The organism is Streptomyces phaeoluteigriseus, from assembly GCF_001896135.2.
In the GTDB taxonomy this organism is placed as follows: Bacteria; Actinomycetota; Actinomycetes; order Streptomycetales; family Streptomycetaceae; genus Streptomyces; species Streptomyces phaeoluteigriseus.
This window is the reverse complement of the sequence record NZ_MPOH02000005.1, coordinates 101,742-159,412: the sequence shown is the minus strand read 5'-3', so window position 1 is coordinate 159,412 and position 57,671 is coordinate 101,742. Positions and strand designations below refer to the sequence as shown.

Here is a 57,671-nt window from a genome sequence, read left to right as displayed (position 1 = left end):
TACGGCCGTGACGGGCGTGGCCAGGTCCGGCGCGGCGGCAGCGGTCTTCGCCGTGCGGGACGGGCGGCCGGTCGGGCGAGGGGTGATCACGTATGCCTCCTGAGGACGGAACGGGGTCCCGGCGCACGTGTGCCCGGGCGGCTCCCACTTCCCTCCCACCGCACCACCGGCCCGCCCAGGCGACCAGCGCAGCGGGTCATACGGGTGAGGGCATGCTCCTCGCGCGGCGGGGCGCGGCGGGGCGCGGGGTGGACCGGTGGCGAGGCACCGAGCGGACCTCTGGCCGGGCCGGCGTAGACCGGTGGCGGGGCACCGAGCGGACCTCTGTCGGGGCGACCTCTGGCGTGGCGCCGTTCAGACCGGTGGCGGGGGCCCCGAGTGGCCACCTCCTGGCGGGGCCGGCCGAGCGAGCCGGTGGCGGGGCGCCGATCGGGCTTGCGTCGGCTCCCTGCGGAACCTCGCGGCCGGAAAATGCGAGGTGGCCGGGCCGGTCGCCGGGGCATCATGACGACTCCCGCCGCCTTCTCGCGGCGGCGGACGATGAGCACCGGGGGAGTCCATGAGCGTCCAGAACATCCTGCTGTCAGGCGTCGTCGGCTCGACCGCGTACGGGCTCGCGCACGCAGGCTCCGACGTGGACCGGCTCGGCCTGTTCGCCGCGCTCACCGAGGAGTTGCACGGCCTGCACCCGCCGAAGGAGTCCCACGTCAGCACGGCACCCGACCGGACCCTGCACGAGGCCGCGAAGTGGTGCAGGCTCGCGCTCGGCGGCAACCCCACGGTCACGGAACTCGTCTGGCTGCCCACCGACCTGTACGAGGTCCGTACACCGCTCGGTGACGAACTCGTGGGCATCCGAACGACGTTCCTGAGTGCCCGGCGCGTCCGGGACGCCTATCTCGGCTACGCCACGCAGCAGTTCCGCAGGCTGCTCGCCCGTGGCGACGGCTCCTTCTCCGCGGACACGCGCAAGCGGACAGCCAAGCACGCCCGGCACCTCAAGCGACTGTGCGGACAGGGCTACGAGCTGTACACCACAGGACGGTTGAGCATCCGCGTCGACGACCCGGAGAGCTTCCACCGGTTCGGCGAGCAGGTGGCGGACGATCCCGAGACCGCCCTTCCCCTGTTGCGCCGGTACGAGACGGCGTTCGACGAGGCGCGCAGCGTGCTGCCCGAACAGCCCGACGAGAGGGCCGCCGACGCGTGGCTGCGCAGGGTGCGGCGGCACTTCTACACGTCGGCGCGGTCGTCCTGAGAGCCGCTTCGACCGGCGTTTCTCCGGGGCGTGGGAAAAAGCACGTGCAGCGCACGTCCGTTCCTCCCTACACTCGCCCCATCGAGCGCCGCCCACGAGCAGGGCCGCGCCGCACCGCGACGAACGAGGGGGGCCCGGCCATGCGTGACCGCACCGCTGCCGCCGCTTCCCGTTCCCGCTACGAGGTGATCCTCGTGTCCTCGTCCGTCCGGTGTCCGCGGCGCGGCCGGCACCGGATGGTCTGACGAGACCCCAGTCCTCACGACAGAGCTGCCCCGGCGACTTCCCGCCGTGGCCGTAGCCCTGTCGTCGTGCCGGCTGTCCCCGAGCTGTCATCCGGCTGCCCGGGGTCAGCTGACGTCCCGTCAAACAATCGCGCCGTCCCTTTCACGAGACACACCTCGAAAGGCCACGGGCCGTGCGCAACAACCTCGACCGTCATCTCGCCGCCGTCCGCAACCTGGGCATCCTCGCCCACGTCGACGCGGGCAAGACCACCGTCACGGAGCGGATCCTCTTCGCCACCGGGACCACGCACAAGCGCGGTGAGGTCCACGACGGCACGACCGTCACCGACTTCGACCCCCAGGAGCGCGACCGTGGGATCACCATCTTCGCCGCGGCCGTCAGCTGCGACTGGGACGGCCACCGCGTCAACCTGATCGACACCCCCGGGCACGTCGACTTCGCCGACGAGGTGGAGCGCTCGCTGCGGGTGCTGGACGGGGCGGTCGCGGTGTTCGACGCCGTGGCGGGTGTGGAGCCGCAGAGCGAGTCCGTGTGGCGGCAGGCCGACCGGCACGGCGTGCCGAGGATCGCGTTCGTCAACAAACTGGACCGGACGGGCGCCGACCTCGACACGACCGTGGCGTCGATCCGGGAACGGCTGCACCCCGTCCCCCTCGTCGTCCAGCTTCCGATCGGCATCGAGGACGCCTTCACCGGCGTCGTCGACCTGCTCCGGATGCGGGCGCTGACCTGGGGCGACGGCGCCGAGACGGCCGTAGAGGGACCCGTGCCCGAGGAACTGCGCGAGGAGGCGCTGCGCCGCCGCCGACTGCTGGAGGAAGCGGTTGCGGAACGGCATCCCGCCGCCCTGGAGGAGTTCTGCGACCGGGAGACGCTCTCGGCCGAGACGCTCGCCGCGGCGCTGCGCGACCTGACCCGCACCGGCGACGGTGTGGTCGTGCTGTGCGGCTCGGCCTACCGCAACCGCGGTATCGAGCCGTTGCTCGACGCCGTGGTCGCCTATCTGCCGTCGCCCCTGGACGTGCCGGCTGTACGCGGTATGCACGAGGGTGTCGACGAGCGACGGTCGGCCGATCCCGCCGCACCCTTCGCCGCCCTCGCGTTCAAGGTCAACGCCACCCCCACCGGCAGGCTCACCTACCTGCGGGTGTACTCCGGAACGATCGAGAAGGGAGACACGGTATGGGACGCGAGCGCCGGCCGCGGCGAGCGCGTCGGCCGGATCCTGCGGGTCCAGGCGACCGGCACGCCCAGCTGGAGCGGGCGGTCGCCGGGGACATCGTGGCCGTGATCGGGCTGAAGGCGGCCCGCGCCGGCTCGACCCTGTGCGCGCCGGACGCCCCGCTGGTCCTCGAACCGCCCGGGGTGGCCGACCCCGTCGTCTCCGTGGCGGTCGAGCCGCGGCGCGCTACCGACGCCGACCGGCTGGCCTCGGCCCTCGCCCGGCTGGCCGAGGAGGACCCGTCGCTCACGGTGCGCACCGACGCCGAGACCGGCCAGACCGTGCTCTCGGGCATGGGTGAACTGCACCTGGAGGTCGCGGTGGAGAAGATCCGCCGCACCCTCGGACTGGAGGTCAACGTCGGTCGGCCACGCGTCACCTACCGCGAGACGGTGGGCCGCGGCGTGTCCGCACTGGTCTTCCGGCACGTCAAACAGGACGGCGGCGCGGGACAGTTCGCGCATGTGGTGCTCGATGTGGAGCCTTTGGAGGACGGGTTCGACTTCCGGTCGGCCGTGGTCGGCGGACGGGTCCCGCAGGAGTACGTCCGTGCCGTCGAGGCCGGCTGCCGGGACGCCCTCGCCGAGGGCCCCCTCGGCGGGCACGCGGTGACCGGCCTGCGGGTCACGCTGACCGACGGGGCGACGCATGTGAAGGACTCCTCCGAGATGGCCTTCCGCACGGCGGGCCGCCTCGGCCTCCGCGAGGCCCTGCGGGCTTGCACGATGGTGTTGCTGGAACCGGTCGTGGAAGTCACGGTGACCGTCCCCGAGGACGCCGTCGGCGGAGTCCTCGGGGACCTCGCCGCCCGGCGCGGCCGGGTGACCGGTTCCGAGGTGCGCGGCGGCGCGGCCGTGGTGACCGCCACCGTGCCGCTCGCGGAACTGTTCGGCTACGCCACCCGACTGCGCAGCCGCACCCAGGGCCGGGGCACCTTCACGGCCCGGCCGACGGGGTACGCCCCGGCGCCCGCCCTGACGGCGCGCCGTAGGACCCGTACGCCCCGGAGGGGATCACCCCTCCGGGGGCGTGGGCGCGAAAGCGGTGTCGAGGGGGACGTCGAAGGGGTGAGGAGGGCGGCACCGAGGGCCGCGCGTAGGCGGGTCCACGTCGACCACCGCACCCAGACCCGCACGACCAAGGGCACCGGACGCCACTACGCCGACATCATCCGCAGACACCGGGAGGGGGGCGGCGAGGGCCGCCTGACGCGGTGGGGGGGTGGAGGGCGGCAGACGTGGACGCGGGCGCGGACGCGGGCGCGCCGCGCCGGAAGGGACGTGGTCGGTCGATAGGCCTTTGGGTCTTTCGTCCTATCGGCGCGTCCTGGTGGCCGAGGCCCCCGCCCTTCCCGGCGGAGCGCCTGACCTCTGCGGCTGGCGCTCCGCGTGCGGGCGGACCGGTCAGAGGACCAGGACAAGGACGAGGACGACGAGGGCGACGGCCGCCGCCACGGCCAGAGAGGCCTTCCACCGGCCCTCCTCCGACAGTCGCCGCACGACGCTGAGTCGCCCGTCGGTGCCTCGGAAGACGTAGAACTCCAGGTTGCCGGAGCCGGGCGGCGTCGCCTTGACGACCGTGAGCCGCTGGATGGCGAGCTGACGCTCCTTCTCTCCCTTCCATCGGCGCAGGTGCGGTTCGAGGGCCGCGCGGTGGGTGGGGGAGAGGTCGTCGGGAAGCGGATCGTCGCCGAGCCGGTCCTCGTGCCAGCCGCCCGAGCACAGCTCCGATGCCACCCGCCGGGGCCGCGGGACAGGAGACGGCACCGCCTTGGTCTGCGAGGTCCACGCGATTCGCCCCGCGGTCCAGGACGTCAGGTTCCCGTGCCCCTCGCAGGTGGCGCACTCGACGGTGCCCGTGCGTCCGCACGGCGTGCAGGGGATGCGCCCGCTCGCCTCGCAGTCCGGGCATCTGACCTTCCCCCACCCCCGGCACCCGGGGCACGCGCTTTCGGGTGTGTGACAGGCCTCGCAGGTCACCCGCTCGCCGGGGCGGTCGGCCCGGCCCGGTCTGGGCGGCCGGGGCGGGGTGCCGGGCAGGCCGCCGTGGTTGAGGTAGTGCGTGCACGCGGTGATGCCCTGGCACACGGCGCACACGTGGGCGGGCTCGCACGGGCGGTACTTCATGCCGTCGCAGTCGGCGCATCGCCGCCTGCCGTTGCCGCAGTCGCAGGACCTGAGGTGCACCGAGCCGCGTCTGACCAGGTCGAGCGGTTGGGCGAGGGGCGTCTCGTGCGGGCTGAGCTTGTAGTCCCCCAGCACGTCGTAGACCGGTCGCTCCGAGAGGGCGACGGTCCCGGGCCGGTGCCGGATCTCCTCGGTGCGGTGTTCGACGCGCCGGGTGACGCTGCCCTCGAGCAGGTGCAGGCGGGTGAGGATGAAGTCCGTGGGGGACGGACCGGGGCGCCTGTTCCCAGCGCGTGCCAGGAACGCGTCGAGCGCCGCACGCACCTCGTCGTCGGACGGATCGTCTGCTGCCACCGCGATACCCACTCCCCCCGCGTCGCGCCCTCCCGCCCCGGGATACGGGCGGGACCGGTGCCGAGCGGCACCAGTGTGACGGGACGGGGCTCGTCACAAAAGGGCGCGAAAGGGGGGCGGCCGTGACGCCCTCTGGCGCCGTGGGGTCTCGAAGCGCAGGGAGAAACGGTGCCCGGAAGCCCACGAGCCGCATCCGACCCGAGTTCCGAGTACGCCGTCTCAGACGCCCGCCTCCACCAGGAACGGGCTCGGCTCGCCGGACCAGGAGACGTACAGGCCGTCGCGGGCCCGCGTGCAGGCGACGAACAGCAGGCAGCGCTCCGACATCAGGTCCGTCTCGTGCTGCTTGGCGTCCACGTCGGGCGGCGTGACCGCCTTCGGGAACGGCAGCGCGTCCTCGGTGACGCCGATGACCGCGACACAGCGGAACTCCAGCCCCTTGAACGAGTGCATGGTCCCGACCCGGACGGTCGTCACCTCCCCGGCGGTGTCCGCGGCGCGCAGGGTGGCGGCGGGGATGCCGGCGTCCTTCAGGCGTGCCACCGCCTTCGCGCAGGTCTTGTTGAACCGGGCACTGACCCCGATCTCCCCGGCGCCGATGCCCGCGTCGATCCACGCCCGTACCTGGGTGACGAGCGCGTCCAGTTCGGCCTCCTCGGTCGCTGCGGCGTGCAGGGCGGGCCCGTCGCCGTGGAGGGCGGAACGGTAGCCGAGCAGGGTGTCGTTGCGCCCCTCGTCCTCCAGCTGGGCGATGGGGCGGCCGATCAGCAGTGCCGTGGACCAGCGCAGGATCTCCTGTGTGCTGCGGTAGTTCTTGCGCAGCTTCACCGACCGGCCGGTCACCTTGATGCCGAGGGACTTGAGGGACACCTTCGAGTCGTAGATGCGCTGGTGCGGGTCGCCCGCGATGAACAGGTCGTCCGGGCGGGCGGAGACGGCCGCGCGGAGCAGCCGCCACTGCGCCGGGTGCAGGTCCTGGGCCTCGTCGACCACCACGTGCCGGTACTGCGGACCCTTCTCCTCCAATTGCCGGGCGGCCTGCGCGCACGTCTGGAGCCAGGTGCGGGCGCCGTCCGCCGCGAGGCCCGCCGTGAACCGCTCGATCGTCTCCCACACCAGGGGGCGTTCGGCGGCGGTCAGCCGGCTGCCGCGACCGCGTCGGTCCGCCGTCTCGTAGTCGGCCAGGGTGCGGATGTCCTGGGCGAGGACGACGTGCCGGTACTCCTGGGCGAGGAACTGCGCGCTGCCGGTGAATCCGGTCGCCTTGGCCGCCTTGCCCCAGCGGCTCTCCTCCTCGTTGTTCATCAGCGGCCGCAGTGTCACCGCGCCGGGGGCCTCGGCGACGACCCGGCTCGCGAAGCCGTCCACCGTCGAGATGTCCACCCGCTCGCGCAGCTCCGGGTCCTCCACCAGGGATTCCAGTCCGGAGCGGAGCGCGTTGACGAGCGCGTTGGTGTACGTCGTGAGGAGGATGCGGTCCCCGTCGCGCAGGTGCCCGAGCAGGTGCTTGACGCGGTGCAGTGCGACGACGGTCTTGCCGGTGCCCGGCCCGCCGGTGACCTGCGCCGGGCCGGAGTAGGAGGCCCGGTAGGCCACCTTCCGCTGGGAGGGGTGCAGGAAGACCCGCCAGGCCGCGAAGGGCTTCTCCAGGATGTCCCGCAGCTCCTCGGGGGCTGTGATCAGCGCGATGCGTGCTCGGGTGTGCCGGATCGCCGTCTCGAAGTCCTGCGTGTCGACGGGCTGTGCGGACGTCTGGAGGGCCGGCGCGACGATCTCCTGCCAGACCTCCTCGACCGTGCAGCCCGCCGCGAGGTACTGCAACACTTCCCGCTGGTCCTGCGGCAGCAGCGGCGCGAAGATCTCCAGTTGCTCCGTGTCGACGAGCGACCGGGCCTGCCGCAGGGTTTCGTCGTCGATGCCCAGCGCGCGGAGGTCTCCGTCGGAGAACGCCGCGAACAGCCGTGCCTTCGACGATGTCTCCGCCACCTGCTCGTACGCCGGCGTGATCTCGTCCAGGGTCGCCGCGTCCCGGATCTCGACGGCCCGCGTCACCTCGTTGATGCTCGACTTCTGCTTCTTCGCCCAGGCGATCGCCTTGTCGTGAGCCATGACCCGCAGCAGGACGAAGGTGTCCCCGGTCGTCGGGGCGAGGACGACACCGCGCCAGAACTGGTCGATGCGGATGGTCCGGATCTGCTTGTCCTTCGCGTTCGTCAGGCTCTCCAGTTTCAGCCCCGGATCCTTGAAGAGCTGATCGAGGGTGAGCCGGTCGAACTTCTCCCACGCTTCCAGGACGCCCTTCCTGACCGTGGGCTGGAGCTTGGGGAGTTCGGCGAAGAACGTGATGTCGAAGGCAAGCTGCGGCATGGGTGGATCCTATGGTCCGGGCGGGCTGGGACGGGAAGGAAGGGCCAGGTCAGGTGGGCGATCCGGCGGGGCCACCGCCGAGATCCATGGGGCCACCGTCGAGATCCAGACGGATCACGGCCAGTGTCTCGGCCACTTCGGCCGTGAGCTCGTCGTCCGGCCCGAACACCATGCACAGGTCGGCGTGGAGCGGATCCAGGACGCCGTATGCGTCCACCGCCCGTCCCTGCGCGAGCAGCAGCATGCCGATGTCGCGGCGCAGTTCGACCGCTTCCTCGCTCACGTCGCCGTCCACGGAGCGGACGACGTCGAGGACGCCGTGCAGCCCTGCCAGGGCCTCGGTGACCTGGCCGAGTTCGCCGCGGCAGCGGGCCGCCTGGGCGCGGCTGTCCCGGGCGTCCTCGCTGCTCGGGCCACTGACCCGCCCGTAGGCGTCGGCGAGCGCCTCGAACTCGGGCAGTGCGGCCCGGTGGTCGCCTGCCAGTTGACGGCTGAACGCCCGGCGTCGACGCAGTCCGAGCACGGCCTTGCTCTCCGAGCCGAGGGCCCGCGCGGCCGGCTCGATCATCTCGCCCACCACCTCGGCGGCCTGCGCGTATCGCTCCTCCTCCATCAACGCGGCGAAGTGCGCGTGCACTTCGAGGATCTGTTCCCGCAGTGCCTCCCGCTCGGCGGCGGGAACGGCCGCGGGCGCGTCGGCCCCGGCGGCGGGTGCGGCGCGCAGCGCGTTCGCCGCACCGGCGCGCGAGCGGGGCGCGTAGGGGCGGCGGAAGATGCCCGTCGGATCGGGCGCCCCGGCAGGCCCTGACTCGTCCGGCACGGCTTCCTCACCGGGCGCGGGCAGGAAGGGCCGCAGCCGCTCGTACACCTCCTGCACGTCCGCGGGACGCGCCTCGGGTGCCTTGCGCAGCAGGTGCAGCACGAGTGCTTCGAGTTCCTCCGGGACGCCGGCCCGCAGTTGCCGCAACGGCGTCGGTGTCGCGTTGACGTGCTGCATCATCAGGTGGAACTCGCCGTCTCCGCTGAACAGCGGTCTCCCGCAGAGCAGTTCGTGCAGCACGCACCCCAGCGCGTACAGGTCGTGCGCGGCGTGACCCGCCCGCCGCGCACCTGTTCCGGCGCCATGTACTGGTGCGTCCCGATGGGACTGCCGGTCGCGGTCAGCCGCGTGACGTCCGTCTGCAGGATCGCCGCGATACCGAAGTCCAGCACCTTCACGGTGCCGTCCCGCGCGACGAGGATGTTGCCCGGCTTCAGGTCCCGGTGCACCACGGGTACGTCGTGCGCGTACGACAGCACGGTCGCGACCTGCGCCGCCACCGCCACCGCCCAGCTCACGGGGAGGGCCTCGTCCGGGTGCACGTACGCGGTCAGCGGCACCCCGTCGACCAGCTCCATCACGAGGAACAGCTGCTCGTACGACTCGTCGAGCACGGCGTCGTACACCTGCGGTACGCCGGGGTGCTGGATCCGCGCGGTGATCCGTGCCTCGCGCTTGAACCGCTTCTCGAACTCCTCCGCCAGGTGCGGTGACGTCACGGCCTGGGGGCGGATCAGCTTCACGGCGACCGGCCGGTCCAGGACGGTGTCGTAACCCCGCCACACGTCCCCCATGCCACCCTGGCCGAACTGTTCGAGCAGCTCGTAGCGTCCCGCGATCCGCCGTCCGTCCGGCACCTGGCCCCCGCCCCGTGTTGTGGTCGGGGATCAGTTTCCCCGGTACGGGTCGGGCGCGTCCAGCCGGATCGCGGGCCATCTACGTCATGGCCTACGTCATCAGGTCAGGCCGGGCGTGACGCACTCCGCCCACACCGTCTTGCCCGGACCGCCCTCGGCGCGTGCGGTACAGCCCCACCGGTCGGCCAGCGCCTCGACGAGGAGCAGCCCGCGCCCGCCGTCTCCGCAGCCGTCCGTCGGCGCGCCGGAGGGGGTGCGGGGGAGACGTTCACCGCGGGTGTCGCTCACTTCGACGCGTACGGTCGCGGCGGCCGGGTCGCCGGTGAGGAGGACGTGGAAGTCCCGGCCGGCCACATGCCCGTGCCGTACGGCGTTCGCGCACAGCTCCGCCACGACGAGCGTGACGGCGTCGTGCCGCTCGCTGCCGTACGGGATGCCCCAGTCGTCGAGCCGGTGTCCGCACAGTCGTCGGGCGAGGCGGGCTCCGCGGGGCGTGGAGCTGAAGCGCATCGCGAACCGGTGCGCTGTGACGGGTGGTTGTGTTGCGGTCATGCACTTACGGTCGCGCTTCGTGGCGTAGCGTGACCAGTGGTGACGCGCTGACGCCAACCCTTCGTACCTGGCGTGCGCGGGCGTTGTACGCATGCGTACGGCGGACGGACGGACTCGGGGGAAAGGCGGCAGGAAAAGTGACGGTGACGGCGAGGGGCGAGGAGGCGGCGCAGCGGCCTGAGGACGAGGCGGGCACCGGCGTGGTGACCGCGTTCGGACGGCAGTTGAAGCTGCTCCGGGTGCAGGCGGGGCTGGAGCGGGCCGAGTTCGGCAGGCGGGTCGGCTACTCGGCGGACACGGTGGCGTCGATCGAACAGGGGAGGCGCATCCCGCAGGCGCGGTTCATCGAGCAGGCGGATGAGGTGCTGGGGGCTGGGGGGTTGTTGCTGGCGTTGAGGGAGGAGGTGGCCAAGGCTCAGTATCCGGCGTTCTTCCGGGACATGGCTCGCCTTGAAGCCAGGGCCGCCGCCCTCAACCTGTACGCGGTGTACGCGGTGCCTGGTCTGTTGCAGACCGAAGACTATGCGCGTGCCGTCTTCCACATGGAGCGGCCGCTGCTGGACGACGAAGTGATCGAGCAGCGACTTGAGGCGCGCATGGTGCGTCAGGCGATCTTCGGCCGACGCCCCGCTCCCCTGGTGAGCTTCGTCATCGAGGAGGCGGTGCTGCGCAGGCCGATCGGCGGTGCGAATGTCATGCGCGAGACGCTGGAACAAATCCTCCTCACCAGCCAGTCTAGAAGTGTGGAGGTACAGGTCATGCCGATCGAACGTGAGGACAACGCCGCTTTGGGCGGCCCCTTCTCGTTGATCGACACCGACAAGGGCCAGCGTGTTGCGTACGCGGAAGTTCAGGATCACAGCCGCCTCTACACCGACGCCGGGTACGTGCGCACGCTCGAAGCCCGCTATGGCATCCTCCGATCACAGGCGCTGACACCGAGCGAGTCAGTGGCGTTCATCGAGAAACTGATGGGAGACACATGAGCGTGCAGCACAGCAAGACGGCTGTGCCCGAGGCCGCTTGGACAAAGAGCAGCTACAGCACGGGCAACGGTGGCGAATGCGTCGAGGTCGCCGCAGTCTCCGGAGCCGTCCTCGTCAGGGATTCGAAGCGGCCCGCAGTGGCCAGGCTGGCGTTCGGAACCGAAGCATGGGGCGGTTTCATGCGGATGGCCGCCGGACGCTGACTCGGCGGACGTACGACGAGCGGGGCCCGGTGTGTACGTCGCACCGGGCCCCGCCCTCGTCGGATCAGATCTCGTCCAGGCCTTCCTCCCGGCGGATCATCCGCCAGGCCGCGCGGCGGGCGCTGCGGTCGAGGTTGGACTTGAAGTCCCGGTCCGCGCCGAAGTAGCGCTTGCCGAGGGTGTCGATGGTGGAGACGTGGTCCATCATCTTCTCCTCGAACTTCTTGTCGAAGACGATGCCGAAGTTCTCCTCGTCGTTGACGAGGGCGGCGGCCCTGACCTTCGGGTCCTCCTTGGTCGCGTTGAAGGCCGGGAGGACGTCCTCCTCGGTGAACTCGGTCCCGAACTTCGCGTTGAACCTGTCGATCAGCTCGGACAGCAGTGACTTGTCCGCGTCCTTGGCGCCGCCGACCCCGTCGCCGAACCCCTTGAGTTCGGCGGCACCTTCGGGGGTGAGGGACACGTCGTGCTCGCCGGTCTTCTGGACGCGCAGGTGGCTGAGGTCGACCTCGCCTATGTCGACTCCGCCGTCCGCGAGCCGGGGGAGACGGTTGAGCAGGTAGCGCCCGTAGAGATACAGGCGCTCCAACTCGGCGTCCTGGTACGGCACGATCTGCGCGAGGAAGCCGTATTTGCGGACGTAGTCGGTGAGGTTGGTGCGGAAGGCCTCGGCGGTCTCGACGTCGTCTTCCTCCACGCTCTCCAGGAGCTTGGTGAAGCGGATGACCGCGGGGGACAGGAGCCGGTACAGCTCGGCGTGCAGCTTCTCCCACTTGGACTGGGAGCCGGCCGCCTTCTCCTGCGCCTCGAAGTACGCGGCCACGAACTCGTCCATGTCCTGTTCGGAGATGACCGGCGCTGACATGACGCGGCTCTGGGCCGTGTAGAGGAGGTTGGGGTCGGAGGGCAGGGTGTGCGCCTCCTCGAAGTACGGGCGGAAGGCGTCCTGTATGTCCTCGGCGTCGTTGACGAAGTCCAGGACGGCGAGGTCGGCCTGAGACTTGCGTTCGGCGGTCCGGTTGAGGCGGGACAGGGTCTGCACGGCGGCGATGCCGGTCAGCGTCTTGTTGACGTACATCGTTGTCAGGAGCGGCTGGTCGAAGCCGGTCTGGTACTTCTCGGCGACGACCAGGATGCGGTACTCCTGCCGGCCCTTGCCGCCGGCCCTCGCGGCCTTGTCGTCGGCGCGGGTGTAGTCGAAGGCCTTGGGCAGTGCGCCCTCCGAGATGCCGCCGTTCTCCTTGCTCTCGGTGGTCTCCTCGCCGTCGATGGTGAGGGACCCGGAGAAGGCGACCAGCACGCCGAGATCGGGGTACTTGGTGTCGTACTCGCGGTCGGCGATGTAACTCCGGATGGCGCGGGCCATCTGCACGGCGGAGTGGCGGGACGCCGTGACCACCATGGCCTTGGCCCGTCCGCCGAGCCGGCCGCGGGTGTGGGCGACGAAGTGCTCGACGATCACCTGGGCGTGCTGCGACACCGTGTGCTCGTGCATGAGCGCGAACCGGGCGAGCAGGCTGTTCGCCTTGGAGGGGTCGACCTCCTTCTCGTCGCGGTTGAGGTTCGCGAGCTTCCAGTAGGTGTTGTAGGTGACGTAGTTGCGCAGCGGGTCGAGGATGAAGCCTTCCTCGATGGCCTGGCGCATGGAGTACGTGTGGAAGGGGCGGTAGACGGTCTTGCCGTTCTCCACGCCTTCCGTACCGAAGAGTTCGAGGGTCTTGGACTTGGGCGTGGCGGTGAAGGCGAAATAGGAGAGATTGGCGGCGGCGGAGCGTTCGACCGCCTTCGCCTTCAGCTTCTCGTCGACGGTGACGCTCGTCGCGCCGTCCTCGTCCGAGTCGGCGTCCAGACCGAGGTCCCGAAGGGCCGACTTCACGGCCGTGGCGGCGTCACCCGACTGGGAGGAGTGCGCCTCGTCCACGATGATCGCGAAGCGGGTGCCCTTGATCTCGGTCGGGTTGCGCTTGATGTAGTCCAACAGCGCAGGGAACGAGTGCAGGGTGACTGTGACGATCTTCCCCGTCTCCCGGGAGAGCGCGCGGGCGAGCTGCTCGCTCTTGGCGCCGTGCTTCTCGTCGACCTTCACGACCAGGCCGTCCGTCTGCGAGAAGCTGCCGACGGTCGCCGCGAGCTGGGCGTCCAGGGCGCGGCGGTCGGTGATGACGATGACCTTGTCGAAGACGGGCTCGCCCGGCTTGAGACGGCCGTCGGCGAGAGCATCCGGTCGGAGAACGTGCGGGTCCGGGCGGGCGTGCAGGTCGCTGAGACGGTGGGCCAGCCAACCGATGGTGTTCGACTTGCCGGACCCGGCGGAGGCCATGATCAGGTAGTTCTGGCCGGCACCGTGGACGGACGCGTGCGCGGTGAGCTTCCGGACCACGTCCCACTGGTGGTAGCGGGGGAAGATCGTCGACTTGGTCGTGCCGCCGCCGGGCGTCTTGGTCTTCTGCTGGTGCACGAAACGCTGGAGGAGATCGAGCCAGTTGTCCCGCTGCCAGACGTGTTCCCACAGGTACGAGGTGGCGTACGTGCCGTGGGCCGTGGGCGCCGGGTTTCCGGCCCCGCCGGGCTGGCCGGGACCGTTCGAGCCGGTGTTGAACGGCAGGAACTGAGTGCTCTTGCCGCACAGTTGCGTCGTGACGAAGACCAGGTCCGGGTCCACCGCGAAGTTGGCGATCACGCGCCGCGTGAAGATCAACTCGGTCGGGTCGCGATCGGTCCGGTACTGCTCCTTGGCCTGCTCGACCCCTTGCCCGGTCAGCGGGTTCTTCAACTCGGCCGTGGCGACCGGGATGCCGTTGAGGAAGAGGGTCAGGTCGAGCTCGTGGCCCCAGTCGGCCTGCTTGGTGGCGTAGCGGACTTCCCGGACGACGGTGAGGCGGTTGGCCCGGTAGCCGTCGAGGACGGAGGGGGCGGAGATCAGGTTGGGCTTGAAGTAGGCGACGCGGAGACGGACTCCACGGTCCTTGACGCCGTTGCGGAGTACGTGGAGCAGCCCGTCATCGGCGATGGCCCTGTCGAGACGCTGCGCGAAACCGAGCTGGGCTTCGTTGGAGTTGCGGCCGTAGACGGTGAGGAGTTCGTCCCACTCGTCGGGCTGCGTCGCGCGGATGAACTCGTACAGCTCGTCGGTGTCGAGCCCGAGGTCTGCCTTGTAATCCTTCGGCTGGGCCTGCCGCCAGCCTCGCTCACAGAGGGCGGCAACGATGGCGTCTCCGAAGGCAGACTCGTCGTGCACGGGGCTCATACGGAGACTCCTTCGGTTACGTTGCGACCGCTGGCGGTGGATACGTCGAATTGTCCGGTTACGGCGGCGGTGATGAGGGCTTGGCGGCGCTCCTCAAGAAGAGTCTTTTGGTGAATCACCCTTTCATGGAGCGTGCGCACACTGCTCCTTGCCTGGGCGAGTTCTGCAACGAGTGCTGATTGCTCTTCAGTTACGGGCACTGGCACCATGAAGTCAACAACATGGGAAACGTTGATCTGCTCTTGGGCTGCACCATAACGTGCTGAGTTCACATATGCTTTCCCGAGGGGACTGTTGAAGTATGCCTCCAAATACTCGGGCAGAAGTTGATCTCCCTTCTTAATAATGATCAGAGAAGCGCAATTTGCTCCGTTCAGTTCTTTCGGGATCACTGCTGCTCGCCCTGGGTAGCCAGCCCTGATGACAACTACATCGCCTGTCTCCAGGCGTGACCGCCACAGAGCTCTGCTGTTACTTTCAGACATGCGTCTGACGTCTGTGAGGTCAATCCCTGTATCCGTGATGTTGGAACCTCGTAGGAATGGAACGCCTTCTTTCGAGAAGTAAGAAGAAGGGTCTACTACCACGCCGACGCCAATACGCGGCACGAGCCGCTTCAGAGGAACGATCGGCCACGAGTCGGGCAAGTCTCCCAAGATGGGATGGAACGTGCGTCCGCCAGGCCTATTATTGCCGCGCAGAAGGAGTGACTGTTGTACATCTCTCCGTTCTTGGAGGATCTTTTGAAGTCGACTGCCCGTGTCGAGCAACTTGTCGATCCGAGCATTTTCGGCGTCGAGGAAGTCGGCGATGCGGCGCTGTTCCTCGGTGCCGGGAAATGGGATGCGTAGGTCTCGGACTTGCCCCTCGTTGACGTAAGGAAGCGCGCCGCCGGCAGCAATCTCGCCCAGGTCGATGACGCTAAGGGCATACAGCCAGAACCGTGGCTCGCCAAGGGCGGGGACGATGGCCAACAGATTATTGTCCATAGCTGCCGAGAGATCTAGGAGGCGACGGGGGTTCTTCAGCATTGCGGCCCCCACTTTTGGGAACACGATTGCCCCCTTAGGGGCCAACCGGGCGCCTAGTGAAGCAAGGTCATCTTGGCTCACCCAGTTCTTCGCGCTGACCTGTCGGTATCCCGACGCCGCTGAGTTTAGATCGGAGACTTTGAGGAACGGGTGTCTTCCCGAGGTCTTACCTTGGAACTGGTGAGGGAATCCGACCCCACTAATCAGCCGCGCGGCCCGTCCTACCTTCATTTCAGGCCAGAGGGTCACTTTGTAACCTCGCTCAAGAGACTCTGAATTTCTGCCTCCAGTGCCTTCAACTCCGCGTCGATCTCCGTCAACGGCCGCGGCGGCTTGTACGCGTAGAAATGCCGCGTGAATGGAATCTCGTACCCGATCTTTGTCTTGCTGTGGTCGATCCAGGCATCCGGTACATGTGGGTGGACCTCCCGCTTCAGGTACTCCTCGGCGTCCTCGCCCAACGGCACGTTCTCGTAGTCCCGAAGTTCGGAGTCCGGCTCGGGCTGGCCCTTGACGCGCTGGACCTCCCCCTCCGGATCCCGCACACCGATCGCGTCCCGCAGAGCCTTGTTGAACGGCGCGCCAGTGGGCCATGACGAGCCGGCTTCGACCAGCGCGTCCTTGAGCGCGATCCAAGCCTCCTGCTTCGTGGCCCAGCTCGTAACCCCCATCGACTCGAAGGCGTCGAACATGATCCTGGCCTGCGGGAGCTTCTGGATGACCTTGGAAGCTTCCAGCGCCGCCAGCGTCTCCTCCGTCACCTCGAACCGCAGCTTCAGCGGGCGCTCCACAGTGATCCGCTGGTACCCGAAGTCCTCGTTCGCAAAGACCTTCACCTTGGCGTGCAGTGGGTGTTCCGCATCGTCCGCCACGGCCAGCGCCTCGCCGTACAGCTTGACCACCGTGGCGATGTGGTCCTTGCTCAGCTCCTTGCGCTTGTCGCCCAGGGACTTGCGCATCTTCTGCCACTGGTCGCGGGCGTCCAGCAGTACGACCTTGCCCTTGTGGTCCGGGTTCTTGCGGTTGGTCAGGATCCAGAAGTACGTGGAGATGCCGGTGTTGTAGAAGAGCTGGTCCGGCAGGGCGACGATGGCCTCCAGCCAGTCGTTCTCCAGGATCCAGCGGCGGATCTCCGACTCGCCCGAACCTGCCGCGCCCGAGAAGAGCGGCGAGCCGTTGAAGACGATTGCCAGGCGCGAGCCGCCCCCGCCGTTGACGTCCACCGGCTTCATCTTCGAGATCATGTGCTGGAGGAACAGCAGTGAGCCGTCGTTGATGCGCGGCAGCCCAGCCCCGAAGCGGCCGCCTCGCCCAGCGACGTGTGCTCGGCCTCGACGTCCTCCTTGACCTTCTTCCACTCCACGCCGAACGGCGGGTTCGCCAGCATGTAGTCGAAGGTCTTGCGGGCGTGGCCGTCGTCGTTGAAGGAGTTGCCGAAGGCGATGTTCTCCGGGTTCTGGCCCTTGATCATGAGGTCGGACCGGCAGATCGCCCAGGACTCGGGGTTCAGCTCCTGCCCGTACACCTCTACCGTCGCGCCCGGGTTGAGCTCGGTGATGAGGTCGTCCATCGCGGAGAGCATGCCGCCCGTGCCGCAGGCCGGGTCCAGGACCGTGCGCACCGTGCCCGGCAGTTGGAGTCCGTCGCCGTCCGGAACGACCAGCAGCCGCACCATCAGCTGGATGACCTCACGCGGGGTGAAGTGCTCGCCGGCCGTCTCGTTCGACTGCTCCGCGAAGCGGCGGATCAGCTCCTCGAAGATGTAGCCCATGTTGTGGTTGGGCACGATCTCGGGGCGCAGGTCCAGGTCCGTGAACTTGCCGATGACCTTGTAGAGCAGTCCGGCGCTGTCCAGCCGCTTGATCTGCTGCGCGAACTCGAAGCGGTCGAGTACTCCCCGCGCGTTGTCCGAGAACGCCCCCACGTACACCAGGAGGTTCTGCGCCGCGTTCTGCGGATCCGCCGCGATCTTCTTCAGGGTGAGGCTGGACTTGTTGTAGAAGGAGTGGCCCGCGGCCCGGCGCAGGAAGCGGTCCGGGTCGATCCCGCTGTCCTTGTGCTGGACGACCGCGGCTGCGACCTTCTCGCGCGTCGGCTCCAGCACGCACTCCAGGCGCCGTAGCACCGTGAACGGCAGGATGACCTTGCCGTAGTCGGACTGCTTGTAGTCCCCCCGCAGGAGGTCGGCGACGGACCACGCATGGTTCGCCAACTCCGTGTGCTTACTGCTGTTCAACTGAACCCCGAGTTCCTTCCTGAGATGTCCCGCCCCCACCGCGCCGCAGAGCGAGCCGCGCGGGTGCCGACAAGTGTGGTCTATGTGGATGAAGGTCCGTATGTCCAATGCGGTTAATCGGCACCGTGCGGGTGAGCTGCCGCGTTCTGGCCCGGAAGCAGTTGGCCCCCGGTCAGCCCGCCCGCCAGCAGCCGTGCCGTGTCCTCCGCCAGCTGTGTCGCCCGCTGCGCCTCCGCCCGGAGTGCGTGCACGTGCCGGAACGCCTCCCCGTACCGCCGCTGCTCCTCCAGCGGCAGCAGGGGCACGCGCAGTCGGCCGGGGCTGACCGTCAGGACCGTACTGCCGTCGACGCGCCCGCGATGTTCTCCTCCGCGCCCAGGAACCCCGCCAGGAACCAGGCGTCCAGGCGTGCCGGGTCCGGCCGGAAGAGGTGGACGTGAGGGCCGAGCAGCGCGCCGGCGTCCTCCTCGCCCGCGACCCTGGCCATCAGGCCGTCGCCGCCCGCGACCGCTCGTACCAGGACGTCTCCGACAGCGACCAGCGGCGCCACGACGCTGCGCAGCTCCGCCGCGTCGCCCGTGGGGCCCGACCCGTGTGCGATGTCGGAGCCGGTGAGGACCGCGCGGGCGGCCTCGGGAGCCTCGGTCGGCCCGTCCCCGCCCGCCACGGGGCCGCCTCGCCCGCCCTCCGGCACCGTCCGCAGCAGAGTCAGCGCGCCACCGCGTGACAGGTCGGACGCCGTCGCCGTCCGCCACTCGCGTGCCGTGGCGCCCGCGCTGCTCCATTCCTCGTGACCGGCCGCCCGAGCGAGGGACTTCGCGGCCTTGACGAGGTTCTGGCGGGTGGCGTCGACCTGCGCCGACAGCTCCGCCGGATCGACCTCGGCCCGCGACGCCCGTACGAGACGCGCCGGGGTCAGGTCCACCACGTCGTCCAACAGGTCCACCACGCCGACCGCGTGCGCGACACCGGGTTCGCCCTCGAACGCGTCCGGGCTCGTCGTGAACGCCTGCCACGCCCCCATGACCCGTGCCGTGAGCTCGGCCCAGTCCAGGGAAGCGGACCGACTCGTGCCGCCGCGGGTGCGGGTGGCGCCGGCCGTACCGCCGTCACCTGCCCTCGCTCCCGCTCCCGCCCCCGCCCCCGGCCCCGCGCCCGTCTCCGCCGCGTCCACGAACAGCACCGACTTGCGCTCCGGGCCGCCCGGCTCGGGCCGTTGCAGTACCCAGATCTGGAGACCGACGTGCAGCGGCACCGACGCGCCGACCGGCAGGGCGATCACCGCGCGCAGAGCCCCGCCGCGTACCAGCTCCGCCCGCACACGACGGCCCGACGCGCGGCCCGCCGTGGCCGGCGGGAGGATCAGGGCCGCGTAGCCGCCGGGGGTCAGGTGGGAGAGGGCGTGCTGCACCCACGCCAGCTCCGACTCGGCGCGGGGCGGGACGCCGTACGCCCAGCGGGGGTCGTACGCGAGTTCGTCGTGGCCCCAGTCCCGGACGCCGAACGGCGGGTTGCACAGCACCGCGTCCGCGACGAGGCCGGGGAAGGCGTCCGCGCGGAGGCTGTCGGCGGCGCGCACGGTGACCGTGGCCTCCGGGGCCGTCAGCATCAGACTGACGGCGCTGCGCCTGACCTGCACGGGGAGCGTGTCCTGGCCGTACAGCTCGTGGGCGCCCCGTCGGGCGGCGGCTGCCAGGAGGGTGCCGCTGCCGCAGGCCGGGTCGAGGACGCGGGCCGGTGATCCGGGGACGAGGATCAGCCCGGTCAGCAGGTCCGCGAGCGGTTCGGGGGTCCGGTACGCGCCGGACGCGGCGCTGTCCTCCAGCTCCCGCTCGGCGAGCACGCCGAGCGCGGCCTGGCCGCCCTCGTCGCGTACACACGCGTACAGCGCGCGCAGCACCGGTGCGTCGTCCGCCTTGAAGCGGACGGCGTCCGCGGCCGGCACGGCGTCGGCCGCGGTCGTGGTCGCCACGTCGTGCTGCGCGCGGGTGACCAGATCCGGGTCCGTCAGCAGCGCGGCGGCCGACAGTTCCTCCGGTGAGCGGCGCGCCGCCGCGAGTACGAGGAGGAGGAGGTCCGACGTACCCCCGCCGCTCTGCGCGTGCAGGCGGAGGGTCGTGCGCAGTTCCTCCGACGGGCTCGCCGCCGAGACATGGCCGCGCGAGGCGAGCCAGGAACGCACCGACTCCAGGTCGTACAGCGGGCTGCTGTCCGTGCCGCCGGACGGCGCCGGGAAGTCGTCATGCCGACGACGCCAGTTGCTGACCGTGGCGCGCGTGACTCCCGCGATGCGGGAGATCTCGGCGGCGGTCACCTGGGCTGATGACTGGGGCATGAGTTGGGTCCTGGCTCTCTGGCTCTCGGCGGCGGACGTCAACAAACTACAGCACTCGTCAAATCTGTCAACGTGATTGACGGTGCTTTCAGTGTCATGCTTATCTGGCGACGCTTCCGCAGTGAACGTCCTGCTGCGGAGAGCGCTCATCCGTCATGCCCGTACTCGGTCGCACCCTGCGCCGGGGCCGGCTGACGGCGCACGCAAGCGGCTCACCGCCGTACCGGCTCGCTCAACCCAACCCAACCCAACCCAACCGAACTGGACGGAGCTCGACCCATGACCACCCCGACCCCGCATCCCGGCGCGCACGACGGACCCCAGGGCGGCGGCCCCCGGCCGCCGGCACCCCCCGTGTTTCCGCAGGCCCCCCTGGGTGCCCCGCCGCTCCGGCCCGGCGCCCCGAAGTCGCCGGACGGACGCAAGCCCTGGCTCCGCTACGGCGTCGTCGCCTTCGTCTCCCTCTTCGTCGGAGTCGGCATCGGCTCCAGCGGCTCGGAGGACGCCACCGCCGATGCGAAGGGCGCGCCGGCGCCCGCGGTGACCGTCACCGAGACCGCTGCGGCGGAGGCCGAACCCGGTCCCACTGTTACCGAGACGGTTACCGCGACGCCCAAGAAGATTAAGGCTCCCGGCCCCGCCACGACCTTCTCCGGCGAAGGCGAATACCTCGTCGGCGACGACATCAAGGCCGGTACGTACAAGACGGCCGGACCGGAGGGCGGGTTCGGCTGCTACTGGGAGCGGGCCGAGGACGCCAGCGGCGAGTTCGGCTCGATCATCGCCAACAACAACCTGCAAGGGCCGGGTCGCGTGACCCTCAACAAGGGGGAGTACTTCAAGACCAACCGATGCCAGGAATGGAAGAGGGTCGGCTGACTCGCCCCGTTGCGCGAAGTGACGAGCGTCACAGCAACCACAGGGGCGTCGACGAAGTCCAAGAATGAGCCGACGCCCGTGGTCTTTTCCGGAAACGGCACAGTACGACCGCAGGAGAAGGGCAGAACGGACAGCATGGCGAAGCGCGCGCGTCGGGCGGATGTCCTTGCCGTGGAGCAGCGAGCGGTCGACCACGCCTACCACTGCCTCGAACGCACGAGACGTGAGGCCGCCGAACTCAAGGAGGTGGCGGCCTCCGCCAGCGGCAAGGACGCGATCGACGTCAACCGTGCCTGGCAGCGAGAGCTGAGCAACCTCGACCTCGGCAGGAACTCCCTGGTGTTCCTGCGCGCCGACGTGGACGAAGGAGCCGGCACCGAGACCTTCTACATCGGCCGCCGTGCGGTGTTCGACGCGGAGCACAACCCCGCAGTCATCTCCTGGAGCGCCCCGGCCGCGGTCCAGTGGCGGCTGACGAGTGAGCAGGAACCGGGGGATGTGCGCCTGCTGCGGCAGATCGTCTGCCACGAGCGCGCGGTAAGGCGTTACTTCGACCTGCATGGCAGGGACTTCGACCCGCGCGGCCGTGGCGGTGACACCGGCGGCGGGAGCGGACGACGTATCCGCAGCCTCCAGGAGCCCCGCCGGCCGCACGATCCGGAAGCGTCCACCGACTCCGAAGCGTCGACCGACTCCGACGTGTCGACCGACTCCGACGTGTCGACCGATTCCGACGGGGCGGCCGATTCTGACGTGTCCACCGATCCTGACGTGTCGGACGTGTCGGACGTGTCGGACGGGCCGGACGTGTCGGACGGGCCTGACGTGTCGACGGAACCCGGACTGACGAACGAATCCGACGTTCCGAGGGAGCCCCACGGACGTCGCGGGTCCGACGGGGCCAATGATCCCGACGGCGATCCACTCGGCGAGGCCGAGTGGACCGACCCGCTCCTCGACGAGCTCGACCGGGCGCGCGACGGTGCCCTGCACGACATCGTCGAGACGATCCAGCGCGACCAGCTCCGGCTGGTGACCGAGCGGCCCGGCGGGGTGCTGATCGTCCAGGGCGGGCCCGGCACCGGCAAGACGGCCGTGGGCCTGCACCGGGTGACCTGGCTACTGGACAACCGGCACACGGCCGCCGACGACATCCTGGTGATCGGGCCCAGCCGCGGCTTCCTGGAGTACGCGGCGAACGCCCTCGTCGAACTGGGCAGCAGCGGCGTGACCATGCTCGATCTGCCCGCGTTGTGGTCGGGCGGCGTCGCCGGCCGCGATCCGCACCCCGTCGCCGTCATCAAGGCCGACGCGCGGATGAGTTATGTCCTGCGACGCGCCGTCGACAACCTCACCACCGTCGAGGCCGAGCGGCTCGAAGCAGTCGTCGGCGGCCCGGTGTTCAGCTTCGAGCTCCGCCGTCGGGAGGTCGAGGTGCCCGTCGCCGAACTCGCCGCCATCGCGGCCGCCGCGCTCTCCGGGGACAGCCCCTACCAGGTCCGCAGGGAGGGCTGCTTCCGGCAGATCGTGCAGCACCTCACCCAGGCCTACGTCGAGCTGTTGCCGGGACCCGCTGACACCGACTACTTCGCCCTCGTCCGCCAACTCCGGCCCGTCAGCCGCCTCATGCGGCGCATCGCGCCCGAACTGTCGGCACGCGACGTACTGCGCCGCCTGCTCTCCCGCGCCCCCGTGCTGGCCGCCGCAGCCGACGGCGTCCTCACCCCGGAGGAACAGGCGGTTCTCGTCGCCCACCAGGAGGTGTCCGCGCAAGCCGCACCCGCCCGGTTCGCGGCCGAGCCGAGCCTCGAGGACCTGGTCTGCCTCGACGAGTTGGACTTCCTGCTGGCCGGACGGCCCGAGCGGATCTACCGGCACGTCGTCGTCGACGAGGCACAGGACCTCACGCCCATGCAGGCGCGGGCCCTGGCCCGTCGTTGCCCCACCGGGTCCATGACCGTCCTGGGAGACCTCGCCCAGGCGACCGGGCCCTTCCCCTACCAGGACTGGGAGGAACTCGGCACCACGCTCACCGGCCGGGACGGCTGGAGGGTCGCGGAACTGCTGACCGGCTTCCGCGTGCCCGGCGAAGTCATGGACTTCGTGCGCCCCCTCGGCACACACTGCGCTCCGGGAGTCGGCGTGCCCGACTCCGTGCGGCGGACGGGCACCTCCGTGACCGTGGCCCAGGGCGACGGGCCGGCACCGAGAGCCGCCGGCCTCGCCGTCGGCCTCGCCTCGGGACCGGACGGTGCCGGCATCGGCCGTACGACCGCCGTGATCGTCCCCCAAGGTGCCCGCTGGAAGGAGACCGTGGCCGAGGCGATCCCCGATACCGGACTGGTCTCGGTGCTCACCGCCGAGGAGGTCAAGGGCCTCGAGTTCGACCACGTCGTCGTGGTCGAGCCCGCGGCGATCGCCGCGGACGACGTGGCCGGACCACGTCGCCTGTACGTGGCGCTCACCCGGTGCACCCAGTCCCTGACGGTGGTGCACCACAGGCCCCTGCCGCGGTGGATCGGCGGACCGGCCAACCCGGTGCCCACGCCCCGACAGTTCATGGCCCAGGTCGGCCGGAGGAAGAGCCCTCACAGTGTGTCCGGTCTGTGCACCCGCTACCGGGCGGACGGCGCCCGGTGCGAGAACGAGACGCGCCGGCCGGACGGCTGGTGCCGCGGACCCGGCTGCGCGGGCTTCCGGACCGCCGAGCCGCCGTACCCCCTCAGGAGCGGCTACCTCGGGGTGCCCAAGGACGAGGTGACCGAGACCCGCCTGGAACTCCCGCCGGAACGCGTCCCGGAGATCCGCATCACCTCGGCCGCCTGCGGAGCCTTCGTCGTCCGGCACCGGGGCAGCCTCGGCGAAGCGGCCGTCGAACTCCACGCCATGCTGGCCCCGTTCCTGACCGAGGGCCGACACCTGCGCACGGCCGGCGGCTGGCTCCTGGACCTGGAGGGCTACCGGCTCGTGCTGGACGACGAGGCGCGTGCCGTGACGGCGTACCTGACCGGTCATCCCGAACGCAGCTACGCGCAGGTGGCCGCAGGGGTGCCCTCCCGGGTCGGCCACCAGGCCCGTGGAGCGAGACGATCCGCACTCACCGCTCCGGAGGCCGAAACCGGCCCCCGCCTGGCCGACGACACGGCGGTGCGTGAACTGAGCATCCCGGACCTGTACGTCACGGCGGGAGCCTGCATCACCTTCGAGCGTCTCGCCCAGTGCTCGCAACTGCCCGACGAGGAATTCGTCCGGCGGCTGCGGGAGGACCTCGCGTCGGACCTGGAGACGGGCCGCATCGAGTGGGTGGGCGACCGCCCGGTCGTGGAAGGGGAGCACGGCCAGTGGTGGCTACGCTCCGACGGCCGGGTACTGGCCACGGTCCGCAGCGCCGGAACCGAGATCTACCGGGGCTTCGCGGCGCGGCAGGCCGGGGAGCACGCACACGAGGGTGAGCCGGTACCCGGCGGCGAAGCCCCACACGAAAGGGACGACCACATGTCGACGACCAGCATCGACGGCGAGGCCACGGGCGGCGGCACGGCGCCGGCAGCCGAACCCGGCCTGGCCGGCACGGTCGCCGCACGCGAGCGGAGGGACCGTTCCCACCGCGCCCACGAGAGCCTGCGCCACCGACTGCTGGCCGACCTCTACGAAGGCTTCGACGAAGTGGGTGACAGCGCCTACGCCGACGCATGGACGCACGGCCCCGACGGAACCACGCTCTTCGACGTCCTCGCCGAAGACGCCCCGACGTACGAGCGGATCCGCGAAGCGGCACTGCACCTGCTGGAAGCCTCCTGCCTGCATCCTCGGGGACCGGCCGAGTACCTGGTCGTCGTCCTCCCCGGACAACCGGCGCAGTCCTGGGCGGCAGAGGCCGCCGACCGGGCGTTCAGCGTCGGTCTGACCTGGCGGGACCGCCCGGGGTGGGCGGGGCCCGCCGCTTCACGCGTACGGCCCGACAAACCCGAGGCAGCGGACGACGCACCGGAAGACGCACGGGGCGGGGCGTCGGACGGGGCCCTGGACGAGGGCAGTTCGCTCTGAGCCGGGCACGACGGCGGCGGTCCGGGGCGGTGAGGCGCGGTAGGGGGCAGCACGGACCGGGAACGGGCCGGGCAACGGTCCGGCCTTCGGTGGAACGGGGTCCGGGTGAGTGAAGTGAGCACACATGGTGAATGACGAGAGACCCGATCCGGCCACCGGGCTGAACGTGTCCATGTCCCGCGCCGACATGGTCGCGGCATGGCGCGAGCAGCGCCGGGCACGCCGACCGCGGTCTGACGCCGACGAACCGCGGACCGCGGGCCCGGACGGATTCGCGCTGCGCAGATGGCGCCGGGCGGGCGTCTTCGGCGCCGACGCGGTACGGCGCGTGGAACGGCTCCTGACCGCCCTGCGCGACGCCCGGTCCGCCGCGGGAACCGCACCCGACTGGGCGGTGCAGACGCTGGACCAGTGTCTCGGCGGTGACCCGGTCGCGCAGTTGCCGTCCGCGGTCCGGGCGGTGCTCGAGCACGGGGCGCCCGGTGACGTCGTGACCGCCATGGCAGTCGTCCACGAGGCGGGACTGCCGTGGCTGACCCCGGAGGGCCAGGCTCGGCTCGAACACCTCATGGACCCCGAATCGACCGAGATCCCACGGGAGTTCCTTCCCGCTCTCGCGGAGGACGTGTCGGGTGCCTTCGCCGCGCAGTACGCCCTTCGCCACGACGACGTCGCCCGGCTGTCCCCCGCCGTGCGCGACCGCGTTCTGCCCTGGGCGCCCGTCGGAGTAGTGGACGACCTGATCGACGCGGGTGCGATCACGAGCGACGACGAACCCTGGAACCTGCGGTCCGACGCACGCGAACAGGACTACCTGCGGGCCCGGCTCGCCCCGGAGCAGGTCGATCAGGCGACGGCCGAAGCCATCGGGTGGCAGGAGTACCTGCGGCGGCGGCGCCTCCTGGACGGTGAAGACGTCGACGACGTGGGTGACGACGTGGGTGACGAGAGGCCGGGGAGGGCGGAGAAGTCCGAGACGGCGGACCTGTCGGGCGAGGACGCCGAGGACGGCGAAGACGGCGACGGGGCGGAGGACGACCTGTACGGCCTGCTACAGCGTGCCGCCGAGGGGGACACGAGCGCCGTCAAAGGGCTGGAATACGCCCTGCCCCGCTACCTGGTGCTGAGACTGCGTCAGGTCCGGGACGGCGCACTCACCGGCAACTGGCCCGCCGACATCCTGGCCGACCGCGGGCTGTGGCGGCTGATGTCGGCCCTGTGGGAACCGAAGGCCGCCGTGAGCCCCCGGCGTAGCCCCTTCCACGCCATGGTGGCACTGCGGCACGCCTACGACTCCCTCTGCGCGGGCGACCTCAAGAGAGCGCGAGCACAGGTGGAGCTCCTTGTGGAGCACGAGCAGGGGGAGCCGCGCCACAACGCCGAGGCCTGGAACATGTCCGCCTACCTGGCGCTCCTCGACGAGAACCTGGACGGGGCGCTCGTAGCCCTCCACAACGTCGACGAGAGCCACCCCGCGGCGGAACTGGCCCGGCACAACCGCCACTTGCTCGAGGGCCGCCGAACCCGGGCACGGAACGACCGGACGCATCCGTCCAACCCGTATCTCGAACTCGGACTGCCCCATCGGTCACCGGTCTGGAAACAGCGGTACCGCGATCTTCGCCGGGAGTTCGCGGACGACCGTGAGGAGGCCGCCCGGCTGAACCGGGCCATGCGCCGCATCCAGCAGGCCGAGCAGCACGAGGACTGGTCGGACTTCTTCGTTCTGCCCCTGGACGCGGAGGCGTTCCGCCTCCCCGACGACCCGCCCACCACACTGGTGCCGCCGGTCGAACCGCTGCCACGGCGGACGGCGCCCCAAAGCTCCGACGACCTGGAGATCGTACGGCGCCGCGCCCTGGCCGAACTCCTCCCGACCTTTGTCAACGCGCCCCGGCGCCCGGACCACCAGCACAGGACCACATCATGAGCAGCAAGCAGCCGGCCCGAAAGACGACCGCGAAGACGGTCAAGAAGCCCACCGGCCTTCAGCACCGGAAGCAGGCCCGCGCCTGGGAGGCGGACATGGAGCTCCGTACCTATCGGCCCGAACAGCTGCTGAGCCCCCCGGAGTTGCTCTCACGTTTCACGGAGCGAGCTCGGGAACTGCTGAGCGAACTGCCCGAAGAACACCGTCCCAGCGGCTCCGAGGTCGGTGTGGCGCTCCGCCAGGCCGTGCTCGAGGCGTTCCGGACCAGGGAGGAGTACCTGGCACGGCTCGTCGAGACCGACGCCACCAGCTGGACGACGGGCATGCCCGCCGTGAGCCTGCGCCGGGCCATCCGGACGTCGCTCATCGACTCCGGCGTCCGTGTCGTCGAGTCGGCGGACGAACGTGAGCACTTCGTCGTCGTGGAGGGCGAGGGCGAGGGGTTCGAGGTCGTACGGCCCGCCTATGTCGACCAGGCGACCGGGAAGTTGATCCTCTCCGGGCAGCTGCGCCGGGTGTTCCGCCCGGGGACGCAGGCCGACGGCGGGAACGGGACGCAGGACGCCACCGCGAAGGAGGACCAGCCGTGACGGCCACCGGAATCGATTTCGGCACCACCAACTCCGTGGTCGCGCAGTGGCAGGGCGACGACGTCGAGGTACTGCCGCTCGACGCCCACCACCTCGACGCCGACTGGCGCAGGCCCGGCTTCGAGTTCCTCTTCCCGTCGGTGGTCGGGATGAGTTCGCTGCGCAGCGGCCCGCTCTTCGGGTGGGAGGCGAAACTGCGGTCGGAGGAGGCGGCCGAGGCCTGCAAGCGACTCCTCAAGAGCGACGAGTACGTGAACGTCCAGAGTCGGCGCTTCGCCGCCACGACCGTGGCCGCAGGCGTGTTCACCGCCATGAGGGACGGCGCGCGGCACAACCTCACCGACATCGACCGGGCCGTCATCACCGTGCCCGCCAACGCCACCGGCGCGGCCCGCTACCGCACGCGTGCGGCCGCCCGGTTCGCGGGCATCGACGTGCAGGCACTCCTCAACGAACCGACAGCCGCGGCCATCTCGTACGTGCACGACATGCGCGAGGACGCGCAGATCCTGGTCTTCGACTGGGGTGGGGGAACCATCGACGTCACGGTTCTCGACTACGAGGACGGCTTCTTCGAGGAGCGCGCCTCGCGCGGTGTCACGGAACTCGGCGGCCTCGAGATCGACCGACGGCTGAGGAAGCTCGTCCTGGACCGGGCGCCGGCACGGCGGGAGTGGACCTTCGCCCAGCAGCGTCAGTTCCGGCTCGACATCGAACGGAACAAGATTCTCCTCTCCTCCCAGCCGTCCGTGCGGATCAGGACGCCGGACGACAAGGAGGTGGAGATCTTCCAGGCGGAACTGGAGGAGGCGATCACCGATCTCGTCGACCGAGCCCTCGCGCCCGTCGAGGAATGCCTGCGCGACCTCCACATGGCGCCGCTCGACGTGGACGACGTCCTCATGATCGGCGGCACCAGCCAGATCCCGAGCGTACGGGCCGCGGTCGCCGAGGCCCTGCAGATGGAGCCCGTGCCGACCCAGCTGTGCGATCCGATGACGGCCGTGGCCCGCGGCGCCTCCATCGCGGCCGCCGTGCTGGCCAAGGAGACGCCGGGCGTCATCCAGGTGGCCAACAGCCACGCTCTGGGCACCGTCGTCAAGACGGCGGACGGGCGGCGGAAGTTCAGCGAGATCATCCCCCGGAACTCTCCGCTGCCGTGGAGCGAACGCAAGAGCTACACCCCCAAGCGCGATCACGAACGCAAGCTCACGGTGGAGATCTGGGAGGGAGATCCCGACAAGGAACTCTCGGACTCCGACAACGTCCAGCTCACCGAACTGACCCTGAACTACCCGACGCCACGGGCACGGGAGGACTCCCGGTTCGACCTCGAGTACACGTACGACTCCGACGGCCTGCTGCACGTGAAGGCCACCCTGGAGCACACGGGCGAGGTCGTCGTGGACGAGGAGGTGAAGAGCTTCGGCTCCGGCGGCGCAACTCCCGAAGTACGCAAGGAACTCGACGACCTGCTGACGGCGAACCCCGTCTCCTCCGCGCTCCTGCCCGGCAGCGTGAGGGAGAAGGGCACTCCTCCCGCCGGCATGCGCTCCCAGGACGGCAGCGATGAGCCGGGGCACATGGTGCACACCCTCGTGGTCGACGGCTCCAACCTCGCCTGGATCGGCCATTCACCGAGCCGGCCCGGCGTGTACGAGGAGGACGACCGGCCGAGCTTCGCCCAACTCGAGTCTGCCCGCGCGGCACTGGCCAAGAAGTACCCGAGGGCGGACATCCACGTGGTGGTGGACGCCACCTTCCGGCACAAGGTCGCCGAGGAGGAGAGGGCGGCCGTGGTCGCCGCGCTGAGCAAGGGAGAGATTCTCCAGCCTCCGGCAGGCACGGAAGGCAAGGGCGACGCCCTCGTCGTGGCCATCGCGCACGAATCGGAGGCCGTCGTCGTGACCAACGACAACTACACCGAGTTGCAGAGCCGTCATCCCTGGCTGTGTGAAAGCGGGCGGGTCCTCGGAGCCACCTACACCAAGGGAGTGTGGATCTTCACGCCTCGTACCTGCGTCGCGCCCCGGATGAGGGGGTGAGCGCCACACCGGCCGACCTCGGCTCTGCCTCGATCACCCACGGAAGTGAGTTGGCGGCCCGTACACGGCGGCATTGCACGGGCGCGCCTGCGAGGCCGAGGCCGGCACCTTCGAGGAAGCCTGCCGCAACGGCTTATAGGGCTCTCCCGGCCGCTGTTACGCGTTTGCCCCGCCGCGTTGCCGCTGGGAAGCTGCCGGCCATGCCTACCTTCACCGCGCCCGACGGAACCCTGCTCGCCTACCACGTGGACGGGGACGGTCCGCCGTTGGTCTGTCTGCCCGGCGGGCCGATGCGGGCCTCGTCCTACCTGGGGGATCTCGGCGGGTTGACGGCTCACCGGCGGCTGATCCGGTTCGATCTGCGAGGGACGGGGGAGTCCGCTACCCCGCAGGATCCGACGTCGTACCGATGCGACCGGCTCGTCGACGACGTCGAGGCACTGCGGGTCCACCTGGGAGTGGAGAGGTGGGATCTGCTGGGGCACTCCGCCGGGGCGAACCTTGCCGTGCTGTACGCCGTTCGTCACCCGGACCGGGTCGCGCGCCTGCTGCTCGTCACACCCAGCGTCATGGCCGTAGGCGTCGAGATCACGCCGGAGGACCGGCTCGCGGCCGTCCGCGAGCGGGAGGGTGAGCCGTGGTTCGCCGACGCGTATCTTGCCCTGGAGGAGATCACCCAGGGACGGGGAACGCCCGAGCGGTGGGAGGCCGTCGCCCCCTTCTGGTACCGGCGTTGGGACGAGAGGGCCCAGGCGTTGCAGGCGGCCGACGCCGTGGAGAAGAACCAGGAAGCGGTTCCCGTCTTCGCCGCGGAGGGCGCCTTCGACCCGCGGGGACCAGAGCGGCGCTCGCCGAACTGGCGGTACCTGTACTGCTGTGCGCGGGTGAGGTGGACCTCGCCGCGCCGCCGCGTGCCATCGCCGAATTCGCCGGACTTTTCCCGAAGGCCGAGTTGGTCGTTCAGGCGGAGGGCTCGCACCACCCATGGGTGGACGACCCGGCCCAGTTCGTTGCGACGGTAACGGACTTCCTGGGCTGAGCCGGATGAGGCAGGTCGGTGGGAGAGGGGGTACCACCACCACCCGTAGTCGAATGTGCCGCGTCTCCCGGCCGGCTGTCTCCGGGTCGGGAACGCGCTTGGCACGCGATGTGCCGTGCCGACGTCACGGGGCGGAGGCGCGACGTAGGGGCGTACAAGCGGTCAAGGAGGCTGACACGACCGTGCTGTTCGCGGTGTCGAACCGACGCGGGATCGCTTGGTATGAGGCGCAGCCGACCGCAGCGATGACGATCACGACGGAGGCCGACGCGACGGTACCAACCGTGTGACGGCGCGCTAGAGTTCCAGCTCATCGGACGTCCATCCAAGATGTCCTGGTTGCTGAATCACCATGTGGGAACGTCAGCGGGCTTGCCCAGGCCGGGCACCCTCGCTGTGCGCTGAACCGCCCGGGGGGGCACTCGCCATGTCTGAAGCTCCGATTGATGACCCCGATGTCTACACCGACACCGACACCGACACCGACACCGACACCGACACCGACACCGACGACGCCGGTAACGAGGATGCCGACCGAAGAGTCGTCGAGCATGAGCGGGCCGAGATGCGGGAGTTCATCAAGGGGCTGAGCTCGGACGACATCAAGTCGGGCAACTGGTTCACCAAGCTGCTCACCCACGCGCTGAGTTCCTACACCGCGAAGGTCGACTGGCAGTACTTTCAGGACCGGTACGTCGGGGTACCGCCGGACGCCGTCGTCGATCAGCGGATCAAGATGGCGGCTCGGTACGCCGCGATCGAGGGTGGGCTCTCTGCCGGTGCCTACACGGCGGCCGTCATCTCCACCCTCGGGACCCTGGGGGGTGCCTCGCCCGCCACTGTCCCGGCCGCCGTCGCGACCATGATGGTCGACGTGGCGTTCACCAGCCGGCTCCAGCTCCGCCTGGCCTACGACATCTCGGTCCTCTACCGGGTCCCGCTCGACCTGTCCGACCCCGAGGATCTGTGGAAGCTCATTCGCGTCGCCTTCACGATCAAGGGCGGGGAAGCGGTTCAGGAGGGTCTGGTCAAGGCGGTCCCGTTCTTCGTGCGGCCGCTGATCAAGAAGTTCTACTCCGGAGGGGTACTCACCGCCGGCAGGGCGCTTCCGGTCGTCGGGAGGCATCTCCTGCAGCGCAACGTCATCAAGATCGGCATCCCCCTGGTCGGCGTTCCTCTCGCGGTGGTCTTGAACCGCTATACGACGCTGCTCGCCGGGCGGCACGCGCGGGCCGTGTTCCGGAACGAGGCGCGGGTGCTCGAACTCGCCGCAGGGCTGAGCAAGCGGACCGAGCACCCGCAGTTGATGCTGTGGGTCGCGTGGCTCGTCATCATGGCGGACGACAAGATCTCCGACGATGAGGCGCAGTTGATCCGGCACCTGGCGAGGCTGGTCCGGGAACAGCACCAGGTGGTCGACGAGCAGTTCGCGCGGCTTGTCGATGTCGACCCTGCCGAGGTGTGGCGACGTCTGGACGCGGAGACAGGAGACCTGAGCGGCCTCCTCGATGTGGCCGAGCAGGTGGCCACGGTGGACGGTGACGTCAACAAGCAAGAGAAGGCCGTCATCTCCCAGCTTCGCTACCACTGCCGCCAAGCCTGATGCCGGGGCGGTCGCCCCGAAGCTGATGAATGCTCTGGCGAGTCCGTAGAAGCCGGGCCATCGGCGGATCTGGGCCACAGACACGCGGTGGAACCGGCAGACCGTCGGCCCGCATCCGCCCATCGGTGACAGCTCTGCCCATCCGCGTCCGCCGAGAGGATTCGCCCACAGCGTCGATGACGTTCGGGGACCCGCGCGCCGTGATGTGGCTGACTGGATGGTGACTGATCTGGACCGTTCCCAGGGATTCCGGGGGCGTCGCGACCGCCCGTCTTCGCGGGTCACCGGAACCAGGAATGCCCGAGCCGGGGTCGGGTCACACGTTCGGGTGAGGCTGCCCGATGGGGGCACGTGCCGGACCGGCGGCCCGTTTGATCCAGCGACGAGGCCGTCTCGGTCACGTTCGTCGCATTGATCGCGGACACCACGGGGGCACACATGAGTCTGACGTTCCAGCGCAACCCGGACGGTACGACCACCGGTCGTAACGAAGGGTCGGGTCTCACTGTGACCCATGTCGACGCCGAAGAGGTCAAGCGGCGGCTGTACGAGGACGCGGGGTGGGAGTACACGCCGCCGCCGCCTCCGGTTCCGCCCGGCTTCCACCGGTTCTCGCTGGTGCACGAGGAGTTCGAAGCCGCCGGTTTCACGGACGAGCGGTACGCGGGCCTGCGGGCCCGACCGCCGCGGGGGTGCGTACCGGTCGACCGGGGCTGCCTCGCCCTGGAGTGCGAGCGTCCTGGGCGGACGCTCCTGGACGCGGTCGCGGGGACCGTCGCGGAGATCCGTCGCGAGTACGGGCTGGTGATGAACAGCGTGGGAGTCGGGAAACCGCAGGAGTGGCTCGAAGACGACCCGGAAGGGCACCCCGGGAAGACCGTCGCGCAACTGGTGCTGATGGCCGTTCATCGCGCCCGTCTGCTCGGATACGGGCGCAGAGACCTGGTCCGGCTCATCGACGCGACGGGGGTCGAATAGCCGGCAGGCGGGCGGCAGGCAGTCGGGCGGCGGGCGGCGGGCGGCGGGCGGCGCCCTGGAGACCGGCGGCCGGCTGCCCCTCAACACCGGGCGGCGGCGGGCTCTCCGAGGCCTACGTGCACGGCTTCAACCTCATCACCGAGGGCGTGAAGCAACTGCGCGGCACGGGCGGGCGGGGCCGGGTGGGCGGCGGCGAGTTCGACGGTGGCGCGGGCCCGCGGACCGAAGGAGACCGCCAGCCGGTCCGGACCCTCGGGGACCACGGTGACCGGGACGTCGACGGCGGGGGTGGCGGTGAGCCACTCCTCGAACCGCGCCCCGTGCACGGCGACCGGCACCCGGCCGGGCGCCGCCTCTTGAGCCGTGTCCATGATGTGCTGCACGATCGTCGTCGCCGGGACCACCGGCCACCGGTCGGACACGTCCGGCCAGCCGGGCCGCTGCGGGAAGAAGCAGTGGTCCAGGAGGTAAGGCATCGTGTCGGGGGAGACCCGGACGATCGCGCGGCGGGGGGCCGGCGGTGACGGTGGGACGGGGGTGCGGGCCGGTGCCGTCAGGAGGGCGGCCGCCGTGTCCGCCGTGTCCCGGAGCAGCGCGGACAGCTCGGCGGCGATCGGCGAGCCGGGGACGAGCGCGTCGAGGGCAGGGGTCGTGGGGCTCGTCGTCCCCGGCGCCAACTCGGCTCGCAGAGTGGCCAGTCGCGCGGGCGCGAGGGACACCAGGTCGCCGCTCAGGTCCAGCCGGACCGGCTGCGTCGCGACCGTACGGTCCCGGCGCGGGCCTTTGGTGTCAGTGCCGGGGCCACGTCGGCGCCCGCCACCCACAGGGCGGTCGCCACCCGGCGGAGCTGGGCGAGGCCCGTGCGCTGCGAGGAGTTGGCGGCGACGACCAGATGGTCGTGGGCGCCCAGGGTGTCGCCGACGAGGGAGCCGAGCGCGCCCGGTCCGACCTGGACGAACACCCGGTGGCCCGCGCTGTGCAGGGCCTCGGAGAGTTGCCGGAAGCGGACGGGTTCCAGCAGGTGCCGGACGAACAGCTCCCGTACCCGCGCCTCGTCCTCGGGGAAGGGTGCGGCGGTCGTGCCCGACCACACGGGGGTGTGCGGGGGGTGCAGCCGGAACCGTCCGGCGGCCTCCTTGATCGGACCGAGGTGGGGTTCCAGCATCGGCGTGTGGAAGCCGGACCGGAACGGCAGCACCTGGCTCAGCACACCCCGGGCCCGGAAGGCCCGCACGAACTCCTCGACCGCCGCGTCCGGCCCGCACACCATGGACTGGCCGGGCGCGTTGTCGTGGGACAGCACCAGGCCCGCCCCGGTCCACTCCTGCGCACGGAGTGCGGCCAGCACCCGCTCGGCGGGTGCGCCGATCGCCCCGAAGGCGAGGCCCGGCACGGTGAGGGAGTCCGAATCGAAGTCCGCCATGAAGGCGTCGACCTCGTCCCCGGAGTACAGCCCGCCCGCCGCCATCGCCGTCCACTCGCCGAGGCTGTGCCCGGCGACCGCGTCCGGGACGATCCCGGTCCGGCGCAGCGCGGTGTCGAGGAGGCGGCCGACGGCGACGACTCCGAGACCGTGCCGGCCGAGGTCGCGGCCCCGTCCTCGGCGACCGCGAGCGCGGGCAGCCCGAAGTGGGCGGCGATGTCGTCCACCCGCGGGGTGAAGTCTCCCTCCAGGCCGGGGAAGAGGAACGCCAGCTTCCCGCCGCCCGCGCCGAGGAGCGGGTCCGGCCGGAACCACACGTCGCCGCGGCCGTGCCAGGCACGCGCCTTGGCGACCGCGCGCCGGGCCAGGGCGAGGCGTCTCCCGGTCGGGTCGACGATGCCCAGCCGGACCGGTCCGGCCTGCGGACGCGGACGGGCCGGATCGAGTCCGGCGGCGCGTACGGCGCTGTCGTCGGCGTCCAGCAGGTCGGCGAGGCCCTCGGTCGAGCCGGCGGCCAGGAGCAGCACCGGTTCGGGTTCGGTGACCCGCGTGACCGGGGCGGGTGCGCGGGCCCCCGGCGGCTCCTCCAGCACCACGTGGGCGTTGATCCCGCCGAACCCGAACGCGTTGACCGCGGCCCGCCGCACGGGCTGGTCCGGCGTGGTCTCCCAGGGGGCGGCCTTCTCCAGGGTGCGGAAGCGGGTGCGGGCCAGCGCCGGGTGCGGGTCGTCACAGTGCAGGGTGGGCAGCAGCGTCGCGTGGTGGACCGCGAGGGCGGCCTTGACCAGCCCGGCGACCCCGGCGGCCGGCATGATGTGCCCGATCATCGACTTGACGGAGCCCAGCACGGCCTCGCCGTCGCCGGGCCCGAACACTTCCGCCAGCGTGGCCAGTTCGGCCCCGTCCCCGGCCGGGGTGGCGGTGCCGTGCGCCTCCAGCAGGCCGATCGAACCGGGCGCCGCCGGATCGAGCCCGGCCGCCCGCCACGCCTGCCGTACGGCCTGTGCCTGGCCGCCCGGATCGGGGTTGACGAGCCCGGCCGCCCGGCCGTCGCTCGCCACACCGGTGCCCCGGACGACGGCGTAGATCCGGTCACCGTCGCGCTCGGCGTCGGCGAGCCGCTTGAGGACGACCACGCCCGTGCCCTCGCCGATCAGGATGCCGTCGGCGTCCCGGTGGAACGGCCGGATGCGCTGGCTGGGGGAGAGGGCGCGCAGTTGGGAGAAGACGCTCCACAACGTGATGTCGTGGCAGTGGTGGACGCCGCCCGCGAGCATCAGGTCGCAGCGCCCGGTGGCGAGTTCGCCCACCGCCTGGTCGACGGCGACCAGCGAGGAGGCGCAGGCCGCGTCCACCGTGTAGGCGGGGCCGCGCAGGTCGAGCCGGTTGGCGACCCGGGAGGCGGCCAGGTTGGGCACCAGGCCGATCGCCGACTCGGGGCTGTCGGCGCCCAGCCGGTCCGTGAACGCCTCCCGCACCCGGTCGAGTTGGCCCGCTGTCAGGCCGGGCAGCAACTCGCCGAGTGTGCGCACGAGTTGCCCGGCGGTCCGGACCCGCTGGTCGAGCCGGACCAGGCCCGGGGTGAGGTACCCGCCCCGGCCGAGGACGACGCCGACCCGCCCCCGGTCCGGGAGCCGGTCCGTGCCGCCCGCGTCGTCGAGGGCGGCGGCGGCCACGTGCAGCGCGATCAGCTGGTCGGGCTCGGTCCCGGCCACCGAGTTCGGCATGATCCCGAACCGGGTGACCTCGACCTGCGCGAGCCCGTCCACGAACCCGCCCCGCCGGGCGTACACCCGGTCCGCGACGGCCGGTTCGGAGGCGGTCCCGGGGTGGTAGTAGTCCGCGTCCCAGCGTCCGTCCGGCACCTCCCCGACGGCGTCCACGCCGTCCCGCAGGTTCCGCCAGTAGGTGTCCAGGTCGGGCGCGCCCGGCAGCAGCACCGCCATCCCCACTATGGCGACCGGTACTTGACGGGGTGTCACGGTCGCGGTCACCAGCCCGAGGCGGTGTGGACGACGGCCGTCGCGGACTCCTCGCCCCAGGCCAGCTCCCGCAGCAGCGCCGCGGTGCCCTCCTCGGGGTCGATCAGCCGGATGCCGCGCCGGGCGTACTCGCGGGCCAGTTCCGCCCCCACCATGCCGGTGTGCCCGGCCGCGGGCGCCCACGGACCCCAGTGCACGGTCAGCGCCCGACGCCCGGTGCGGGCGGCGAAGGCGGCGCCGAGCGACTCCAGGGCGTCGTTGGCCGCCGCGTAGTCGACCTGGCCGCGGTTGCCGAGGACGGCGGAGATGCTGCCGAACAGCACCGTGAACGCGGGCGCGGTGGGCAGTTCCTCCAGCGCCGTGAGCAGCGCCTGGGCGCCGGTGGCCTTCGTGCCGTAGACGCGCTGGAAGGACTCGGCGCTCTTCTCGGCGATGAGCCGGTCCTCGATCACCCCGGCCGCGTGGACCACGCCGTCGAGGCGGCCGTGCTCGGCGTGGATCTCCTTCACCGCCTGGCGTACGGCGTCCGGCTCACGGAAGTCGACCGAGCGGTAGCGGGCCCGGCTGCCGAGCGCGGTCAGTTCCTCCAGTGTCGCCCTGATCTCCCGCTGCGCCAACAGGAGTTGGGCGGCGCGGTTGATCTCGGCGGGCTTCGCACCGCCGCGCGACGCGAGCGCGGCGCGCAGTTCCGCCGGGGTGCGGGCGGCGGCGGTGTCCGCGTCCTCCGGGCCGTCCGGCGCGGGGGTGCGGCCGAGCAGTTCCAGCCGGCAGCGGGCGGCACCGGCGAGCGCGGCGGCGAACTGCGCGGTGATCCCCCGTGCCCCGCCCGCCAGCACCACCACCGAGTCCCGGTCCAGGCCCAGCGCGGCGGCCTCGGCCGCGCCGTCCCCGGCCGGTCCGGCGCCCGTGCCGCCGAGCGCGCCGAGCGGCGCCTCCACCAGCTCGAACCCGTACCGTCCGGCGGCCGAGAGCACGACGACCGGCGTACGGTCCGGGGCGGCGGCCTCCCCGGCCACGGCGTCCGCGACGGCGGCGGGCGACAGGTCGGTGAGGTCGACGACCGCGCCACCGTCTCCGGGTACTCGCGGGCCACGGTGCGGAAGAAGCCGCGCAGCCCCGCCGACCGGGCGTCGCCGTCGGACGGCCGCACGGCCAGCAGCCACCGCGGCCCCCGCGCCAGAGCCGCCTTCAGCACCGGGAACGCGTCCGGCAGCACGGTTGTGCCGTCGTGGGCGAGTGCCCCGAGGTACAGCACCCCGTCCACCGGCCCGTCCCCGTCGCCCAGCACGTGGTCCCGGCCCCGTACGGCGACCTCGGCGCCCAACGCCTGCAGGCTGGAGGCCACTTCGGGCTCGTCGCCCAGCAGGATCCAGCGGGTGCCGGGGAACAGGGCGGCGGGGTCGGAGCCGCCGGGGCCGTCGAGGAGCACCGGGCGCAGGACGTGCCGCCGGGGCGGCTCCCCGGTCACCGCCTTCGAGCCGGGCGACTCCACGGGCGCCGACTCCTCCGATGCCGGCGCCGCCTCCGCCCCCGTGGACGCGCCCAGCCGGGCGGTGAGCCAGCCGGTCACCGCCGCCGCCGTACGCGCCTTCGCCAGTTCTTCCAGCTCGGCGTCGTCCATCGAGGCGAGGTCCGCGCCGCCGCCCGCGCCCAGGCGCCTGGCCAGCTCACCGGCGATCTCGGCCCGCTTGATGGAGTCGATGCTGAGGTCCGCCTCCAGATCGAGGTCGGGTTCGATCATGTCGACGGGATAACCGGTGCGTTCGCCGATGATCTCCAGGACCATCCGCTGGACGTCGACGGGCCCGCCGGCCTCCGGCGCGGGCCCCGGGCCCGACGGCGGTGCCGCGACGGGGAGTTCGGGCGCCTGCGGCAGGGTCTCGACAGCGGGCGGCGGTGCCTGCACGAGGACGGGTCCGGCGACCGGTGCACCGGGCGTGCCGCCGAAGTAGGTGAGCAGCACGTCCCGTTGGGCGGCGATCATCTCCCGGCTGGTGCGCAGGAACTCGGAGACGAGCGCGTCCCGGTCGCAGGGGACGCCGTGCGGGGGGTTGGTCGTCACAGTCGTCTCCAGGGTGTCCACGACACGTCGGGCCGGTGCGAGCGCACCGGGAAGGAGGGTGCCGGCGGCGGTGCGGACGAGCTGCCCGTCGACCGTCCAGCCGGGGACCTTGGGCGCGGGGGTGCGGACCGCGTCGACGGCGTCCCGGCCGCGCAGCAGCAGTCCGGTGCGCACCGGCAGCCCCGCGACGGCGAGCCGGGCGAGGGCGTCGAGCCAGTCGCGCAGGCCGCCGCCGGGGCGGGGTTCGCAGGCGACGGCGGTGTGCGGGCGCTCGCCGAGGATCTGTCCGACCAGCCGGGTCAGCACCGACCCGGGACCGGCCTCGACGAAGACGCGCGCGCCCGCCTCGTACATCGCCTCGATCTGCTCGGTGAACGAGACCGGGGCGCCGATCTGCGCGGCGAGTTCGGCCCGGACCGCGCCCGCGTCGGCGGCGTACGGCGCGGCGGTGCGGTTGGACCACACCGGGAACTCGGGCGCGTGCACCGGGCGGGCCGCGAGCGCCTCGGCGAAGCGGTCACCCGCCCCGGCGACCAGCGGGCTGTGGAAGGCGCACGCCACGGGGATCCGCTGGGCGCGCAGACCGGCCTCGCGCAGCAGCCGTACGGCCTCGGCGACCGCGTCGGTCGGACCGGAGACCACCGTTTGCCGGGGGGAGTTGCGGTTGGCGACGACGACGGTGTCGGGTGCGCCCGCCGCCTTGAGGGCCTGCTCGACCTCCTCCGCACCGGCGGTGACCGCGGCCATGGTCCCCGGCTCCTCCCCGGCGGCCCCGAGGATCGCCGCCGCCCGCTCGGCGCTCAGCTCCAGCAGCGTCTCGGGGGCCAGGGCACCGGCGGCGCAGAGGGCGACCAGCTCGCCGTAGCTGTGCCCGGCGGCCATGTCCGGCTCCACGCCGGCGGCCGTCAGCAGGGCGTGTGCGGCGAGCCCGGCGACGCCGAGGGCCGGCTGGGCCACCCGGGTGTCGGTGAGCGCGGCCCGCTGCCGGTCCCGGGCGGCGTCGTCGAACGCGGCCGGCGGGTACAGCGCGTCCGCGTGGGCCCGCCCCAGCTCCAGGTACGGGCGCAACCCGGGGAGGGCGACGAACAGGTCGGCGAGCATGCCGGGGCGCTGGCTGCCCTGCCCGGGGAAGAGGAAGGCGACCTTGCCGTCCCCGGCGGGCTCGGCCTCGGCCCGGTGGATCCCGCGGGCGGGGGCCGCGCCGGCCGGGCCGTCGAGGACGGTCCGCAGTTTCCCGGTCAGGTCGTCCACGTCGCTCGCCACGACCGCGAACCGCACCGGGTCCGTGCTCGCGTCCGACCGCCGCGCCGCGCCGAGCGCCAGGTCGCGCAGGCGCCACGGGCGGCCGTCGGTCCCGGCGACCTCGAGGAGTTCCTCGACGGAGCGGCGGGCCGACTTCTCGTCCCGGCCGCGGAACACGAACAGTTCGGCCGGCCAGGCGTCCAGGCCCCGGGCGGGCGCCGCCGGCCCCGGGTGGGCGCCGAGCACCAGGTGGAAGTTGGTGCCGCCGAAGCCGAACGCGGACACCCCGGCGAGGCGTTCACCGGCGGGCGCGGCCCACGGCCGGGCCTCCGTGTGGAAGGCGAACGGGCTGCTGTCCGCGTCCCAGGCCGCGTTGGGCGCTTCCACGTGCAGCGTCGGCGGCCGGACGCCCGTGTACAGCGCGAGGGCCGTCTTGATCAGGCCGGCCAGCCCGGCGGCGCACTTGGTGTGCCCGATCTGCGACTTGACCGAGCCGATCACACAGCCGCCCGCCTCGGCGCCCGCCTCGCTGAACACCTCGCTCAGGATGGCGAGTTCGGTGCGGTCGCCGACCACCGTGCCGGTGCCGTGCGCCTCGACGAGACCGACCTCGGCCGGGGAGACTCCGGCGTTGCGGTAGGCGCGCTCCAGCGCGGACCGCTGGCCCTCGGGGCGGGGCGCGGTCAGTCCGAGGGAGCGGCCGTCACTGGAGGAGCCGAGGCCCTTGATGACGCCGTAGATCCGATCGCCGTCGCGCTCGGCGTCCGCGAGCCGCTTGAGGACCACGCAGGCCACGCCCTCGCCGAGGGCGATGCCGTCGGCCGAGCCGTCGAAGGCGCGGGAGCGTCCGGTGGGGGACAGGGCGTGCACGGAGGAGAAGAGGACGTAGTCGTTGATGCCGTTGTGCAGGTCGGCACCGCCGCACAGGACGACGTCGCTGGTGCCGCCGAGGAGTTCCTTGCAGGCGACGTCGACCGCGGCCAGTGAGGAGGCGCAGGCGGCGTCGACGGTGTAGTTGGCGCCGCCGAGATCGAGCCGGTTGGCGATCCGGCCGGAGATGACGTTGGCGAGCATGCCGGGGAAGGAGTCCTCGGTGAGCTGCGGGAGCTGCTCGTCGAGCCCCTGCGGCACCTTCCCGTAGTAGGAGGGCAGGACGGCTCGCAGGGTGGCCGCGTTGGAGAGGTCGCTGCCGGCCTCCGCGCCGAACACCACCGAGGTGCGGGAGCGGTCGAACGTCCTTCCTCCCTCGCCGTATCCGGCGTCCTCCAGAGCACGCCGGGCGGCTTCCAGGGACAGCAGCTGGACCGGCTCGATGTGGCCGAGGGAGGTGGGCGGGATGCCGTAGCGCAGCGGGTCGAAGGGGATCGGCGGCAGGAAGCCGCCCCACTTCGACGGGGTGGACCCGCCGTGGTGCACGGCCGGGTCCCAGCGGTCGGCCGGGACCTCGCCGACCGCGTCCACGCCGCCGACCACGTTGGCCCAGAAGGTGGGCAGGTCGGGTGCCTGCGGGAACATGCAGGCCATGCCGACGACCGCTACGTCGAGCGGTGCGGGCGCCTCGGGGCGCGGCGCCTGACGGACGCCGAGTTCGGCGGCCCGGCGGGAGAGGAACGCGGCGGCTCCCGCCGTCACGGAGGTGTGCAGCGCGGCGACCGTGGTGGTCGCGACCGCAGTACGGCCACCTCGCCGGCCATGAACATCCCCTCGGCGAGCTGCCGTCGCTCGTCGACGGGCACGAGCGTGCCGTCCGTCCCCCGCGTCGTCCCCTTGCTGGCGAGGCGCAGCCGGCCGACGTTGAGCCGTTCCAGCTCCTCCCAGACCAGCCGGTCGGGGACGCCCTCGGCGCGCAGCCGGGCCTCCTCCTCGCGGTAGCCGGCGGCGAACGGGCTGGGCACGCAGCGGGTGGCGTGCCCCGGTGCCGACTCCAGCAGCGTGGTGCGGTCGGCGTCGAGCACCTGCCGCTGGAACAGCGGCCGGATCGCGCCGTGCGCCACCGCCTCCTCGGTGAACAGGTACGCCGTGCCCATCAGGACGCCCACGGCCGCCCCGCGTGCGGTCAGCGGCGCGGCGAGCGCGGCCACCATCGCGGCCGAGCGTTCGTCGTGCACGCCGCCCGCGAAGAACACCTCGACGTCCCCGGCGTCACCGCCGTCGTCCAAGTAATCCTCCAGGACCCCGAGTTGGGCCTCCCACAGCGGGAAGCTCGCGCGCGGTCCGACATGCCCCCCGCATTCGGAGCCCTCGAACACGAACCGGCGCGCACCCGCCTGGAGGAACTGCCGCAGCAGCCCCGGCGACGGCACGTGCAGAAAGGTCCGGATCCCGTCCTGCTCCAGCGCCCGCGCCTGCGCGGGCCGGCCGCCCGCGATGACGGCGTGCGTCGGCCGCAGCTCCCGTACGGCCTCCAACTGCGCGGCCCGTACGTCCTCGGGCGCGAAGCCGAGTACGCCGACCCCCCAGGGCCGGCCGGCCACCGCGTCGCGCGTCCCGGCCAGCATCTCCCGCGTCCGCTCACCGTCGGCCAGCGCCAGGGCGAGGAACGGCAGCGCCCCGTCCGCGGCGACCGCCGCCGCGAACGCGGCCCCGTCGCTGACCCGCGTCATCGGACCCTGCGCGACCGGCAGCCGGGTGCCCAGCGCCCGGCTCATCGGCGACCCGTCCGCCAGCGCCCTCACGGTCCCGTCGTCGCCCACGGCATCGCGCACCGCCTCCCGCACCGCCCGCACGGTCCGCCGTACGTCCCCCCAGCGGTCGGCGAACCGGGCGGCGAGGAAGCCGTCCTGGCCCACCGGCAACAGCTGGGTGCGCGGGTCCCGGGCGCCCAGCAGCGCCGCGACCTCCGGCGGTCCGGCGTCCTCCGGGAGGCGCGGGGCGTCGGTGCCCCGGCGCAGCAGCACCCGGTGACCGGCCACGACGACGGTCTCCGAGCCGTCCAGGGGGCGCAGCGCGGCTGCCGTCGCCTCGGGCAGCGCGGACTCGGCCAGCAGCGCGAGCTGTCCGTCGAGGACGACCCCGGCCGCCCCGCCGGCCACCGCGGCGGCGGCCGTGTGCGGTCCGATGCCCCCGCAGGCCCAAACCGGGACGCCCAACCCCGGTGCCGCGAGCAGCTGTTGGAGCAGGACGAAGGTGCTCAGGGTGCCGGTCCGGCCACCGCACTCGCCGCCCCGCGCGATCAGGCCGTGCGCCCCGGCGCGGACGGCCTCCCGCGCGGTCGGCAGGTCGGTGACCTCGGCGAGGAGGCGGTACCGCGCCGCGAGGCCGGTGAGCGGCCAGGGCGCGTCGGGAGCCAGCACCACCGTGTGGGGGCCGTCGGCGCCGAGGTCGGCGGGGGACAGGTGGCAGCGCGGACCGACCCTGACCCCGAACCCGCCCGGCGCCGAGCGCCGCAATCGGGCCAGCGCCTCGCGCGATCTTCGGCCGCCGTCGCCGAGATCGAGGACGCCGAGGCCGCCTGCCCCGGCGACCGCGAGGGCGAGCCCGGCATCGGGTTCACCGAAAGGGGTGATGCCGATGATCATGTCCTCGGAGCGCACAGTGGACGTCATTGATTCTCCGAATCAAGGGTGAAACTGCACGGTGGGGGGTTCGGGACAGCAAAGGCGTGCACCGGGATTCCGGCGGGAAAGGATCACCGCGGAAGGCCCAGGAAATCGCTTGTTCGAAGCGCGTTGAAAGGTAGTGCGCTTATTACTCGCCAGTCAACGTTTGAACGAACGCCCGGTTTCCCGCCGCATTGATTCGGTCACCTTCGAAGAAAAGGCCACGGCGTAGGAAAACGGATCTATTGGTTTTCTCGCCGGTCCCGTTCATCCGGCCCACACATTGTTGAAACGCGCACGACCGAAGGAAATGGGTTCCTTTGGAGCGCATGTCCGAAACGGGGGTCGAAAGCTCCGGCCGCGGGTGGCCCCCGAGGCAAATCCGCATGTCGCGCCCGAGTGACCGGGAAGGGCCCCAGCGCCTCCCCGGTGCTTCTCCCGTGCCGCCCCGGTCGCCCCGCCGGTTCCCGACGGGCGCGTCACCCGCCCGTCCGGCCGGGCCTCCGCCCGGCCGCGACGTGGCACCAATACGCGTACGGTAGGGTTTACCTGCGCGTTCCCACGGTTCACCGGCGCGGGACGCGACGGGACGTGGCGCAGCTTGGTAGCGCACTTGACTGGGGGTCAAGGGGTCGCAGGTTCAAATCCTGTCGTCCCGACCAGCACGAGGTGGTCGGAGGCCGTCTTCTCGGACGAGAAGACGGCCTCCGCCGTGCTGGGGCTCAGATCCCGCGGTCGTGTGACGGGTACCGTGCCGCGACCGCGCCCAGATATCCCCGCAGCATCACCTTCGCCTCCTCCAGCAGCGCCGCGTCCCCCGCAGGGTCCCGTCGGAACGCCTCCTGGGCCAGGGCGTCCGCCGCCAGGACCGCCGCGTGGGCGGCGCGGGCCGCCGCCTCGTCGTCGTCCGCCATGTCCAGGGCGAGCAGGACACGGCGGACGCCGTCGGCCATCCGGCGTTTGTGCTCGCGGTCGGCGGCCCGGGTCCGCTCGGTCAGCCCGCTGCCGAACCACAGGGCGCGGAAGCCGTGTTCGGTGCGGTAGACGTCGGCGAACGCGTCGAGCAGCACGCCCACGGGGTCCTCCCACCGCTCGGCCGCGGCGGCCCGCACCAGGTCGTCCATGACGGCCTCGATACGCGCGAAGTACCCCGCCGCCAAGGCGTCGATGAGCGCGTCGCGGTCGGGCAGGTACTGGTAGAGCGAGCCGACCGAGACCTCCGCCTCCGCCGCCACCCGGGTCGTCGTGAGCGCCTCGACCCCCTCCGCGACCAGGACGCGCTCGGCGGCCCGGAGCAGCAGTGCCAGCCGGGCCCGGCTGCGTGCCTGCCGGGGGGTGCGGCGCAGCGGAACGGCGCCCTGATCCGCGTCTGCCGGGCTCAAGAACCGCCTCCGAACATGAAGGTGACTTTGTTTCACGTTTACGCTACCGTCGCGCCCATGACCGACTCAAGCTCCGCGCTGGGTCAGGAGCGGGCCGCCGTGGCCGACGCCTGCCGGCGCCTGGCGGCCGAAGGCCTCCTCATCGGTACGGCGGGGAACGTGAGCCTGCGCGCGGGGGACCGGGTCGCCGTCACGGCGACCGGAGCGGTCCTCGCCCGGATCACCGCCGAGGAGGTGACCGTCGTAGACCTGGACGGCAGGATCGTGGCCGGCACCCTGCGACCCACCTCCGAACTGGAACTGCACCTCGGCGTGTACCGCCGTCACGGCACCGGAGCGGTCGTCCACACCCACGCCCCCATGGCCACCGCCGTGGCCTGCGTGCTCGACGAACTGCCGTGCTTCCACTACCAGTTGCTCGCCCTGGGCGGCACGGTCCGGGTCGCGCCGTACGCCACCTTCGGTACCCCCGAACTCGCCGTGTCGGTGCTCGACGCGCTGGACGGACGCGGCGCCGCCCTGATGGCGAACCACGGCGCGGTCACCCACGCCCCGACCCTGGACCAGGCGGTCGAGCACGCCCTGCTGCTCGAATGGGCCTGCGGCGTCTACCGGCACGCCACCGCCATGGGGCGGCCCCGCGTCCTCGACGAGGGACAGCAGCGCGCCGTGATCGAGGCGGCGTCGGCCCGCGACTACGGCACCACCCACCCCGTACCACCCGTGCAGGAGGGAAACCGATGAGCCTCGGCTCGATGACCGTCGTCACGATGGGTGTACACGTCCTGGACGTGCTGGTACGGCCCGTGGAGGCCATACCCGAGGGGCAGGGCGCGACCCTGGTCGAGGACATCAGGATGACCGCCGCGGGGACGGCCGGCGGCACCGCCCTCACCCTCGCCAAACTGGGCGCGTCGGTCCGCAGCGCGGGCGCCATCGGCACCGACCCCACCGGGGACATGCTTCTCCAGCTCCTCCGACGGGCCGGAGTCGACACCGAGTTCCTCGTCCGTCGCACCGACACCGCCACCTCCGCGAGCGTCCTGCCGATCCGCCCCAACGGCGACCGGCCCTCCCTGCACCTGCTCGGCGCCAACATCACCTACGGCCTCGACGACGTGCCCTGGGACGCCGTCGCCGCCGCCACCCATCTGCACCTCGGCGGCCCCGAACTGATCGGCGTCGACGTCGCCGCGCGCATCCTGTCGTACGCCAAGGAGCACGGCACGGTCACCTCCGTGGACCTCCTCGCGCCCGGTGTGCTGGGCAGCTTCGAGCAGATCGAGGCGGCACTGCCGTACATCGACCACCTGCTGCCCAACGAGGACCAGGTCCTCGGCTTCTCCGGTGAGCCGGACCTGGCGGCGGGCGTGCGGAGACTGCGCGGCGCCGGGGTGGGAACGATCGCCGTGACCCGAGGCGGGGACGGCGCCCTCGTGGTGAGCGCCGACGGGAGCGAGACCGTGCCCGCCTTCGCCGTCGACGTGGTCGACACCACCGGGTGCGGCGACGCGTTCTCGGCCGGCTATCTGCGGGGTGTCGCTCTCGGGCGCGTACCGGCGCAGGCCGCCGTCCTGGGCTGCGCCGCGGCGGCCCTGGTCGCCCAGGGACTCGGCAGTGACCACGGCGACTTCGACCTCGCCGCCGCCGACGGGTTCGCGGGGAGCGCCAAGACGCGCCCGTGAGGCCGCCCGGGGCGACAAACCGTTGGACAACCGCCGCGACGCTGCCCATCGTTGGGGCGCATGGACCAGCAGCAGATCTGGGACGCCGAGTCCGCCCGGCGCTACGACACTCCGGGCACCGGCATGTTCGCACCCGAGGTCCTCGGGCCGCCGTCGACCGGCTCGCCGAGCTCGCGGACGGCGGCCGGGCGCTGGAGTTCGCCGTCGGGACCGGGCGGGTCGCGGTCCCGCTCGCCGCGCGGGGTGTGCCCGTCACCGGTGTCGAGCTGTCCCGCCCGATGCTCGACCGACTGCGCACCAAGGCCGACGAGACGGCGATCCCGGTCGTCGTCGGGGACATGGCGACGGCGCGCGCACCGGGCGAGTACACGCTCGTGTACCTCGTCTACAACACCATCGCCAACCTCCTCACCCAGGCCGAGCAGGTCGCGTGCTTCCGCAACGCCGCCCGCCACCTCGGGCCCGGCGGCCGGTTCGTCATCGAGCTGTGGGTGCCCGAGCTGCGCCGCCTCCCGCCAGGACAGGAGGCGACCGTCTGGAACTCCGAGCCCGGCTACATCGGCCTGGACACCTACGACGTACTGCGCCAGTACGTCGTCTCCCACCACTTCACCTTCGACGAGAGCGGCCGACGGGCCCGGCTGGACCGCACCCCGCACCGCTACATCTGGCCCGCCGAACTCGACCTGATGGCCCAACTGGCCGGCTTCGGGCTGGAGTCCCGGCACGCCGACTGGACCGGCTCCGCGTTCACCGCCGAGTCGCGGTCCCATGTGTCGGTGTACCGGCTGCCGGAGCCTGGTGCGCGCACCCCCTGACTCACCTGCTGGACGCCCTCTTGACGGCGGCCGGGGGCGGATCGACACTCGGACCGGGAATCCTAGTGAAAAGGTAGGGAAACGCATGGGGTGTGAGACGGTCGCCCGCCGAGTGAGCCGCACGGCGTGGTCGTCACCCCTTCTCACCTCCCGCCGCCACATCGACCTGCTGCGCGTCTGCAGCGCGATGCCCCAGGGCTGAACCCGCCCTTCCCCCTGCGCCGAACCCCCTCGACGGTGTCCCCGCGGCACGGTCCCGGCCGGCGCGCGGGACCCGGGCCCGTCCTCCCGTCCGACCGCTTCCGTCCGACGTCGCATCCGCCGCGCGTCCGTCCACGCGCATGCCCCCGGGGAGAGTCATGTCCGCCACACCGCTCGCCGCCCACCCGTCCGCCGGTCCGGCCCCCGCCTTCCGGGGCCGCATCGGCCGCGACGCCCGCAGCGGCCACTACGCCGTGCCGCGCCGCTACCGGCTCCACCTGTCAGCGGCCGACCCCGACGGCCTGCGCATCGCCGTCACCCACAGCCTGCTCGGCCTGGACCGGGCCTGTCCCGTCACCTTCCTGCCCGCCGTCCCGGACTGTCCGGACGGCGGCCACTCCGCGCTGCGCCCCCTGTACGAGGCCAGCGCCCACCACTACACCGGACCCGCCCTCGCACCGGTGCTCAGCGACGACTGGTCCGGGCGGATCGTCTCCACCCACGGGCCCGACATCGCCCGCGACCTCGCCCGGCACTTCGGCGGCGGCCGGACCTCGCTGTACCCGTGCGGCAGGGAGTCGGAGATCGAGGCCGTCGAGCGGATGTGCGCCCAGGGCATCGAGGGGGCCGCGCAGCGCGCCGGAGCGGCCGGCACCGAGGAGTCCGAGTGCACCGCGGCCCTCGGCACCCTCCTCGCACGCTCGGCGTCCTCGACCAAGGGCTACGTATCCAGAGCTATCTGATCGACGACCAGATCACCGCGGCGGACGTCGAGTTGTGGGTCGCGCTGGTCCAGCTCGACACCGTGCACCGGCATCACCTCGACGCGGACGCCGTACGCCGCATCGCGGGACACCCCGCCCTGTGGGCGTACGCCCGACGGCTGGCCGCCCACCCGGCCTTCGGTGCCCATCTCGACCTCGACGGTGTCAACCGCCGCCACCACGCCCGCTGTCAGGGTCTGGAGGCCGCCGGCTCCGCCGTCCAGATCCTGGACTGGGCAACCCACTCCACCCCCGGCACTGACGCAGAAGCGCAGGTCGGGAAGGTCTGACCGGGTCCACCACCTGGACGGCGTTGACATTCGTTCGGGCAACTGTCTTACTTACGCCCCAGAACGGTCATGAGCGTCAGCGACAAGCCCTGGCTTGCTGACCGGCAACCCTCGCTCGGCGGTGGGGTGCCCCAGGTGACGACCGGACCGGATGACGTTTTTTGTGGCAGACGCTTCGGTAAGCGCGAGGGCCCCACGGGGCCGGACAGAGACGGTGACGGACATGTACGCAGATCTCAGGACGGCGGCCCGCCGCCCCCGGGGCTGCGTACGGCCGTACCTCGACATCCTGGTCGCCGACCGCGCCGTCGATCTCCAGCGCGTGAACAGCGCACTGTGTACCGCACCGGGCCGTGCCCGCTGTCGGGGCTGAACCCTTCACACCGTTCGCCCGACACCGCGTTCCCGACGAACACCGCCCGAACGGTGTGCCGTTGTCCGCCCCACCCCGGTTCCCCGTACACATCCGTGCGCCGTGCGCGCCGGCCCGTCACGGCGCGGTCCCCGCCGCCCTGCCGCGCCGCCGCAGCCACCCACGCCTGCCGTGATCCGGGGTGCCCCGACTCCCGCCGGAGCCCCTCATGAGTGAACCCCCAGGCGCCGTGACCCTCGCCGAGGCACCACCCGCCGACCCCCCGCCGCCGCGGAAGCTCACCGCGCAGCGCGTCCAGCCGCTGCGCCGGCCCGGGCGGTGGATCGCCACCGTGGTCGTACTGGTACTGGCCGCACAGTTCGTGCACGGCCTGGTGACCAACCCCTTCTACCAGTGGGACCGCTTCGGCTACTGGTTCCTGCGGCCGACGATCCTCGACGGACTGCTGATCACCCTCGAAGTGACCGCGTGGAGCGCGGTGCTGGGACTCCTCGGCGGCATCCTGCTCGCCCTGGCCCGGCTCTCCAGGAGCCCGGTGCTGCGCGCCGCGAGCTGGACCTACGTCTGGGCGCTGCGCTCCATCCCGCTGATCGTCGTGCTGCTGTTCCTGTACAACTTCAGCGCCCTGTACAAGACGTTGAGCGTCGGTGTCCCCTTCGGGCCCGCCTTCCTCACCTTCGACGAGTCCCGGCTCGCGACCGACATGGCGATCGCCGTGATCGGCCTCAGCCTCAACGAGGCCGCGTACGCCGCGGAGGTCGTCCGCGGCGGCATCCTCTCCGTCGACCAGGGCCAGCACGAGGCGGCGTCCGCGCTCGGCCTGCCCAAGGGCTACCAGTTCCGGCGGATCGTCTTCCCGCTGGCCCTGCGGTCGATCACCCCCAACTACGTCAACCAACTGATCGGCCTGATCAAGAGCACCTCGCTGGTCTTCTACGTGTCGCTGCTCGACCTGTTCGGCACCGCCCAGTCGATGGGGTCCACCTACCCCGGCGACATCGTGCCGCTGCTGCTGGTCGTCACCGTCTGGTACCTGATCCTCACGAGCCTCGTCTCCGTCGTCCAGTTCTACGTCGAGCGGTACTTCGCCCGGGGCGCCACGCGCTCCCTGCCGCCGACCCCGTTGCAGAAGCTGCGCACCGGCCTGCGGGACCTGCGGGAGCGTGCGCGCAGGGAGGCCGCCGTATGAGCGCCGAGACCGCCCAGACCGTCGTGACCACGAAGGCCGCCGGGCCCGTCGGGCCCGCCGAGGCGCCGCCCGCCGCCGTGGAGGTGCACGGCGTGCACAAGTGGTACGGCGGCCACCGGGTACTGGACGGGGTCGACCTGACCGTACGGCCCGGCGAGGTCACCGCCGTCCTCGGCCCGTCCGGCTCCGGCAAGTCCACCCTGCTGCGGGTCATCAACCACCTGGAGAAGCCCGAGATCGGCTACGTCAGCGTCAACGGCGAGCCGATCGGCGTCCGCCGGCACGGTGACCGGCTGCGCGAGCTGAGCGAACGGGCCATCCTGGCCCAGCGCAGCCGCATCGGGTTCGTCTTCCAGAACTTCAACCTCTTCCCGCACCTGACCGTGCTCGACAACGTCGCCGCCGCCCCCGTGGCGACCGGCCGGCTCAGCAGGCCCGCCGCCCGCGAGCTGGCCCATGAACTCCTTGACCGCGTCGGCCTCGCCGACAAGGCCACCGCCTACCCCCGGCAACTGTCCGGCGGCCAGCAGCAGCGCGTCGCCATCGCCCGTGCCCTCGCCCTGCGCCCCGGCGTCATCCTCTTCGACGAGCCCACCTCCGCCCTCGACCCCGAACTCGTCGGCGAGGTCCTCGCCGTCATCAGGAACCTGGCGACCAGCGGCACCACCCTCGTCATCGTCACCCACGAGGTCGGCTTCGCCCGCGAGGTCGCCGACCGGGTCGTCTTCATCGACGGCGGAAGGATCGTCGAACAGGGCCCGCCCGCCGAGGTCCTCGACAACCCGCGGCACGAACGGACACGGGACTTCCTCAGCAAGGTCCTCTGACAGTCGGCGCCGCGCGCACTTCCCCCCACACACAGACCCACGGCACCACCACGACCCATCTCACCGGCAAAGCGACAGGCCACAAGCGCCACGCCACAGACACCAAGCCACAAGCACCAACGACAAGCACCAACCACAAGCACCAAGCCTCCAGCCACATGCGAAAGCCACGAAGGACGGTCATGTCTAGCCACATCACCCGACGCAGCCTGATACGCGGCATCACCGCGGCGACCGCCGTCGCCACCCTGGTCACCGGGCTCGCCGCCTGCGGTGGTGCCAGCGACGCCGCCACCACGACCGACGCCGCCGGCTCGGGCGGCGTGACCGTCGGCCGGGTCTCCAACGGCGCCGCGAAGGAGACCACCCTCAAGGTGTCCGAGGTGAAGTCGATCAGCGCCCAACTGCCCGACGCCGTACGGAAAAGCGGCAAGCTGGTGATCGGCAGCGGCACCCTGCCGTCCGGCTCGGCGCCGCTGGGATACATAGGCGGCGACCAGAAGACCCTCACCGGTTCCGAGCCCGACCTGAGCCGGCTGGTCGCCGCGGTGCTCGGCCTCGAGCCGGAGATCAAGCAGTTCACCTGGGAGAACCTTTTCGTGGGCCTCGACAGCGGGAAGGTCGACGTCGCCCTCTCGAACGTCACCGTCACCGAGGAACGCAAGCGCAAGTACGAGTTCGCCTCCTACCGTAAGGACGACCTGGCCCTGGAGGCGCCCAAGTCGAGCACGTGGACGTTCGACGGCGACTACGAGGTGCTGGCCGGCAAGACCCTCTCGGTCGGCGCGGGCACCAACCAGGAGCGGATCCTGCTGGCCTGGAAGAAGAAGCTGGAGAGCGAGGGCAAGAAGCTCACCGTCAAGTACTTCCAGGACAACAACAGCGCCTATCTGGCCCTGAACAGCGGCAAGATCGACGCCTACTTCGGGCCGAACCCGAGCATGACCTACCACTCCGCCAAGACGGCCGGCACCCCCAACGAAACGCGTATCGCGGGCCGGTTCTCCGGGGCGGGGGCGAGCCTCCAGGGGCTGATCGCGGCGACCGCCAAGAAGGACAGCGGCCTCGCCGAACCCCTGGCCGCCGCCCTCAACCACCTGATCGACAACGGCCAGTACGCCAAGTGGCTCGCCGCCTGGAACCTGTCCGACGAGGCCGTCGCCAAGTCCGAGGTCAACCCGCCCGGGCTGCCGTTGAGCGACTCCTGATCAGCCGTCAGAGACGAGCGACCCTGTCGGCCACCCCATCGAGAGAGGGGAATCCGCCTCCGTGACCCGTCACACCCGTCACACCCATCACACCGGTCACACCCGTCTCCGCGGAGGCGGAGCCCCGGCCATCCGCTCGCGCCCCCTCGGCAATGCCGTCCGGGCGGACCCGCACACCCTCGCCGGGCCCGCGACGGTCGTACGCGTCGAGCCCGCCGACGACCTACCCGACGGATGGGAGGTCCTCGGCGGGGAGGCGGGCGTCCGACTCGTCGCCCGTACCGCCCCGGGCCACCGCCGCGGCCGCGCCACCCGCCTGATCCGCGCCGTGTCCGCGGGCCTCCTTGGCCGCGGCGACGTCCCGCACGCCGGGAACACGCTGTGGAGCCGGGGCGTTGGGACTTTCGACGAGATGTACCAGGCGCCGCCGGGGACGGTGAGCGGCCGATCACGAGGGGCGGAGGTGACGGACGTGCGGGACATGAAGACAGCGCGGGACATGAAGACAGCGCGGCGCACCGGCGTTCCGAACCCGCTCCGGTCCATACATCTCCACTCCCGGCCTCACATCGACCTCCAGCGCGTGGCCGGCGCCCTCTGTTGTTCCTGACCCCGTTGCCTCGCCCCCGAGCCCGCTGACCACCGGCGGGCCCGGTGCTCCCGTACGGACCTCCAGGAAGGCACCTCCGTGTCCTCGACACCCGCTGTCCCCCTGCATCTCGCCGTCGCCCTCGACGGAACCGGCTGGCACCCCGCCTCCTGGCGCGAGCCGGTCTCCCGCCCCCGTGAACTGTTCACCGCCGGCTACTGGGCCGACCAGGTGGCCGAGGCCGAGCGCGGCCTGCTCGACTTCGTCACCATCGAGGACGGCCTCGGCCCGCAGTCCTCCCATTTCCTGGACCCGGACGAGCGCACCGACCAGGTCCGCGGCCGGCTGGACGCGGTCCTGATCGCCGCCCGGATCGCCCCCCTGTCCCGCCACATAGGCCTGGTCCCGACGGTGGTGGCCACCCACACGGAGCCGTTCCACATCTCCAAGGCCGTCGCCACCCTCGACCACGTCAGCTCCGGCCGGGCCGGCCTGCGCGTCCAGATCACCGCCCGCCCCACCGAGGCCGCCCACTTCGGCCGTCGCACCATCGCCCGCATCGAGGCCTACGACGCCCCCGCCACCCGGGAACTGGTGGCCGACCTCTTCGACGAGGCGGGCGACCACGTCGAGGTCGTGCGCCGGCTCTGGGACAGCTGGGAGGACGACGCGGAGATCCGCGACGTCACCACCGGCCGCTTCATCGACCGGGACAAGCTGCACTACATCGACTTCGAGGGCCGCCACTTCAGCGTCAAGGGCCCCTCCATCACCCCCCGCCCCCCACACGGGCCAGCCCCTGGTCCACCGCCCTCGCCCACGACACCGTCCCCTACCGCCTGGTGGCCCGCGCCGCCGACGTCGGCTACACCACCCCGCACGACGCCGGACAGGCCCGCGCGATCCTCGCCGAGATCCGCGCCGAACAGGAGGCGGCGGGCCGGGTCGACGAGCGGCTGCACGTCTTCGCCGACCTGCTGGTCTTCCTCGACGACGACCCGGCCGAGGCCGCCGCCCGCCGCGACCGCCTCGACACCCTCGCCGGTGAGGAGTACACCGGCGACGCCCGCATCTTCACCGGCACTCCGGTCCAACTCGCCGACCTGCTGGAGGAGTTGCGCGATACCGGCCTGACGGGCTTCCGGCTGCGCCCCGCCGTGGTGGGCCATGACCTGCCGGCGATCACCCGTGGTCTCGTCCCCGAACTCCAGCGCCGTGACGCCTTCCGCCGCGCCTACGAGGCCGACACCCTGCGGGGGCTGCTCGGCCTGCCCCGCCCCGCCAACCGTTACTCCCCCAGGCTCTCGGCTGCGCTCGAGCCCGCGGGGACCCCCATCGCCTGAGCCGGAGGGAACCCCGACATGAGCAAGCCCCGGAAGCAGATCCACCTCGCCGCCCACTTCCCCGGCGTCAACAACACCACCGTGTGGAGCGACCCCCGGGCCGGCAGCCACATCGAGTTCGCCTCCTTCGCCCACTTCGCGAAGACCGCCGAACGCGCCAAGTTCGACTTCCTGTTCCTCGCCGAGGGACTCCGGCTCCGCGAACAGGGCGGGCGTATCTACGACCTTGACGTCGTCGGCCGCCCCGACACCTTCACCGTCCTCGCGGCACTCGCCGCCGTCACCGACCGGATCGGCCTGACCGGCACCATCAACTCGACCTTCAACGAGCCCTACGAGGTGGCCCGCCAGTTCGCCAGCCTCGACCACCTCTCCGACGGCCGCTCCGCGTGGAACGTCGTCACCTCCTGGGACGCCTTCACGGGCGAGAACTTCCGCCGCGGCGGCTTCCTCCCACAGGAGGAGCGCTACTCCCGCGCCAAGGAGTTCCTCGCCACGGCGAACGAACTCTTCGACTCCTGGCGGGGCGACGAGATCATCGCCGACCAGGCCACCGGCACCTTCCTCGCCGACGCAAAGGCCGGCGCCTTCGTCCACGAGGGCCGGCACTTCGACATCCACGGCCGCTTCAACGTCCCCCGAAGCCCCCAGGGCCGCCCGGTGATCTTCCAGGCCGGTGACTCCGACGAGGGCCGCGAGTTCGCCGCGTCCAGCGCCGACGCCATCTTCAGCCGGTACGCCGCCCTCGACACCGGCCAGGCCTTCTACACGGACGTGAAGTCCCGCCTCGCCAAGTACGGCCGCCGCCCCGACCAGCTGCTCATCCTGCCCGCCGCCAGCTTCGTCCTCGGCGACACCGACGCCGAGGCCGAGGAGATCGCCCACGACGTCCGCCGCCGGCAGGTCAGCGGCGCCACCGCGATCAAGCACCTGGAGTTCGTCTGGAACCGGGACCTGTCCGGCTACGACCCCGAGGGCCCCCTGCCCGACATCGACCCCGACCCCGGGGAACACCACATCGCCCGCGGCCGTGCGCAGGTCCGCATGTACCGCGATCCGCTGGCCGTCGCCCGGGAGTGGCGGGAGCTGGCCGCAGCGAACAACTGGTCCATCCGCGACCTGGTCATCGAGACCGGCAACCGGCAGAACTTCATCGGCTCCCCGGCCACCGTCGCCAGAACCATCAACGACTACGTCCAGGCGGACGCCTCCGACGGCTTCATCCTCGTCCCGTACCTCACGCCGGGCGGCCTCGACGAGTTCGCCGACAAGGTCGTCCCGCTCCTCCAGGAACAGGGCGTCTTCCGCACGGAGTACGAGGGCAGCACCCTGCGCGACCACCTCGGCCTCGCGCACCCGGACGAGAGGGGCGCGGCTCACCGGGCGGCGTCGTGACGTTCCCCGCGGCCGGCTGACCGGGCACCGTCGTGGCCCGCCCCGGAAGCGGCCGCGCCCGTCTCCCTCCCCCGAAGGTGACGGACGCCGGCCATTTTCCCCCGGCGCCGGAATGTGGTCCGGGTGCGCGTACGGCGCCGTCCCCCGCCGTCACCAGCACATGACGGCGGTCTCTCCCGCACCCCAGCCGGAGTACAGCCGGACACGGACGACATAGCGGCGGCCCTTGACGAGCCGGGCCCTGATCGTGACGTTGTGCGGTGTGCCCCCGTCGTCCCGGCCGGCCAGGAAGCGGGGCTCCCCGTCCCGTTCCTCGAAGACCACGACCACCGAGTCACCGTCCCCGAAGGTGCCGAAGCTGTACTCGCGAGTCTCCGGCGGCTCTACGGTGAAGTCGGCCTGCTCGCCCGCCGCCAGCGACAGCGGCACCGAACGGAACGGCACCAGCGCGGGTGGACGGGGCGTGTCGAGCGGCGGATACCAGCGGAGCGCGAACTCCTTGTCCAGCGGTGACAGCGCCCCGGCCGGATGCACACCCCCGCGGTACTGCTCCGGCTCCAGGATCAGCCCTGCCGTGAACGGATACTCCATCACGGACTGCGGGTCCCAGACCGAGCCGTTGACCTCCGCCGGATCCAGCTTGCGCAGGATGTTGAAGAACGTGCGGTCCCGGCTCCAGAAGTTCGGCGGGCCCGCCAGATCGGCGTACACGGCCTCGTCGTCCCAGTGGATTCCGGCGAACGGACTCTGGTGCTCGTGCTGCATACCGAGGGCGTGCCCGATCTCGTGCAGGGCCGTCGCGCGCTCCCCGGGCGCGGTCAGATCCCAGCCGAAGTTCATGGTGCGCTCGTTCAGACCGGCCCGCAGCGCGTCCCGGCCCACCGCCGACCAGGAGCCGTCGCCCTGCTGGAACCCGATGCGCAGCTCGGCCTCCGACCGGTCGTCGACCTCGGCGAACGACACCCCGATGCCGGGATCCCGCCACGCGCGGAACGCGTCACGCACCACGTCCTGCTGAGTCTTGTCCCCGGCCCACGACACCCACCGGGTCCCCCCGGAACCCGGCACCGGGATGACCGACCCGTCGGTCTCGCCGTCGAGGAAGCAGTAGTGCAGCACGGTGCCGTTGACCCACATCCGGCGACCGCTCATGAGCGCGCCGAGCCGTTCGGCGGCCAGCCCCGGAGCGAACGCGGGAGCCGGCTGCTGCGCGAGCGAGCAGTAACGGGCGGTCATGGGCTCCAGGTTGCCCCGCAACGCCGGGCGGGGCGTGAGTCGGGGGCTACTCAAGTCGCCCTGTATCAGGCATGAGTATGCGCACTCCTGTAGATGTGACGACTTCCGTACGCGACGCAAGGACCCTGCGGCCACTCCCGTCGCCGCCGTGGCCGTTCACCGGCCGGGACGAGGAACTGGAGCTGCTGCGGCGCTCGTCGGGCGCCGGGCGCCCCGGCATCATGGTGACCGGCCCGCCCGGCTGCGGCCGTAGCCGACTGGCCGCGGAGGCGGTGCGCGGGGCGGACCTCGTGCGGGTGGCCGGCACGCCCGAGACCCGTCCTACGGCCTTCGCCGCGTTCGCCCATCTCCTGCCCGAGGGCGTCACACTCCACCGGGCGGTCCAACTGCTCGCGGGGGTACGGCTCCTGCTCGTCGACGACGCCCACCTGCTCGACGACGACTCCGCCGCCCTCGTCCATCATCTCGCCGTCCATGGGCGCACCCGGCTGCTGGTCCTCGCCACGGACGGCGCACCGGCTCCGGGGGCGGTGGCCCGCCTGCGTTCGGGAGACCTCCTGCCGCGCCTCGCCCTGGAACCCCTGCCCCGCGAGGACATCACCCGGTTGCTGGCCACCGCCGCGGGGGTCCCGCTGGAGCCGCTCACCGTGAACCGGCTGCACCGGCTGGCCCGGGGGGACCTCGGTCTGCTGCGTGACCTGCTGGAGGCTCTGCGGGATCAGGGGGCGCTGGGCCGCGACCCGGAGGGCGGGGAGTGGAGGTGGCGCGGGCCGGTACCGGTGACACCTGCCCTGCGTGAGCGGGCCGCCGCCGTCCTCGGCCGGTCCTGCCCCGAGGAGCGGGAGGTCCTCGACCGGCTCGCCTTCGCGGAGCCGTTGCCGGTAGGGGTGGAGGGGCTGGATCTGGGTGTGCTGGAGCGGCTTGAGATGGATGGGCTGGTGCGTGCCGACGGCGACGGCGGCGACCGCGATCCGACGGTCCGGCTTGTGCATCCGGTGCACGGTCCGCTGTTGCGGGCGGTCGCGGGGCGGTTGCGGGCCCGCCGGCTGGCGGAGGGCCGGGGTGCGTGGCGGGCGGCGCTGGAGGCGGAGGCGGAGGAGTTGGTGCGGCGGATCGACGGGGCGACGTCCGGTCGGGGGTGGCGACCGGCTGGGGGAGGGTGCTGGGTG

The 57,671-nt window shown here is 71.7% G+C and carries 31 protein-coding genes, 1 tRNA gene, 10 pseudogenes and 1 riboswitch (1 of these 43 only partly in view); of the genes and pseudogenes, 26 read left to right on the top strand and 16 right to left on the bottom strand.

The window, feature by feature from the left end:
• Positions 1-90, bottom strand: the beginning of a protein-coding gene (locus tag BM536_RS03880) for a hypothetical protein (protein WP_425444600.1). The gene continues 924 nt to the left of window position 1, outside the view; only the first 90 of its 1,014 coding nucleotides appear in the window; its start codon is at positions 88-90; its stop codon lies beyond the left edge, outside the window.
• A 469-nt stretch (positions 91-559) separates the two neighbouring features.
• On the opposite strand from BM536_RS03880, the gene BM536_RS03875 reads away from it, so the two are divergent.
• Both BM536_RS03875 and fusA read left to right on the top strand, forming a co-directional pair.
• Complete coding sequence (locus BM536_RS03875; protein WP_073494481.1) at positions 560-1,258, top strand: nucleotidyltransferase domain-containing protein; 699 nt, start codon at positions 560-562, stop codon at positions 1,256-1,258.
• Between the two features lie 418 nt (positions 1,259-1,676).
• Positions 1,677-3,715: pseudogene (gene fusA / locus BM536_RS03870) on the top strand (elongation factor G); the annotation flags it as partial.
• Positions 3,716-4,132: 417 nt separating this feature from the next.
• On the opposite strand, the gene BM536_RS03865 reads toward fusA, so the two are convergent.
• The 4 genes and pseudogenes from BM536_RS03865 to BM536_RS03850 form a co-directional block, all read right to left on the bottom strand.
• On the bottom strand, positions 4,133-5,209 hold the full coding sequence (locus tag BM536_RS03865; RefSeq protein WP_143650778.1) for a hypothetical protein: 1,077 nt from the start codon (positions 5,207-5,209) through the stop codon (positions 4,133-4,135).
• Positions 5,210-5,428: 219 nt separating this feature from the next.
• Positions 5,429-7,576 carry a UvrD-helicase domain-containing protein gene (locus BM536_RS03860; protein WP_073494485.1) on the bottom strand — a complete coding sequence of 716 codons (2,148 nt, stop codon included), beginning with the start codon at positions 7,574-7,576 and terminating at the stop codon, positions 5,429-5,431.
• Positions 7,577-7,625: 49 nt separating this feature from the next.
• A pseudogene (locus BM536_RS03855) lies at positions 7,626-9,253 on the bottom strand (serine/threonine-protein kinase).
• Between the two features lie 99 nt (positions 9,254-9,352).
• Positions 9,353-9,805 (bottom strand): ATP-binding protein, encoded by a 453-nt coding sequence (locus tag BM536_RS03850; protein ID WP_073494489.1) that lies wholly within the window; start codon positions 9,803-9,805, stop codon positions 9,353-9,355.
• A gap of 137 nt (positions 9,806-9,942) precedes the next feature.
• On the opposite strand from BM536_RS03850, the gene BM536_RS03845 reads away from it, so the two are divergent.
• Both BM536_RS03845 and BM536_RS03840 read left to right on the top strand, forming a co-directional pair.
• On the top strand, positions 9,943-10,791 hold the full coding sequence (locus tag BM536_RS03845) for a helix-turn-helix domain-containing protein (protein WP_079275056.1): 849 nt from the start codon (positions 9,943-9,945) through the stop codon (positions 10,789-10,791).
• A complete protein-coding gene (locus tag BM536_RS03840) occupies positions 10,788-10,994 on the top strand; it encodes a DUF397 domain-containing protein (protein WP_073494491.1) in 207 nt (68 codons plus the stop codon). Before BM536_RS03845 ends, BM536_RS03840 begins: the two co-directional genes overlap by 4 nt.
• A gap of 64 nt (positions 10,995-11,058) precedes the next feature.
• On the opposite strand, the gene BM536_RS03835 is transcribed toward BM536_RS03840, so the two are convergent.
• The 5 genes and pseudogenes from BM536_RS03835 to BM536_RS03820 all read right to left on the bottom strand — a co-directional run bounded on the left by BM536_RS03835 (position 11,059) and on the right by BM536_RS03820 (position 19,843).
• Positions 11,059-14,241, bottom strand: coding sequence for a type I restriction endonuclease subunit R (locus BM536_RS03835; RefSeq protein WP_073494492.1), 3,183 nt, complete (start codon positions 14,239-14,241; stop codon positions 11,059-11,061).
• Positions 14,238-15,215, bottom strand: a complete 978-nt coding sequence (locus BM536_RS03830) for a restriction endonuclease subunit S domain-containing protein (protein WP_342748774.1) — start codon at positions 15,213-15,215, stop codon at positions 14,238-14,240. Before BM536_RS03830 ends, BM536_RS03835 begins: the two co-directional genes overlap by 4 nt.
• Positions 15,216-15,517: 302 nt before the next feature.
• The gene (locus BM536_RS44685) at positions 15,518-16,504 is read right to left on the bottom strand and encodes an HsdM family class I SAM-dependent methyltransferase (RefSeq protein ID WP_425444605.1); all 987 of its coding nucleotides are present in this window, start codon (positions 16,502-16,504) and stop codon (positions 15,518-15,520) included.
• 8 nt (positions 16,505-16,512) lie between these two features.
• Positions 16,513-17,508: a type I restriction-modification system subunit M gene (locus BM536_RS44680; protein ID WP_425444599.1), complete on the bottom strand. Its 996-nt coding sequence runs from the start codon at positions 17,506-17,508 to the stop codon at positions 16,513-16,515.
• Between the two features lie 113 nt (positions 17,509-17,621).
• Positions 17,622-19,843: pseudogene (locus BM536_RS03820) on the bottom strand (N-6 DNA methylase).
• Positions 19,844-20,122: 279 nt separating this feature from the next.
• Here BM536_RS03820 and BM536_RS03815 point away from each other — a divergent pair.
• The 8 genes and pseudogenes from BM536_RS03815 to BM536_RS03780 all read left to right on the top strand — a co-directional run bounded on the left by BM536_RS03815 (position 20,123) and on the right by BM536_RS03780 (position 32,954).
• The gene (locus BM536_RS03815; RefSeq protein ID WP_073494498.1) at positions 20,123-20,722 is read left to right on the top strand and encodes an Rv1352/Rv1906c domain-containing protein; all 600 of its coding nucleotides are present in this window, start codon (positions 20,123-20,125) and stop codon (positions 20,720-20,722) included.
• A 135-nt stretch (positions 20,723-20,857) separates the two neighbouring features.
• Complete coding sequence (locus tag BM536_RS43835) at positions 20,858-24,769, top strand: HelD family protein (protein WP_094102515.1); 3,912 nt, start codon at positions 20,858-20,860, stop codon at positions 24,767-24,769.
• Positions 24,770-24,893: 124 nt separating this feature from the next.
• On the top strand, positions 24,894-26,699 hold the full coding sequence (locus BM536_RS03805; RefSeq protein WP_073494504.1) for a hypothetical protein: 1,806 nt from the start codon (positions 24,894-24,896) through the stop codon (positions 26,697-26,699).
• Positions 26,696-27,289 (top strand): hypothetical protein, encoded by a 594-nt coding sequence (locus tag BM536_RS03800; protein ID WP_073494506.1) that lies wholly within the window; start codon positions 26,696-26,698, stop codon positions 27,287-27,289. Before BM536_RS03805 ends, BM536_RS03800 begins: the two co-directional genes overlap by 4 nt.
• A complete protein-coding gene (locus tag BM536_RS03795; protein ID WP_073494507.1) occupies positions 27,286-29,334 on the top strand; it encodes an Hsp70 family protein in 2,049 nt (682 codons plus the stop codon). Before BM536_RS03800 ends, BM536_RS03795 begins: the two co-directional genes overlap by 4 nt.
• A gap of 200 nt (positions 29,335-29,534) precedes the next feature.
• Positions 29,535-30,373: pseudogene (locus BM536_RS03790) on the top strand (alpha/beta fold hydrolase).
• 427 nt (positions 30,374-30,800) lie between these two features.
• The gene (locus BM536_RS03785; RefSeq protein ID WP_073494509.1) at positions 30,801-31,976 is read left to right on the top strand and encodes a tellurite resistance TerB family protein; all 1,176 of its coding nucleotides are present in this window, start codon (positions 30,801-30,803) and stop codon (positions 31,974-31,976) included.
• 438 nt (positions 31,977-32,414) lie between these two features.
• A complete protein-coding gene (locus tag BM536_RS03780; RefSeq protein WP_094102604.1) occupies positions 32,415-32,954 on the top strand; it encodes a hypothetical protein in 540 nt (179 codons plus the stop codon).
• Between the two features lie 80 nt (positions 32,955-33,034).
• Here BM536_RS03780 and BM536_RS42290 read toward each other — a convergent pair whose 3' ends face one another.
• The 4 genes and pseudogenes from BM536_RS42290 to BM536_RS03770 all read right to left on the bottom strand — a co-directional run bounded on the left by BM536_RS42290 (position 33,035) and on the right by BM536_RS03770 (position 43,208).
• On the bottom strand, positions 33,035-33,673 hold the full coding sequence (locus BM536_RS42290) for a hypothetical protein (RefSeq protein WP_245873252.1): 639 nt from the start codon (positions 33,671-33,673) through the stop codon (positions 33,035-33,037).
• Between the two features lie 11 nt (positions 33,674-33,684).
• The gene (locus BM536_RS42285; protein ID WP_245873279.1) at positions 33,685-34,692 is read right to left on the bottom strand and encodes an acyltransferase domain-containing protein; all 1,008 of its coding nucleotides are present in this window, start codon (positions 34,690-34,692) and stop codon (positions 33,685-33,687) included.
• Between the two features lie 230 nt (positions 34,693-34,922).
• A pseudogene (locus tag BM536_RS42280) lies at positions 34,923-36,323 on the bottom strand (beta-ketoacyl [acyl carrier protein] synthase domain-containing protein); the annotation flags it as partial.
• 44 nt (positions 36,324-36,367) lie between these two features.
• A pseudogene (locus BM536_RS03770) lies at positions 36,368-43,208 on the bottom strand (SDR family oxidoreductase).
• Between the two features lie 579 nt (positions 43,209-43,787).
• Between BM536_RS03770 and BM536_RS03765 the strand changes: the two are divergent.
• Positions 43,788-43,864: transfer RNA gene (locus BM536_RS03765), tRNA-Pro, on the top strand.
• Between the two features lie 60 nt (positions 43,865-43,924).
• Here BM536_RS03765 and BM536_RS03760 read toward each other — a convergent pair.
• Complete coding sequence (locus tag BM536_RS03760) at positions 43,925-44,584, bottom strand: TetR/AcrR family transcriptional regulator (protein WP_094102514.1); 660 nt, start codon at positions 44,582-44,584, stop codon at positions 43,925-43,927.
• Between the two features lie 57 nt (positions 44,585-44,641).
• On the opposite strand from BM536_RS03760, the gene BM536_RS03755 reads away from it, so the two are divergent.
• The 12 genes and pseudogenes from BM536_RS03755 (at position 44,642) to BM536_RS03710 (ending at position 55,266) form a co-directional block, all read left to right on the top strand.
• Entirely contained in the window at positions 44,642-45,328 is a 687-nt protein-coding gene (locus tag BM536_RS03755) for a class II aldolase/adducin family protein (RefSeq protein WP_073496080.1), read from the top strand.
• An 11-nt stretch (positions 45,329-45,339) separates the two neighbouring features.
• Entirely contained in the window at positions 45,340-46,269 is a 930-nt protein-coding gene (locus tag BM536_RS03750; RefSeq protein WP_073496084.1) for a carbohydrate kinase family protein, read from the top strand.
• Between the two features lie 60 nt (positions 46,270-46,329).
• A pseudogene (locus BM536_RS03745) lies at positions 46,330-47,087 on the top strand (class I SAM-dependent methyltransferase).
• A gap of 85 nt (positions 47,088-47,172) precedes the next feature.
• Entirely contained in the window at positions 47,173-47,289 is a 117-nt protein-coding gene (locus tag BM536_RS44245) for a putative leader peptide (RefSeq protein ID WP_319181953.1), read from the top strand.
• Positions 47,290-47,446: 157 nt separating this feature from the next.
• Positions 47,447-48,342 (top strand): annotated as a pseudogene (locus BM536_RS03740) (glutathione S-transferase C-terminal domain-containing protein).
• A gap of 65 nt (positions 48,343-48,407) precedes the next feature.
• Positions 48,408-48,533, top strand: a riboswitch (SAM riboswitch).
• 32 nt (positions 48,534-48,565) lie between these two features.
• A complete protein-coding gene (locus BM536_RS40690) occupies positions 48,566-48,715 on the top strand; it encodes a hypothetical protein (protein ID WP_158086490.1) in 150 nt (49 codons plus the stop codon).
• Positions 48,716-48,923: 208 nt separating this feature from the next.
• Positions 48,924-49,904, top strand: a complete 981-nt coding sequence (locus BM536_RS03735; protein WP_073496078.1) for an amino acid ABC transporter permease — start codon at positions 48,924-48,926, stop codon at positions 49,902-49,904.
• Positions 49,901-50,731, top strand: a complete 831-nt coding sequence (locus BM536_RS03730) for an amino acid ABC transporter ATP-binding protein (protein WP_079275109.1) — start codon at positions 49,901-49,903, stop codon at positions 50,729-50,731. Before BM536_RS03735 ends, BM536_RS03730 begins: the two co-directional genes overlap by 4 nt.
• Positions 50,732-50,913: 182 nt before the next feature.
• On the top strand, positions 50,914-51,939 hold the full coding sequence (locus BM536_RS03725; protein WP_073496076.1) for a transporter substrate-binding domain-containing protein: 1,026 nt from the start codon (positions 50,914-50,916) through the stop codon (positions 51,937-51,939).
• A gap of 61 nt (positions 51,940-52,000) precedes the next feature.
• Positions 52,001-52,549: a putative leader peptide gene (locus tag BM536_RS41645; protein WP_073496075.1), complete on the top strand. Its 549-nt coding sequence runs from the start codon at positions 52,001-52,003 to the stop codon at positions 52,547-52,549.
• 78 nt (positions 52,550-52,627) lie between these two features.
• Positions 52,628-53,871, top strand: a pseudogene (locus BM536_RS03715) (LLM class flavin-dependent oxidoreductase).
• Between the two features lie 18 nt (positions 53,872-53,889).
• Positions 53,890-55,266: an NtaA/DmoA family FMN-dependent monooxygenase gene (locus BM536_RS03710; protein WP_073496071.1), complete on the top strand. Its 1,377-nt coding sequence runs from the start codon at positions 53,890-53,892 to the stop codon at positions 55,264-55,266.
• A gap of 150 nt (positions 55,267-55,416) precedes the next feature.
• Here BM536_RS03710 and absR1 read toward each other — a convergent pair whose 3' ends face one another.
• Entirely contained in the window at positions 55,417-56,502 is a 1,086-nt protein-coding gene (gene absR1, locus BM536_RS03705) for a beta-glucuronidase AbsR1 (protein ID WP_073496069.1), read from the bottom strand.
• A 71-nt stretch (positions 56,503-56,573) separates the two neighbouring features.
• Here absR1 and BM536_RS42275 point away from each other — a divergent pair.
• Positions 56,574-57,671: pseudogene (locus BM536_RS42275) on the top strand (hypothetical protein); the annotation flags it as partial.

Bases quoted from the DNA above. Each gene is read 5' to 3' on its own strand.
- BM536_RS03785 (WP_073494509.1), top strand. From the start codon at position 30,801: ATGTCTGAAGCTCCGATTGATGACCCCGATGTCTACACCGACACCGAC.
- BM536_RS03710 (WP_073496071.1), top strand. From the start codon at position 53,890: ATGAGCAAGCCCCGGAAGCAGATCCACCTCGCCGCCCACTTCCCCGGC.
- BM536_RS03850 (WP_073494489.1), bottom strand. From the start codon at position 9,805: ATGACCGCAACACAACCACCCGTCACAGCGCACCGGTTCGCGATGCGC.
- BM536_RS03800 (WP_073494506.1), top strand. From the start codon at position 26,696: ATGAGCAGCAAGCAGCCGGCCCGAAAGACGACCGCGAAGACGGTCAAG.
- BM536_RS03840 (WP_073494491.1), top strand. From the start codon at position 10,788: ATGAGCGTGCAGCACAGCAAGACGGCTGTGCCCGAGGCCGCTTGGACA.
- BM536_RS03780 (WP_094102604.1), top strand. From the start codon at position 32,415: ATGAGTCTGACGTTCCAGCGCAACCCGGACGGTACGACCACCGGTCGT.
- BM536_RS03755 (WP_073496080.1), top strand. From the start codon at position 44,642: ATGACCGACTCAAGCTCCGCGCTGGGTCAGGAGCGGGCCGCCGTGGCC.
- absR1 (WP_073496069.1), bottom strand. From the start codon at position 56,502: ATGACCGCCCGTTACTGCTCGCTCGCGCAGCAGCCGGCTCCCGCGTTC.
- BM536_RS03805 (WP_073494504.1), top strand. From the start codon at position 24,894: ATGGTGAATGACGAGAGACCCGATCCGGCCACCGGGCTGAACGTGTCC.
- BM536_RS44245 (WP_319181953.1), top strand. From the start codon at position 47,173: ATGGGGTGTGAGACGGTCGCCCGCCGAGTGAGCCGCACGGCGTGGTCG.
- BM536_RS03860 (WP_073494485.1), bottom strand. From the start codon at position 7,576: ATGCCGCAGCTTGCCTTCGACATCACGTTCTTCGCCGAACTCCCCAAG.
- BM536_RS03735 (WP_073496078.1), top strand. From the start codon at position 48,924: ATGAGTGAACCCCCAGGCGCCGTGACCCTCGCCGAGGCACCACCCGCC.
- BM536_RS44685 (WP_425444605.1), bottom strand. From the start codon at position 16,504: ATGAAGCCGGTGGACGTCAACGGCGGGGGCGGCTCGCGCCTGGCAATC.
- BM536_RS40690 (WP_158086490.1), top strand. From the start codon at position 48,566: ATGTACGCAGATCTCAGGACGGCGGCCCGCCGCCCCCGGGGCTGCGTA.
- BM536_RS03875 (WP_073494481.1), top strand. From the start codon at position 560: ATGAGCGTCCAGAACATCCTGCTGTCAGGCGTCGTCGGCTCGACCGCG.
- BM536_RS43835 (WP_094102515.1), top strand. From the start codon at position 20,858: ATGGCGAAGCGCGCGCGTCGGGCGGATGTCCTTGCCGTGGAGCAGCGA.
- BM536_RS03725 (WP_073496076.1), top strand. From the start codon at position 50,914: ATGTCTAGCCACATCACCCGACGCAGCCTGATACGCGGCATCACCGCG.
- BM536_RS03815 (WP_073494498.1), top strand. From the start codon at position 20,123: ATGACCACCCCGACCCCGCATCCCGGCGCGCACGACGGACCCCAGGGC.
- BM536_RS03750 (WP_073496084.1), top strand. From the start codon at position 45,340: ATGACCGTCGTCACGATGGGTGTACACGTCCTGGACGTGCTGGTACGG.
- BM536_RS03730 (WP_079275109.1), top strand. From the start codon at position 49,901: ATGAGCGCCGAGACCGCCCAGACCGTCGTGACCACGAAGGCCGCCGGG.
- BM536_RS03835 (WP_073494492.1), bottom strand. From the start codon at position 14,241: ATGAGCCCCGTGCACGACGAGTCTGCCTTCGGAGACGCCATCGTTGCC.